Below are 52023 nucleotides of genomic sequence, written 5' to 3'. Positions count from 1 at the left end.
TCATTTTCGTTCATTCGCGCGACCTCCTATCTTTCCGATACGCTTAGTTTCTCATGAATCTTCGAGTCCGTGTAGGTGGGGAATATTTGACGCTTACGGCGAAAGAAAAACTGGACCAAGCGGTCGGAGGAAAAAAAGTCGCCATTATTCGCTTCGCCGCCAAAGGCGTAAGTCTGATGGGCGGAAATTATTTATGCGGTTACGTTGTGCACAAGCAACTGGGGATTGGAATATCCGGGCTGGTGGGGCAAGAGAACAGTGCGAATGTGTCGATGGAAGTACTCCCGGAATTGGACGCCGACTACATCTTTATCATTAACGCTTACGGCCAAGGGACGCAAAGCATCAAGGAGATGACGGAAAGCCCCATCTGGAAGAGCATTCCTGCCGTGAAGCAAGGGCATGTGTACGAGGTGAGCGACGAGTATTGGCTTGGCAGCGGTCTGATCGCTTATGAGAAAATTATTGACGATACGGTCAGGCTGCTGGTCCAATAACATGTGCATGGCATCGTTGCAACTTGAATCCAAAAGTCCAAAAGGGAGTAACGGATGATGACGTTCGAACAAAATGACATCGCGCGCCCCAAGGTCGAAATTCCCCGTTCCGTACAATGGACGATGCGATCGCGTGCGGAAAATCGCAGCTATCAGATCATGGTGGCAGCGCCTGCCGAAGATCCTCCTCCTTCGGGGTTTCCGGTCATTTATTTGCTGGATGCAAATTCCGTATTCGGAACGGTAGTGGAGGCGGTACGCTTGCAAGGCGGCCGCCCCGATAAGACGGGAGTTGTTCCGGCCGTTGTCGTCGGCATCGGCTATCCGACGGAACGTCCCTTTTCTCCGGACCGCTATTACGATTATACGCCGGAGCCTACCACGGAATATTTACATAAGTCCGATGGAACGGCTTTGCCCGAACAAGGCGGGGCAGCAGCTTTTCTGCAATTCATCGAAGAGGAGCTGAAGCCGCAGATCGAACGGGAATTCAAGATCGACAGCGACAGACAGACGATCTTCGGTCATTCTCTTGGCGGACTTTTCGTCCTGCATGTGTTGTTTACGAAGCCAAGCGCGTTTCAATGCTTTGTCGCAGGCAGCCCCTCCATTCATTGGAACAGACAACGCCTGCTTCGGGAAGAGCGGCAATTCGCATCCCGATTGGAGCGCGAGCCTCTACGCGTCAAAGTATTGCTTGGAGCAGGAGAATGGGAGAAGCATCATATCTCCCGCAATAGCGACAGCGCGCGGGAGCTTTCGGAGCGGCTGTCCGCCCTCTCCGCTTATGGGGTGGAGGCAGCGTTCCACGAGTTTGAGGGCGAAAACCATGTGTCGGTGCTGCCGGTCCTGATCAGCCGGGCGTTGCGATTCGCTTTATATCCGGCGCATCGTGAGGAAAGGGAATGCGGTCCGGCGCAGCGGCAATAAATCGGTTTGGGAAAGAACATTCGAATGCATATTGCGGAGGAGAGCGGCGATGCTCTCCCTTTTTCCCCCTTCACCGCGAAACAGTATCGTCCTCAGACAGGGACGACGGTGTCGTTTTAAATCGTCGTCTGTCCATTGGTGCGCCTCGTCATCCGTGAACTCGTCCGCCCGTCCGTCGGTGCGTCCCGCCTTCCGTCAACTCGCCTCTCGTCCGTCGTTGCGTCCCGCCTTCCGTCTAATCGTCCTTGGTCCGTCGATGCGCCTCGCCTTCCGTCTAATCGTCCTTGGTCCGTCGGTGCGCCTCGCCTTCCGTCTAATTGTCCTTGGTCCGTCGGTGCGCCTCGCCTTCCGTAAACTCGTCGCTCGTCCGTTGGCACGCGCCGTCATTCGTCCAACGTCGGTTTACGCGTCCTGCCTTCCGTTTAATCGTCTCTCGTCCGACGGTGTATCCCGTCTTCAGCACTCCCCGTCTCCCGGCAGATTGCTTGGGCGAAAATCCTGCAAAAGTGCAGAAATTTTGGCCCGAATAGATGATTATGAGGCGAAATCCTGCAAAAATACAGTAATTTTTGGCGATTTATGTAAATCTGGCTTGAACGGATCAAAAAAGCTGTATTATCGCAGGAATTTTTGCATTTTGGCTATTTAACGCCCGAAAAAGCTGCACTTTTGCAGTTTTGTTCTTTTTTAGGGGCCAGGTGCTGCAGAGCCGGAGTAAAGCAAGCCATTTCGGGACCGGTATGCAGTTCACAGCGGGGTAGGAGCGAGTGAATAAAGCCCCGGGGGTTCGCAATCGTGCGTCCGGCGGGAATGGCGCGGGTGAATAAGGCGCTGCAGGTGCGCAATGGGGCGCGTAGCGGGGCGTCGGGCTACCGCCCGGCGGAGTTGGCGAGAACGAATAAAGCCCTGGACGCCATCCAATTGGATGGGTTGGATTGATCAACAATTGGCTGGTGTAAAAAGTGCCGCTTGTTCATTATAATAAAACGGAATGGCGCGAACTATGCGTGCATTCTTCCGATCTGTACAACGATCCCACTTGGCGGGTGATGAAACATGGAATGGTTGATGGCTGCGGTTGCAATCGTCATGATAGCGGGACTTATTGCGACGGTGGCGATTGCCCAATCGAAAAGCAACAAAGAGGAAAACCCCGGTTATTTTCAGCATACAGAGAAGAAATGGCTGCGACTTAGCGGGATTTATGTCGTGGGCATTATTGCGGTAGCTGTAATTTTGATTGTCGTTTTGAACGGGTAAGGCAAACGGGAATACAACCTGAAAAGAAACAACCGCGGAGAACGAGCAACTCGGCGGTTGTTTCCATTTAAGGCGGCTGGTCAAGCCGTCAGTTTGGCTGCGTGTCCCGGGGCGTTCTCGCCGGGCTGTCCGCGAGGACTAACCTCCGGCACTTCGCCGCTCGCATCTTCCAGCGCGCGGCTCGCCGCATGGTGGCGGTCAACCACTTGTCCCCGTTACACCGGCTATTGTTCCGCTGCCCGCTCGCAGCCCGATGCCAGCTGCTGCAGGTCGAGCATGCGGATTCGGTCAAGCGGGTACTTGGCCGAAGTTCGATATTCCGTTGCCCCGGATTCGAACAGGACATACAGGATGCCGTTATGTTCGATTATCCCTTCGGACAAGGGAGGTGCGGTCAGCCGGTTCCGTTCGCTCTGGCCGTCGAGGAACCAGACCGGAATTTGTTCGCCGCCGTTCTGGACATACCGGTGCGGCGCGTCCTGGTAAACCTGCGGATAGACCAGCAGCGTCGCATCGTTGTTTCGGCCGTACGACTGGCTGAGCGCGATCGTCCCGTTATAGATGGCGGCGCCCTGAATCTTGTCGGGGATGGACAGTACGTAATCCGGCGTAACGGCGCCTCCGCCTGGCGGTTGCTTGCCGTCCGGCAGCATATCGGTCTCCTCATCCAGACGGAAGCCGGTCATCCACGCTTTATGCAGCTCGCCGTCCCGGTTCGTCATTTCATGCGAAGGGTCGGTCTCGTAGCCTTGGGCGGCGAATTCGCCGGCCCATATCATTCCGTCCGCGTACACGGCGAAGGAAGAACGGGTGCCGGTTTCGAAATGTCCGGCAAACTTCAGCTTCGCCCCGTCCGGCGCATCGACAAGCTCATCAAGCGGCAGCCGGAACAGCTTTCCGCCCGACGAGATCCAGACATGGCTGCGGCTGACGGTCACGCCGCCCGCATGTCCGGTATAAGGCGTATTGTCCTCATTGTACAGATGCAGCGATTTGACCAGTTCCCCGGACTGTGCGTCGATCACGGTCAGAACGCTCGGATTGCCGTCATTCCGATAATGGGACACCAGCAGGCCGTTCAGCTCCGGAACGTAAGCGATGCCTTGCGGGACAAGGTCCTGCAGCAATCCGGGAATGACGGGCCCCGGTTCGCTGACGCGGAAGAACGTATCGTATTCCGGGAATTCGCCCGGCGGCACGATGCCGATTTCGTCCTGGGTAATGCGGATCGGGACCGGCGCTGCCTCAACAGCAGACGACTTGGCCGATTCGTTGTTGGCAACATCGACGGCGGACAGTTCGAATGTATAGGCGGTACCTTCAAGCAGTTGGGTCAGCGTCAAGCTTGTGCGGGAGCCTTTCAGAATATGCGACAGGCTGCCGTTCGTATACACGTGATAGAAAGCCAGGTCGCTTTCCGGATTGGCCTGCCACGTTAACGTAATGCTGCCCTCGCCCGGAATCGCCGCCACTCCCGACGGCGCCGACGGCGCTTCGTCGTCGAGCTCGTCAGGCGGCGCCTGACCGGGAAAAATGCTGCCTGGCGTGGCCGGGTCCGTATCCGCCAGCTTCCTCATCGTAATGCTGCCGTCAACCGGGTACAAATACGGGATGCCGACATTCTCATGAACATCGGCGGCCGTATAGGAAACGGTGCTGATCGGCGTTTCATCCGGAGCGGCGATCGTCAGCTTGCGGCTGGACGAATTGGCCATGCCGGCGGCAAAAATTTCGTAGACCCGCTCTTCCTCCAGCTGCGTGCCGTAATTGCGGTTGAAGTCGGCCAATGCCGCCTCCGGCACCGATTTGATCCACAGCACCATCGTGCCGTACGGCTGGATCACTTTATTTTCCTGAATCGGCCAGCGGTAAACCGTCGGCGTCTCGTAGATGATTTTGTAGCCGTTCAAGTTGATCGGGTCGGGGCTATGGTTATAAAGCTCGATAAATTCGAACGCGTCCGGCGTTCCGGAATGGCCGTCCAGCCTCAACGAATCCGGCGTCACTTCCGTAATCAGCAGATACGGATAGGCGGAAGAAGACGCCTGAGCCGATGGCGGCAGCAGCCATCCGGCAATTCCCCACAGCATCGTCGCTGCCAGCAGTATGGCGGCCGGCGCCTTGTTGAATAGCTGTCTCATCATAAACCTCCTTTGCAAATATGGAATGCGGCAGCAGCTAATCCGGCAGAAAACAAGAAAGAACCCGGAACGCAAAACGTCGCGCGGCTTCGAAAGGGACGATGCCCTCGGGCCGGAAACTGTTCGCATTCGGGTTCTCGCCAATTCTCTCCCCGGACGATTCCGGAGCAAGCGGTCGCGCTGCTGCGCCATACTCCGGAAAACGCTTTCTGCTACCTCGATTATTCCTTTGCCGTCCCGCTTTGTCAAGAGGCAGCCGACCTATCGCACAATTATGCGGTTCAAAATATCGTTGACAAATTTTTGATTTCATCTTACGATATGCATAATTTCATAACCAGCGGTTTGGCTTGAGTCGCAGAGAAAGCTCTTACCCGTAATCGGATCCTTCTGTCACAGGAAGGAAATGTTTACATGGGTTAAGGGCTTTTTTGTATTTTCTATCATGATGAGCGAAAGGAAGTCGATTGTGCGAGGCTACGTGTTTGATCTGGATGGAACCGTTTATTTGGGCGACAAGATGATCGACGGGGCGGCGGAGGCGATTCAGGAGCTGCGAGCGCGGGGAGACCGTGTCGTATTCCTGTCGAACAAACCGATCGCGACCCGGCAGTCTTATGCCGACAAATTAACGAAGATGGGAATTCCCGCGACCGTAGACGACGTTCTGAATTCGTCGCAAATTGTCGCCCGCTATTTGCAGAAGCATTTGAAAGCGGCGGAATGCGTGTATGTCGTCGGCGAAGAACCGATACAGGACGAGCTTGCCGAACATGGAATACCGATGACTAATCGCAGCGAGCAAGCGGACTATATCGTCCTGTCGTGGGACCGGCAGTTTACGTACGACAAGCTCAACATCGTATACCAGGCGGCAATGCGCGGCGCCAAGGTGATCGCCTCCAACCCGGACGCCACCTGTCCGCTCGACCGGGGGCAGGTGCCGGATACGGGGACGTTTATCGCGGCGCTGGAAGCCGCGACCGGGAAACCGATCGATCTGATTGCCGGCAAGCCTTCGCTGATGGCTGCGGAAGCGGCGGTCAGCCATTTGGGGCTTCCCTATGAAGACTGCTTCATGATCGGCGACCGTCTGGAAACGGATATTCGAATGGGCAATGACGCCGGGATGATGTCCGTCCTGGTGCTTACCGGAGTCGGCACCCGGGAGATGGCCGAGCGCGGGCCCTACCGACCGAAATATATTGTGCCGAGCATTAAAGAGGTCGTCCGGCTGTAGCGAATCGTGGTATAATGACGTCGCTTTCACTTGGTGTCATACGATAAGGGAGGGAGACGGTTTGTACCCGATAGTCGACTTGGTCGAGCATCAGACGATCGCGGCCGTGCAGAAGGTGGAGGAATTGGAGCAGGCGATCAACAGCGATGTAAACGTCATCTTTTTGCTTGTCGGCTCGATTTTTAATGTCAAGGAACTGGTAGGGCGGGTGAAAACGGCGAACAAGCACGTTTTTCTGCATATGGAGTTTATCGAGGGCATAGCCGCCGATCGGAGCGGCGTGGACTATGTCGCGCAGTATGTGCAGCCGACCGGCATTATTTCGACGAAAAGCAATCTGATCCGGATTGCGAAGGATGTCGGATTAATGGCCATTCAGCGAACGTTTCTGATCGACCGGGGCGCCGTCCTCAGAGCGATCAAATCGGCGGAGCAAAGCCAGCCCGACGCGATCGAGGTGATGCCCGGCATTATGCCGCGCATCATTCGCGAAATGACGGAGATGACGCCGCTGCCGATCATCGCCGGAGGTCTGGTCGGCAATCATGAGGAAATTGCGGATGCGCTGAAAGCGGGAGCGTTAGCGGTATCCGTCGGCTCGTCTCATTTATGGTAAATTCGTAAATTCGTAAAATCGAAAACAAGCGGATGCCAAGCGGTAGAGACATGGAGAAACCTCTTTGGAGAAGATGCGGACAGAATCGGTCTGCGCTTTTTTCAAAGAGGTATTTTGTTGCCGCGGAAGAAGGGAGGTGGGAGATCCGTGAATTCGATATGGTATATTACCGAGATCGATCTGACATTTCGCATTCTGATCGCCGGGGCGCTCGGGGGACTGGTCGGGCTCGAAAGGGAATGGAGCAACCACCCGGCGGGACTGCGCACGCATATGCTCGTATGCATCGGATCGGCCGCGATCATGCTGTTGTCCATCTACGGTTTTTCCGATTTCGTGGCCGAAGAGAACGTTCGGGTCGACCCGGCCCGTCTGGCCGCCCAGGTCATCAGCGGGATCGGCTTTCTCGGCGCCGGAGCGATATTGCGGACCGGATCGACCGTGTCCGGTCTGACGACGGCCGCGTCTGTCTGGGTCGTGGCGGCGATCGGCCTCTGTGTGGGCGCAGGATTCATCTACGCCGCTTGCCTGACGACGTTGGTCGTGCTGATCAGCTTGTTCGTGCTGAACAAATTTGAAAAGTATTTGATGAGACATCGGAGAAGTCAGGAGATCGTCGTCAAAATATACGACAGGCCCGGAGTATTGGGAAACATATCCGCCGTATTCCATGAACAGGATCTTCAGGTTGAAAACGTGAAAATGAAGCGCGAGGAACGGTTCGGCAAGGAGGACGATCCGGATCGGATAGTGGAGCTTTGCATCAGCTTGAGGTCAGCCCCCAAGCATAAACTGATCGCTGCGATCGACAGCATTCGACAGATGCGGGAGGTCGTCTTTCTGGAATCGAACCAGTGGATTTTGCCGAAAAAAGGGGCGATTCCGCAAAGCACAAAGTCCATGTAACGATGCGGATTTGGGCTGTCCAGCGATTTGAAGTATTGGCAAGACTATCATCGTGTGGTACAATGTACTACAGGTAAGCGCTTTAATTTTGCCGGAAACCGTAGTTTTATAAATTCTGTTGGGTTTAGAGATCATGAGAAACCCCAAGAGACGATGATGCTGCTATGGCTCAGCCATTCAGCCGTGTCCCTTGATGTTTTCTTATGTTCTCTTTTTTTTGCGTGTTTCCGCGCCTTAAACATTCAATATTGGAGAGGGGATTTGCATGAACAAAATCAAGAAAGCGTTATCCGTACTGGCGGTTTCGGGGATGGCATTCGCTTCGATCCTCGGTTGCTCGGGTTCCGGCGGCTCATCGTCTTCCGGCGACATTCTGGATGCGGAGGAGGCGGCCCAGGACACGACGCCGATCACGATCCAGTACTGGCATTCGCACGCGGAGGCCCAGCTTGAAGGACTGGATTACATGCTTGCGGAGTTTCACAAGAAGTATCCGTACATTACGGTCGAGCCTGTGTTCCAGGGCGCTTACGTCGATCTGCACAAGAAGCTCCAGGCAGCCGTGGCGGCGAAAGAAGTGCCGGCGGTCACGAATGTGGAGGTATCGGTGCTGCCGAACTTTGCGGACAGCGGCGTATTTGCGGATTTGACGCCTTATATTGAGCGGGACCAGGTCGATCTGAACGATTTTTCGCAAGGCATGCTGCAAGCGTACGCCTATAACGGCAAGCAGTACGGCTTGCCGCTCATTGTCAGCACCAGCGTATTCATATACAACAAGACGCTGCTTGACGAGCTCGGCGTCGAGCCGCCGCAAACCTGGGACGACATCGAAGCGTACAACCAAAAAGTCGCGCTCAAGGAAGGCGGCCAAACGACCCGTTACGCGTTCTCCGTACCCGGTTGGGATACATGGTACTACGATCCGTGGATTTCCAACGGCGGCGGCTCCATTCTGAACGAAGATATGACGGCGTCGACGCTGGATCAGCCGGACAGCCTCCGCTGGATTCAGAACTTCTACAAATGGCTGCAGGACGGCTCGCTGCATATGGGCTTCGGCAAAGGCGCGTCCGGCGACATGAGGACGATGTTCCTGGAAGGCAAGATCGCCATGGTCCAGCACACGTCCGCGGTGATCAAGACGTATCTGGAAAGCGCGAACTTTGAGGTGGGCGTCTCGTTTATCCCGGGTGACAAAGAGCGCAAATCCCATATCGGCGGCGCGGGCATCGTGCTGATGGAAGGCGCGGATGCACGCGAGAAGGAAGCGGGATGGAAGTTCATCGAGTTTATGACCTCCGCCGAGCACAACATCAATTGGGCGGAAAAGGTAGGCTATTTGCCGACGCGCAAGAGCGCGATCGAATCGGAAGAAGGCAAGCAGTATTTCGAACGGCAGCCGCAATACCGGACGGTATTCGAGCATTTCGACGATGTGGCGCCGCGCCTCCAGCATCCGGCTTATCCGGAGTTCAGCGAAAGGTACAAAGAGGTTGTGGGCGAAATGATTCTCAACGGGAAAGACCCGACGTCGCTGATGCCGGAAGCGGTGAAGCAGATTAACGATATTTTGTCGGATTACTAAAAACGCGTAAATTGACGTTCACCGATGCGGGCGACTGCAACAGCCGCCCGCATTGCGGTTCATTTTTGCAGAAAGGAGCACCTCCATGACGGGTACCGAAGGCCCCGGGGCCGCAACGAACATCAAACGCCGCCCGAAAGCATGGGAATATATGAAAGATTTCGCTTTCGCGCTGCCTGCGCTCGCGATGCTGCTCATTTTCATTTATTACCCGCTTGTGAACTCGTTTTATTTGAGCTTCACGAACTGGAACATGACGCGGCCGAACAAAGAATTTATCGGTCTGGACAACTATGAGAAGCTGCTTACCGGCGATACGTTTTACAAGGTATTGGGCATTACGTTCACCTATACGGTGTTTGACGTGCTGCTTACGCTGGGCATCGGCTTGATGCTCGCGCTGCTGTTCAACGTCACGTCCCGATTTTTCAACTTTATGCGGTCGGTCATCTTTATGCCGCACTATATTTCGATGGTTATCGTCTCGATGGTCTTCCTCTGGATTTTCAACTCGCAGTACGGTCTGATGAATGAATTGCTCAAATTTCTCGGCCTGGAACCGGTGGATTGGCTGACCAATCCGAAAACCGCATTGTGGGTGCTGATCGTCGTTTCCGTCTGGAAAGGCGTCGGCTTTGCCATGATTATTTTCATCGCGGGGTTGCGCGGCATTCCATTGGAATATTACGAAGCTTCGAGCATCGACGGCGCGTCGAAATGGACGCAATTCAGGAAAATTACGCTTCCGCTCCTGTCTCCGATCACGCTGTTTCTTGTCGTCACCAACTTTATTTCCTCCATGCAGGTATTCCAGTCGGTAGACGTCATGACGAACGGCGGTCCGCTGGAGTCGACGAAGGCGATGGTTTACTGGATCTACGAAATGGCGTTTGCCGAATTCAGAACCGGTCGGGCATCTGCGCTCATTATTATGTTCTTCATTATGATTGTGCTGCTGACCGTGCTGCAGATGTACGTATCCAGGAAAAAAGTCCATTACGAAGGGTAGGTTCATTTCGAAATGCTTACATCCGTAACCAAAACTACCCGCATCGCTTTGGCCGTTGTCGTGACGCTGCTCATGTTTTTTCCGATCTACTGGATGCTGATTACGGCGCTAAAAACCCCGCACGAGCTGCGGCTTGCGGTGCCCACCTTCTGGCCGGAGAGGCTGATGTGGGAGAACTTCGCGGAAGTATTCCGGAAGATTCCGTTTTGGAGATATTTCGCCAATACGGCCATCCAGACGGTCGGCATCGTCGTGCTGCAAATCAACGTCGCCCTGATGGCCGCCTACGCGTTCGCCAAGGGCAGCTTCCCGGGCCGCGACAAACTGTTTCTTCTCGTGTTGGCCGCGCTGATCGTTCCGGATCAGGTGACCTTCGTTCCGGTTTACGTCATGATGGCGGACCTCAACTGGCTGAATACGTTTTACGCGCTGATCGTTCCGCATGCAGCGTCCGCTTACGGCATTTTCCTGCTGCGCCAGACGTTCCGCTCGATCCATAACGACGTGATCGAAGCGGCCAAGGTGGACGGGGCCAACCGGCTGCAGGTGCTCTACCGCATTTTGACGCCGATGGCGCTGCCTACGGTTGCGACATTGGTGGTGATCAGCTTCATCAACAGCTGGAACTCGTATTTCTGGCCGCTCGTGATGACGAACTCCAACGATATGCGCGTGCTGACCGTCGGGATTGCGATGATGCGGGATTCGATTGCCGGGGACGAAATGCTGAACTTCCATTATCTGATGGCTGCGAGCATTATCGTCATTATCCCGATTATCCTTCTCTTCGTGTTCGCGCAGAAATATATTATCGCGGCCATGTCCAACTCCACGTTCAAATAGCGAACGGTTAAAAGCCGGCTGCAAGCCGGAACAGAAAGGAACAATCAACATGACGCCAAAACCAAAACAGATTCTTGTCATCGCCCACCGCGGGGCGAAAGGCGAAGCGCCGGAAAATACGCTTGGCGCGTTCCGTCTCGGTCTTGCGCAAGGCTGCGACGCCATCGAGCTGGACGTGCATCTGTCCAAAGACGGCGAAGTCGTCGTCTGTCACGACTTTACGCTGGACCGGACGACGGACAAGACGGGATTCATTCATGATATGACGGTAGCGGAGCTGAAACGGGCGGATGCCGGACGGTGGTTTCACGAATCGTACGAAGGGGAGCGCATTCCGTTAATGGAAGAGGTATTCGACCTTGTGCCGCCCGGCATCATGATCAATATTGAAATGAAGCATTCCTATGGCCGCAAGCTGGAACAGGCGCTGGTCGAACTGATTCGGCGCAAGGACCGGCTGCGGGACGTCGTCGTATCGTCCTTCGATCACAAAAGCTTGCTGTATCTGAAGCTGCTGGAGCCGGAAATCCGGATCGGCCTGCTCTACGATGCGAATGTGGTCAGCCATTCGGGGCTGGCTGCGTTGACAGGCTTGCCGGTCTATTCCCTGCACCCGTCCTACAGACGGATCGACAAGGAAGATGTGCGCGATTGCGTCCGTCAAGGTCTGCAAGTCTATCCGTATACGATTAATGATGAAGGACAGATGAGACAGGCGATCGATGCCGGAGTTTCCGGCATTATTACCGACTTTCCGGGCAGGCTGAGACAGCTGCTGTCCGGGGCCGGAGGACAAGGATGAAACGGAAGGCAGCCGCATGGTACGCGGTGATCGGCGTTCTCGTTGTCGCCGCAGCGGTCACGGTTGCGTTAGCGGTTATGCGGTCAAATGAAAAAGCGGGGGGCGGCGTGTTTACGCAGGAGGAAGCGGGAATTACATTTCGGATCGATATGCCGGAAATCGAAACGTTTATGGAGTCGAGCATCGAGGGACCGATCGTCCCGGCCTTGAACCAGAATGCGATTCCGCAAGGCATCGCGTATTTGGAAGAGAAGAACTGGATCATCATTTCGTATTATCGGGAGGAAGAACAGCCCAGCCTGCTGGCGATTGTCGATGCGGAATCCGGCCGGATGGTCAAAGCGCTCTATCTTGCTCATCGCGATAGCACGCCGTATGTCGGCCATGCGGGCGGTGTGACCGTCAGCCGCAAGCATATATGGGTTTCCTCGGACCGGAATGCTTACTGGATACCGATCGAGGACGTGATCGAGGCGGAGAACAAGTCGCAGGTGAAGTTCGGCGGATTCATTGCCACGGACACCCGGGCGTCGTTCACGACTTACGGCAACGGCATTCTCTGGGTAGGGGAATACGCGCAAGGCACCGACTACCCGACGGAGGAATCGCATTATTTGATCAACCGGGAAGGCGCCGAGCACCGGGCCTGGGCCGCGGGCTTCAGACTGGACGAGGAGACGGATCGGCTGCGGAGCTCCGCAGATGCCGGCGCCTTGCCGGCCACGCCGGATTATATCATTTCGCTGCCGGACAGAGTACAGGGGATGCATATGCTGCAGGACCGGGTCTGGCTCAGCCGTTCCTATGGCCGGAACAATGCCAGCACTTTGAGCGAGTACAAGCTGGATATGAAGGAGAAGCCGCATCTGACGGCCGCGATCGGAGAGCAGGACGTGCCCGTGTGGTTTCTGGACGGCCAAAACGTGACCGTTCAGCATGAAATACCGCCGATGTCCGAAGGGATTGTGGAGCATGGCGGCAAGATGTACATTTTGTTCGAGTCCGGGGCTGCCAAGTACAAGACATCGTCCAGTTATGCGCTGGACCGCATTCTCATCTGGAATATCGACTAAAACGAACGGTTCTTCCTCGACTTCCCAGGTATAAGGTATATAATAGAAACGGGAGCTTTATACCGAATCATACGAGGAGGACAGGCTATGTCTGCGACGATACCCGGGCTGGCGCACAGAGGTTATCCGAAACGGTATCCGGAGAACACGATCGCTTCGTTCCGGGCGGCACTGGCGTTATCGTTTCGCCATCTGGAATTGGACGTTCATCTGACGAAAGACGGTGTGCCCGTTGTGATTCATGATCCGACGGTGAACCGGACGACCAACGGAACGGGATTCATAAAGGATTACACGTTGGCGGAATTGCGAAAGCTGGACGCGGGACATGGGGAGACGATCCCTACGCTGGAAGAAGTGCTGTTGCTGGCCAAGGGCCGGGCCCAGGTCGATATTGAGCTGAAGCAGAGCGGAAATCTTTATGCGGGTCTGGAAGAAAAGGTGCTGGAGACGGTTCGGGCATGCGGGATGTCGGATCAAGTATTCGTAACCTCTTTCGATCATTATTCGATCGTCCGAATGCGCGAGCTGTCGGAAGAGCTCGAGCTCGGGCTCGTCCTCTACGGCGCGACGCCGTCGGTCTTTCCGCTGGCGCGGGAACTGCGCGCGCGCTACATATCGGTGAAATATATCTATTTGACGGACCATTTTGTCCGTACGTGCGAAGAACACGGCATCCAGTTGATCGCCTGGACGGTAGACGATGAGGCGGATATGCGCAAGCTCAGATCGCAATATCCGCAAGTGTGGGTTTGCACGAACGAGCTGGAGCGTTGGAAGCGGTGCGTGGAAGAAACCGGATCGCATCGTTCGGAAGTATCGTTATAGTCGATAGTGGGGCCGGGTATCCGGGGGACTGTTCCGGAAGTCATGGAAATGGCTGTGGAACAGTCCCTTTTTTGTTCCACGAACATTCGTAACGAAAATCCATAATATCGCGCTGTAAATCAAACGATCCCCTCATTGTTTGCGTCATGAGCCGACGATACAATGAGGTCGACAAACAAAATCCTCCTCGTAAAGGGCGGCGGTCACCTTGCGGTTTCAGGTCCGGACATCGGAGACGGGACGATTCGGAACGGTTTGTTAAGCGTTTACAAGATGGACCGAAGATAGATGAGCCGGAACGGAACGCACGCAAGCCGCCAGCCGGCTAAACGCAATGCCGGGGAGAGCGGAAAGGAGAACGTATACGTTATGCGCAACCTGGCGGAACGGGTCCGCTTAGGACCGCCGATCGACCTCGGACAAGCGGTGAGAGCCCGCATCGGGCAAGCGGCCGTCTTCGGCACACGGCGGGACGGCACGCATGAGCTTTATGTGGCCGTCAACGGCACGCCTGCGATGTTCTGTGCGGTAGAGCTGGCAACGGGACATATCGCATTCCGGTTTTCGATTCCTCATACCGATTCGGTATGGGCCATGGCCGCGGCGCCGGACGGAACCGTTTATTTCGCCGGAATGGAGGACGGCGCGCTTTACCGGTATTTGCCGGAGGAGAGGCGGCTGGAAACGGTGGGCCGTCATCCCGCCGATCCGTGGGTATGGGATCTGAAACCGTCCCCTGACGGACGCCTGTACGGCGCCACCTATCCGAACGCCAAAATTTTTGAGTATCATCCCGAAGAACGGCGTTTCCGGGATCTCGGCCGGATGTCCGCGGATCAGCAATACGCCCGGGGAATCGGAGCGACGAACCGGGATGTATTTGCGGGCATAGGCAGCACGATCCGGCTCATGCGATGGGATCGGACGAACGGCGAAACGAGCGAATTGCATTTGGAAGGCTATTCGGGAAAGCAAGGCTTCGTGGACCGGATTTGGCCAGCCGAATCCGGGGATGTATTGTTTGTGTCGATCAGCCAGTCGGAGATGCTCGTTTACGATTGCGGCAAGCAGCGGATTCTCGACCGGTTTGCCTGCAGCGATTTTATAAGTCCGGCTTCGCCTGTGAACGGCGAGTACTATTTTGTTGCCAAGGGATCGTTGTACGCGTATCGTTTGGATACGCTGACTTCGACGCTGCAGACCGACATTCCGGTTTACGCGGATCATCCGTCGATCAAGTGCATGCAGTGGCTTGCGGAACGGGACGGCACGCATACGCTGGCCATCGTGTCCTCTTCCCTGGATGTCGTGCTCTTCCGGCCGGACGACCGGTCGATCCGGGAAGTCCGGACCGATCTGCCGACCGTTCCGGTGCAAATCCAGTCGCTGGAATGGGACGGGAATGAGAAGCTCTACATGGGCGGGTACCACCGGGGCTTGAGTATTTACAATGCCGTGACAGGGGAAATCGAGCTCAGCATCCCGAAATTTCCGCAAACCGAAGGCATCGGTTTTCTGGACGGCAAAGCCTACTTCGGCACCTACACCCGGGCCAAAATATTCGGTTATGACCCGGAGCTGCCCGCGGATACCCGGCTGGCGGCGTCTTCGAATCCCGCCTTTCTGTTCGCCATCGGACACGGTCAGGACCGGCCGTTTGCGATCGCTTCCGGCGACGGCAAACTGTTTATCGGCACGATTCCCGATTACGGTCTGCTGACCGGCGCGCTGACGGTATACGACCCGCAGACCGGCAAGCATGAGGTGTATACGGACATTGTGCCGAATCAAAGCATTATCGGCTTAACGTACCGGGACGGCTTGCTTTACGGCGGCACGTCCAACTGGGGCGGACTCGGCATCGAGCCTTCGGAAACGGAGGCGAAGCTCTTCGTATGGGACGTGCAGGAACGGCGGACGCTTCATGTCTTCACGCCGGACATTCCGGATATCGACATCCCACCACGCATGATCGGTGAGCTGACTTTCGGCCCGGACGGTCTGCTATGGGGCGCCGTGGACGGTACGATCTTCGCCATGTCCCCGGAGACGCTCCGGGTCGTCAAGAGCAAGGTCATCTGCCCCAGCGAATACAAGTACAGCCGCTTCCGGCCTTATTTCCTGAGGTGGGGACCGAGCGGTCTGCTGTTCACGTCCTTGGCGAGGAAGCTCATTGCAGTCGATCCGCAGACGCTCGATCATGCCATATTGGATGAAGAGCCGCTGGCGCTCATGACGCTCGGCCCGGACGGCAATCTGTATTACAACGACGTCTCGCATCTGATGATGAGGGAAGTGCGTATTCTCGATGAACGGGGGTGACGATCATGGATACCCGGCATGTTGCCGCAGCCGCGCCAAAGTCAACCTCCGGCGCCAAGCTTGCCCGTACGGCAAAGTTCGTGTTCCGCAATCGCGCGCTTTATATCATGCTGATTCCGGGCATGCTGTACTTTCTTGTTTTCAAATATTTCCCGCTGCTCGGCAGCGTCATCGCGTTTCAGGACTATAACATTTTCAAAGGCTTCTGGAACAGCGAATGGGTGGGCTTCAAATGGTTCGGGCAGTTCCTGTCGTATCCGAACCTGAACCGTCTGCTGACCAACACGCTGATAGCAATTATTTGGACATTATGAAGATCCGGATGGGCGATGACCTCGAGTACGTTCTGGATATCGATTCCCGCTGCCTGTCGGGCTTCTGCCTGAAGGCGATCATGCAGCCGATCGTGGAGAACAGCATGAAGCATACCGAGGTGCCGATGGATACGCCTTTGCGGGTTTGGATTACGGTAGGTTTCGCCGTATACGACAATACGGAATATCTGGTTATACGGGTCGTCGACAACGGGCAGGGCTTCAGGAAAGAGAAGCTGGAGGAAATCGCCGGACATATCCGGCAGATCAACATCTCACCGCTGCATCATCAGCACGCCAACATCGGTCTGTTGAACATTCATTTTCGGTTGAAAATGTATTATCCTCACGACACGCATACCGGAATCGTGCTCGGCAATGCCGACCGAGGCTCCGGCGCGGCGGTCGAAATCAGGTTTCCGTTCCAAACGCATGCGAAGCAGGAGGTCAGTGCCGATGTATTACAGCGCAATCATTGTGGATGACGAGCATCTCATTCGTTCGAGTCTGGCGAAGAAGGTGAACGATTATCGCCTGACGATTGCGGCCGGAACGGCGGCCAACGGCGTGAAATGCCTGGAGTGGCTTAAGCGCTGGTATACCGACATCTGCATTACCGACGTGCGGATGCCGCATATGGACGGTCTGGAGCTGCTGCGGCAGATCCATGACCATTATCCGTGGATGACCTGCATCGTCGTCTCCAGCTATGACGATTTTGCCTATGTACGCACCAGTCTGCAATTGAACGCGGTCGATTATGTGATGAAGCCCGTGGAGCAGAGCGTACTGAACGCTGCGCTCGAAGCGGCGATCGGCAAGCTCCGGCAAACCCGCAAGCATCAGGCGCTATCCATTCTGATGAGAAAATTGCCGCATCATGTCGACATGCTGGAGCGTTGGGTCGACATGATTCAAACCGTCCAGATGGAGAAGCGGCAGCTGCTTATCGTGGATACGCTGGAGATGTTCGAATCCTGGGCGGACGATCAGCATTACTTGCTGAACGAGTTTGCGAACGTATGGCTGGAATTGGTGCTGGAGCGCATCAAGAAGGAGAAGGTCGTGCTGGAACTGCCGGAAGACGAGCTGCCGGGATTGGACGAAAAACCGATATCGCTGGAGCACAAGCGGTTCTTCTTCCGGCTCGTTTGCGTCGGACGGCTTCAGACGGGCATGCAGAAAATATCGGAGGTCATGAAAGAGATCAAAAGCAGCGCCACCCACAAAACCGTCGAACAGGTGGAGCAATACTTGAACGAGCACTATGCCGAGAAAATCAATCTTCAGGATGTGGCGGATGCCGTATCGCTGAGCAGGACCTATTTGGCCAACCTGTTCAAGCAGGAGACGGGTACGACGATCTGGAGCTATCTGGTTGCGGTACGGATGCGGCATGCCAGAGAACTGCTGCTGAACAGCACGCTCAAAAGCTATGAAATCGCCTTGAAAGTCGGGTACGAGAACAGCATTCATTTCTCCAAGCTGTTCAAGGAGCAGTACGGATTAAATCCGATGGAATACAAGAAGCGGATGCAGGGCTGAGCCGCACTGCGACGATCGAAGCGGCGCGGCCGGCTGCCTGCGGGCGGCGGTTCGCAGCTTCGTTCGGGCCGGGCTAATACTCCGCGCCGCGGACTTTCGAGAAGACCATCGTATCCCGCAGCGTACCGTCCACGGCGCGCTCGTCGCGGCGAAGGATGCCTTCCAATGTGAAACCCGAGCGCTCGGCTACCCGGGCGCTTCGCTTGTTGCGTGCGTCGCACCGGATTTCGATTCGGTTCGCTTCCAGCTCCTGTACGGCGAATTTCACAATCGCCTCCACGGCTTCTGTGATCAGCCCTTGCCCGCGAAATGAAGTGCGGACCCAATAGCCGATTTCAAACCGGCGCGCCCGCCAGTCGATCCGGTGGAGGCCGCTGCAGCCGACCAATTGGCCGGTTTCTTTCAGAATCAGATGGAGCCTGAGATCCCGTCGCTCCAGAAATTGCAGCCGGGCGTGCCGGACATTCGCTTCGGTCTGTTCGACGGTCGGCACGGTTTGCGCCCAGGGCATCCAGGGGCGCAATTGTTCGATGCTTTCTTTCACCGCTTCGTTGACTGCCGCTCCATCTCCCCACAGCGGAGCGCGGATCAGCAGCCTGCCGCTCTCGAAGCTCTCCGGAAAGGACCGTAAAATCGGATCGACACCGCTTGTTTCCATCCCCGTCATCTCCCCCGAAAATATTTTGATAACCATAACATAAGGCATACGTTTGTTCAAGGGCATAATCGCCCGGACGCCGTTCGCGATAATTTACAATAATTTTGGTAAGGGCCATACCGTTCTGTCGTATAATTAGGATGATCGTCCTACTATTCGTAACGGAGGTAACCTTATGAAATCAGTCCTGAATTTCGCCCACCGAGGAGCGTCCGGTTATTGCCCGGAAAATACGATGGCGGCGTTTCGGCGTTCCATCGAGCTGGGCGCTACAGGAATCGAGACCGACGTTCAGATGACGTCGGACGGACAGCTCGTGCTCATTCACGACGAGTCGCTGAAACGGACGGCAGGCTCGTCCAGGCTGGTGAAGGATGCGACGCTGGAAGAACTGCAGCAGCTGGATGCGGGTTCGTGGTTCGATCCGGCGTTTGAGGGCGAGCGTGTGCCGACGCTCCGGGAGCTTCTTGAGCTGGCCGCTCCCACCTCGCTCGTCATCAATCTGGAATTGAAAAACGGCATCATTCAATATGAAGGGCTGGAGGAGGCGGTCATTGAAGAGGTTCGCCGGTTCGGAATGAGCGACCGCATCATTATATCCAGCTTCAACCATTATTCGCTCGTGAAATGCAAGCATCTTGCCCCCGAGATTCGAACCGGCATCCTGTACATGGAAGGCTTGTACGAGCCATGGGAATATGCGGCGCGGGTCGGCGCGGAGGCGCTTCACGCTTATTATTACGCGGTTATTCCCGAATGGGTGGCGCAGGCGGCCGAACGTGGAATCGCTTACCATCCGTTTACCGTCAACGACGCTGACGTGATGCGCAAGCTGATCGACGCCGGCGTTGCGGGCATTATTACCGACTATCCCGACCGGCTTGCCGAACTGCTTCATGACGCGGGAATGGGGGGATAGAGCGGATGAAAAAGACGTGGCTGCTTGGCTTCGGATTTTTCAGCATCAGCATTACCTGGGCGTTGTACAACGCGTTCGTTCCGTTCTTTCTCGATTCGTTTCTGACCAGCACGGCGATGATCGGGTTTATGATGACGATCGACAACTATTTCGCCCTGTTCCTGCAGCCGTGGATCGGAAACCGCAGCGACAAGACGTCCACCCGGTTCGGACGGCGCATGCCCTACCTGCTTGTCGGGATGCCGCTCGCCGCCTTGTTCGTTATTCTGATACCGCTACATACGAGTTTCGTGACGCTGGTCTTGTTTATGGTGCTCATGAATCTTGCCATGAGCGTCTACCGGTCGCCGACGATCGCGCTGATGCCGGATATAACGCCGGAAGCGCAGCGGACGAAGGCGAACGGCATCATCAATTTCATGGGCGGCATCGGGGGCATTATCGCGTTCGGCGCCGGTTCGGTCCTGTACGGCGCGAACCCTTCCTTTCCGTTCATAGCGGCGGCGGCGATTACGTTGATCTCGATGCTCATTCTGTACCGGAACGTCAAGGAAAGCCGGGACTCGGTCGTCCCGTTCGAGGCCGAGACGAAGCGAATCAAGCTGCGCGGCGAACTGGACCGCACGACCGTCATGCTGCTCGCGGCGATCTTCTTCTGGTTCGTGTCGTACCAGGGCGTCGAAGCGCTGTTCACCTTGTACGGCAAGCATCATTTGGGACTTGAAGAAAGCGCCGCTTCCTTCTCGCTCACGTTCTTCTCGCTGTTCTTCGTCCTGTTTGCGCTGCCAAGCGGCTGGCTCGGCAGCCGAATCGGCAAGAAGAAGATGATCATGATCGGCGTGTGCGGCTTGTTCGCCGTATTCGCCGCCATGCCGCTCATTCAGTCGGTCGTCCTGCTTCGCGTTATGCTGGCGATTGGCGGCATCTTCTGGGCATGCATCAACATCAACTCTTATCCGTTCGTCGTTTCGACTGGCGCCGAACGGAGTATCGGCACGCGGACCGGACTGTATTATCTCGCGTCTTCGCTCGCCGCGCTCTCTTCGCCGCCGCTGCTCGGTCTTGTCATCGACCAGTTCGGCTACGTCTCGCTCTTCGTCTGCGCTGCGGGCGGCATGCTGCTCGCGCTGCTGTTCCTGCTGCTGGTCAGGCACGACGGCAATGCTGTTCGAGCCGGCGCGCAGGCTGCGGACTCTGCCGCACGGTAAATATAAGCCGCTGTCAAGGAAACGGGGAGGCGTACGATGCGCATCCCCGTTTCCTTCGTTTCTTGTGTTTGCTTGATTCGGGGCAAGCAACTCAGGACAACGATTCGTAAAGCAGAGGACAAATACAGAATCGGGAAAATCATTTACAATGGATATGTTTGAAAACGATTACATGATGAAAGGGGAATTTCGTAATGTGGAAACGCATGCTCATTTGTCCGCTGCTGCTAGCCCTGATCGGAGTCAGCGTCATCGGAAGCGCCGGCGCCGCGGATGCGGCGGGCGGGGAAGGAAAGGCGCTGTCCTTCTCGGGACTCGGAGAACCGCAGGATCTCGGCGCGCCGATTGCGGTCAGACAGACGTTCGACGCGGCATTCGGGGTGGAGGACGGCGCCAACGTCATGTACACGACCGTGTCCGGCAGCCCGTCGGCGGGGGAATCCGCCATCTTCAACGTCGTCGATATCGACAATGAGAAGCTGCTGCGATCGTTTCCGCTTGCCGGCGTGGCGAGCTCATGGACGCATGTCCGGGTGCCGAACGGAGAAGTATTTATCGGCACGACGAGCAAAGTGTTCGTCTATTCGCCGGAGACGAAGCAAGTGCGGGATCTGGGCATCCCGATTCCGGGGACGGGGTCGATCTATTCGTTGGTGCATGACGAGGAAGGGAATGTGTACGGCGGCATTTATTCGCCTACGGCCGGGGGACGCGTGTTCAAGATTGACGGGCAAACGTATGAGATGACCGATCTGCTCGGCAGGCCGGTCGATAACGGCGAAGCGCCGGGAGACGACGGGAAGAGCGAAATGTACGTCCGTTCGCTGGCTTACCATAACGGCTATTTGTATGCGGGGACCGGCTCGGCCAACGGACGCGTGTGGAAGATCGACCTGGCGACGAAGGAAACGGCTTCCATCGGCATGCCGGAGCTGCCCGATGCCTATAAGAGCAAGGAAAACAGCATGCAGTTCGTATACGGTTTGACGGTGGTCGGCGACGAGCTGTACGTGTTCTGGAACGGCACGTTTACGATGCATGTATACAATATGAAGAATGGGGAATGGCGCGACAAAACGATCGAAAATGTCCGGGGACTGCTCGCGGTCACGCCGGAGCATAACGGGAAAGTCTATACGAACAAGCGGGACAAGTACATGTGGGAAATCGATGTCGAGACGCTGGAGGAGCGTCAGGTCATCTACTTCGACGGATCGATCCGCAGCAGCGCCTGGCTGCACGTAGCCAACCAGCCGGAATTTCCGGGCATAGCGATGGTCACGGTTTCGTATGACGGAGCGGCAGTGCTGTACGACCCGCCGAACGGCAAAATGCGGCAGATGAACGCCCTGGTCGATTCGCAGGCGATCAACATTCAAGCGCTGGAAACGGGCCCGGACGGCAAACTGTATATGAGCAGCTTCGGAGACGGGGGAGCGCAGTACGATCCGGCGGCGAACCGGTTCGTCAATTTCCCGCTGCCGCAGTCGGAAGGGATCGGCTCGCTCGGCGACACCGTCTACTTCGGCGTATATCCGAAGGCGCAAATTCTCGCCTACGATACGACGACGCCGCTGTCGACAACCGCCGCACCCGCCCATCTGTTCGATGTCGGGGAAGCGCAGGACCGTCCGTTCGTCGTTACGGCAGGGGCGGGCAAGCTGTATATCGGCACGATTCCGGGTTATGGCGAGCTGGGCGGCGCCATTACTGTCTACGATCCGGATGCTTCCGCTTCCGAGGGCCGTCCGGTTTACGAAGTATTCCGCAACGTAGTCGAGAACCAGAGCATTTCCGGGCTGCTGTATGCGAACGGTCTGATATACGGATCGACGACGGTGCATGGCGGCCTCGGCAGCGTGCCGGCGGCGGACAAGGCGAAGCTCTTTGTTTGGGACCCGGCAGCCAAGCGCAAGGCGGCGGAATGGGAGCCGCAGCTCGAAGGCAAATCGGCCTCGAACGGCATGATCAGCGGATTGACGCTTGGCCCGGACGGCCTCATCTGGGCGGCGATGGACGGGGTCATTTTCGCATTCGACCCTGTGACGAAGGAAATCGTCAAATCCAGAAATCTGTATCCGTCTGTGACGAACTACAGCAGCTGGCGGCCGATCCATCAGCGCTGGGGCGCGGACGGTCTGCTGTATTCCGACGTCGCGGGCAGGCTTGTCGTGCTGAATCCGGATACGCTGGAGTTCCGGGAGCTATCTCCCCAGGTCGTGCTGTTTACGCTGGATGAACAGGATAATGTATATGCCGCCAAGGCAACCCGGCTTTACAAATATGCGGCGGCCAGGCCGGGAACGTTGACGGTGGCGGGGCCTGGGCATATCGCCGTCGGGCAGTCCGTTCCGCTGACCGTTGCGGGCGAACTGTTCGGCTGGGACGTCGATCTCGCATCGGCCGCCACCATCACCGTTTCGGATCCGCAAATTGCGGTCGTGGAGAACGGCATCCTGACCGGCTTGCAGGAAGGCACGGTTACGTTGACCGCTTCGTTCCGGGGAACCGTCTCGCAGCCGGTAACCGTCGAAATCGCGGATGTCGATCTGGATATCCGCAATGCCGGTTTTGAAGAGACCGGCGCCCACGGGGCGATCCCGGGCTGGTCGCTCGCAGGGAAGGCAAAGCCGAACGATATCGCCGAAATTTCGTCCGACCGCTTCGCATCGGGAAACCGCAGCCTGAAGCTGGTCAACCAGGACAATGGCGCAGGCAAGCGGATTGCCGTGCAATCGGACTTGATCGAGGTGCTTCCGGAGATGCCGTACGCCGCTTCAGTCAAGCTGTACCTGGACGCCCGGGACAAGGGCAAGCCGGTAGCGGACAGCGCGGCGGAAATCCGGCTCGCCTTTTACGATGCGGAAGGCGGTGAGCTTCCGCAGCAGACGGAAGCGGCAGCGCGTATTGACGGGCCGCTTGGACAATGGACGGAAGCCGCCGTTTCTTCCACGGCGCCCGCCGCCGCCCGTTATGTGCGCTTATTCATCATCAACGAAGCGCAGCGCAACGTGGCCGTTTATGCGGATGACGCGTCGATCGTCATGAAGGAATAAAAGGCCGCATGAAAACATAAACGTATGACTGTCCGCATTTGGCGCGGGCGGTCTTTTTTTTATGCGCATGGCCGATGTCACATAACTTGACAAAAGTATTGACGAAGATCATCCCTGTAATGTAAATTATTACATTTAAAGGGGGATGGACCATGTGCAATGAAAAGACGCATTTGCTGTTCGTTTACGGTACGCTTCGGCTCGGCGAGTCCAACCACGGCCTGCTTGAAGGGTCGCGCTGCGCGGTCCCGGAAGCCTGTATCGAGGGCACGCTCGTCGATACCGGTTATGGCTATCCGGCCGTGCGGCAAGGAACGGGCCGCGTGTACGGAGAAATATACGAGATCGATGAAGAGACGCTGCGGCGGATCGATGCGCTCGAAGACTATTACGGCCCCGGGGACCCGCGCAATCTCTACGAGCGGGTGCAGACGACGGCCGGCACGGACCGGGGCGATATTCCGGTACTGGCCTATGTGTCGGATCGTTTCGCCGGCGCTTCCCCCATTCCGTCCGGAGACTGGAAGCAATATCGGAAAGCGAAGACCTCATAGCCTTGATTATACGGCGCTTCTTGGCTATGCTATTGTGAAACATACTTGATTGCGGTTATGTGAAGAGGAGAAAGGAAGCGAGAGATATGGAATGGCTGGATGAAAATCTCTGGTTGAAGCTGGGTCTTTCGGCTTTGCTCGGCCTGATCATCGGATTGGAGCGCGAGCTGAAGAGCAAGCCGCTTGGCTTGAAAACAAGCCCGGTCATTGCGATTATCAGCTGTTTGTTAACGATCGTATCGATCGAATCGGCCTATCTGTCGCCGGGGAGCGATGCGGTGCGGATTCAGATGGACCCGCTCCGGCTCGCCGCCCAAATCGTATCCGGAATCGGCTTTCTCGGTGCGGGCGTCATTTTGAAACGGGGCAACGACCATATTTCCGGCCTGACTACGGCCGCGATGATCTGGGGTGCCGCGGGCGTCGGCATCGCTGTCGGAGCAGGCTTTTACTATGAGGCGATCATCGTCACGGCGCTGCTGATGATTACGGTCGAGCTCCTTCCGCTTCTGCTCAGCAAGCCGCTCCGGCTGATGAAGAAAGAGCATCTGATTAAAGTGACGATCAGCGACAAATCGAGCATCGAGCCGATTCTCGATAGGCTGAAAGCGGAAAAAATCGAGATTTCCCAATGCCGGATCAAGGCGATAAAAGAAGAATCGATGTCGCTTCTGGAAGTAAGGACAAGGGTTAACGTCAAAATTACGATCACCGATCTGTATAAAATGATTTCGAATATGGACGATGTGGTCGGAGTCGAAATTATGAACTAGTCGCCCTAAATAGGATATAATAGGAAACAAAAATCCAAAATGGACAAGGAGATCCCGATATGACTCAATTCGAACAGAAGCTCGAGCGCTATGCCGAGCTGATCGTCAAAATCGGCGTGAACGTTCAGCCGGGACAGCAGGTCTATGTTACCGGTTCGGTCGAAATCGCGCCGCTGGTGCGCCTGGTGGCAAGCAAGGCATACGAGGCGGGGGCGAGCAACGTCCATGTCGACTGGACGGACGAGACGCTGTCGCGGTTGAAGTATGAAAAAGCGGCCGACGAATTTTTTACGGTATACCCGGAATGGGAGGCGGCTAAGCGGAATGCGTTCGTCGACGCGAATGCCGCGTTCGTCTCGATCGTGTCGCAAAACCCGGATTTGCTCAAAGGCATCGATCCGCAGCGGATCAGCAATTTTCAGAAGGCGGCCGGCAAGGCGCTGGAGTATTACCGCAGGGCGGCCCAATCGGACAAAGTCAGCTGGACGGTTGTCGCCGCGGCGTCGAAGGATTGGGCGGCGAAGGTGTTCCCCGGGGAAAGCGGCGACAGCGCGGTAAATAAGCTGTGGGATGCGATTTTCAATGCGGTGCGCCTGAACGCGGACAACCCGGTCGAAGCGTGGAAGCGGCATAACGCCAATTTGCACGCCAAAGTGGATATTTTGAATGCCAAGCATTTTCACAAGCTGCACTATACCGCACCGGGCACGGACCTGACGATCGAGCTGCCCGAGAAGCATGTCTGGGTGGGAGCGGCGAGCACAAGCGCAAGCGGCGTCTCGTTCATGGCCAACATGCCGACCGAGGAAGTGTTCACGGTTCCTTACCGTAACGGCGTCAACGGCTACGTATCCAGCACGAAGCCGCTCAGCTACGGCGGCAACATTATCGACAACTTCAAGCTGACGTTCGAGAACGGCCGCATCGTGAAGGTGGAGGCGGAGCGGGGGCAAGAAATTTTGCAGCGTCTCGTCGACACGGACGAAGGTTCGCACTATCTGGGCGAAGTCGCGCTCGTGCCGCACGAGTCGCCGATTTCGCAGTCGAACGTCCTCTTCTACAATACGCTGTTTGACGAGAACGCCTCGAACCATCTGGCGATCGGCAGCGGCTATGCGTTCAACGTGGAGGGCGGCAAGGAGATGTCCCCCGAAGAGCTGGAGGCCTGCGGTGTCAACAGCAGCATTACGCATGTCGATTTCATGATCGGTTCCGCCGAAATGGATATTGACGGCATTCATAAGGACGGGACGAGAGAGCCGGTTTTCCGTCAAGGGAACTGGGCAATCTGATCGTTCCCCTGTCCCGTCCTCACGATCGAGTAGCCCTGCCGGGAAACCGGCGGGGCTTTTTGCGTTTTCCGGCACGCAGAACCTTTAGATTTTCTCTATTTTATTAAGATTGCATCGTTTTTTTGTTTGCGGAGCTCCAGCATAATGAAAGGCATGAGACCCGATACGGGACACGTTCTCATCCCACATTTAAAGGAGTTCTTCGCATGAATGTAACCGAGGTGCTAAGACGCAAACGTTCGCAAACCCGGGTCGCGATTCGGAAAGATTGGGACCTGTATTTCATGCTTGTCCCCGGCCTTCTGTTTCTGCTGCTGATGAAATATACGCCGATGTACGGCCTTGTGATCGCGTTCCAGGATTTCAGCATTTTTAAAGGCATCGGGGGCAGTCCGTGGGTCGGCTGGAAGCATTTCGAGAAGCTGATCGGGCATGAGCAATTTCTGAATGTGCTGACCAACACGCTGATCATCAGCTTTTACAAGCTGATCTTCCTGTTTCCGGCGCCGATTATGGTGGCGCTGCTGATGAACGAGCTGCGCAAAATGCTGTTCAAGCGCATCATCCAATCGGTTATTTATTTGCCGCATTTCATCTCCTGGGTCATTATCAGCGGCTTGTTCATCAACCTGCTGTCGCTTAACGACGGAATCGTCAATACGGTGATCGAGAAGCTGGGCGGCGAGAGGATCGCCTTCTTCATGGATCAAGCCGTTTTCCGTCCGCTGCTTGTGTTCACCGAAGGCTGGAAGGAAGTCGGATGGGGGACGATCGTGTACCTGGCGGCCATGTCCGGCATCGATCCGCAGCTGTACGAAGCGGCCAAGATGGACGGCGCCGGCAAGCTGCGGCAGATGATCCATATTACGCTGCCCGGCATCTTCTCCACCATCGTGCTGATGCTGATTTTGCGTCTTGGCAGCATGCTGGAAGCCGGAACCGAGCAAATTCTCGTCATGTACAATCCCGTCGTCTACGATGTGGCCGACGTCATCGGCACTTACGTCTATCGCGTCGGTCTCGGCGCCTCCGATTACAGCTTCTCGACGGCGGTCGGCATGTTCGAATCGGTTGTCGCCTTTATGCTGGTCGTGTCGGGCAATGCGTTCTGCAAGAAGTTTCTCGGAAGGAGCATCTGGTAATGGAACTGGCGAACGAACGCGCCGGGCGGCGGCGCAGCGGCGGCAACGCGATCAAGGAATCGGCCGGCGAGAAAATATTTGCCGTATTCAACTACGCCTTCTTCGTCGTGCTGGGGACGATCACCTTGTTCCCGTTTCTCAACGTGATCGCCAAGTCGTTCAGCAGCGAGGCCGCGGTCGTCTCCGGTATCGTCACAATTTTTCCGATCGACTTTCAGGTGGGGACGTACGAGCTCGTACTCGGCAACAAGCAGTTTATCAATTCGTTTCGCATCACGATCATCGTCACGCTCATCGGAACGCTGGCTTCGCTGCTGATGACCGTGCTGGCCGCCTATCCGCTGTCCAAGCCGAATTTGAAGTTCCGCAAGCCGATCCTTTTGATTTACGTGTTCACGATGCTGTTTAACGGCGGCATCATCCCGACCTACCTGGTCATGCGGGAGCTGCAGATGATCAACACGATATGGGCCTTGTTCGTGCCCGGCCTGATCAGCGTGTTCAACATGCTTATCGTGAAAAACTATTTCGAAGCGCTGCCCGAAAGTCTGGAGGAATCGGCCAAGCTGGACGGCGCTTCGAATACGCGGATTTTGCATACGATCATCCTGCCGTTGTCCAAGCCCGTGCTGGCGACGATCGGCTTGTTCTACGCGGTGAATTTGTGGAACAGCTACTTTAACGCCATGATTTACATTACGGCGCCGGAGCTGAAGACGCTCCAGCTTTATTTGAAGGAGCTGATCGCCTCGACGCAGGAGGTGATGACGACGGCCGGCCAGGTCGACGTCAGCCGGGATTTGAATCAGACGCCGGAGGCGGTTCGGGCCGCGTCGATTGTGACGGCGACCGTTCCGATTCTGCTCGTCTATCCTTTCCTGCAAAAGCATTTTGTGAAAGGGGTACTGGTCGGCTCCGTTAAAGGCTGAAGGTTAAAGGTTAGAGGTAATGTCAGATTTCCTTTCATTGCTCGCGTTTTTAATGCGGCGATGAAAGGTTTTTCTGTTATCATAGTAACCAAATACAAGTCCATAACGGGGGGACACCGAGTTGAAAGCGATCATCGTAGACGACGAGCCGATGACCCGAAGCGGTTTGCGGCGTTTTGTCGATTGGGAAGGGCTGGGGATCGAAGTCGCAGGCGAGGCGGAAGACGGCATTGAGGCTTACGAGCGGTTCGTTCAGGTGCGGCCGGATATCGTATTATGCGATGTCCGCATGCCGCGCATGGACGGAATCGCTTTCGCGCAGCGCGTCCGCGAAATCGACGTGGACTGTAAAATCATTTTTTTAAGCGGATACAACGATCTCGATTATTTGAAGTCGGCGATCAAGCTGCAGGCCGTCGATTATATGCTGAAGCCGATTCAAATGGACGAGCTCGGCAAGCTGCTGAAGGAAACGGTACGAAATATTTCGGACGCGAGGCGGAAGCGGCGGGAGCTTGAGGAACTTCAGTCGATTCGCGAGCAGTTCGACCACTCCAAGCCCGAGCTGATCGAACATCTGGTCAAAATGATCGTGCAACCCGTTCCAGACTCCGCGCCGGAAGGCGCTCCGATCGAAGAGCGGCTCGGGCAATTGGCGCCGTCCTTTCCGGCGCGCGGCTTCTATCAATGCGTCGCGTTCGAGTTCCGGGACGAGGAAGCGAGATCCCGCTGGCGGACGGAAGCGCAGGAAGCGGCAGCGGAGCTGGAGCTTCCGGTGCTGACCGCCCTGACCGACGGCATGGGCATCGCTTGCGCCGCGCTGTCGTCGCCGCGCGGCGACGACCGGCTGGGCCTCTGGCTGAACCGACTTATCCGGATGAAGGCAGAGGACGGGCTGCTCGGCGTAGCGGCCGGAACAGGTGAGATATGCGCGCATTTAACCGGCTGCAAAGCTTCCTTCTCGCAAGCCGTGAAGGCGCTTTCCCAACGGTTTTACAGAGGCTGGAATACGGCCATTCCATACCATATCCCGCGAAGCGGTTACCGGTCCGGCCTGTTCGACAAGCAAGCTTTCATCAAATTTGAAGATTTGCTGCGCAACAAGCAGCCGGGGGAAGCCAAGCAATGGCTCGACCAGACGATTAACGAATTGCTGCTCTACACGCCGCCGGAAGTGGAAGCCGTGCGCAAGAAGCTGTTCCGCTGGTATGTCGCGATGACCCGCATTTATCCGGAAACGATGTGGGAATTCGAGAAAGACCAGCTGTGGGCGACGATGTTCGTCTCCGGCGAGCTGTATACGATCCGCAAATTTATGATGCAGCGTCTGGACATTATTCAGCAGGCGCTGGAACATACCGATTCCGGCGACAAGATGGTCATTCGCGATATTATCCGGTACATTCAGGACAATTACAGCAAGGACGTGTCCATTAATACGCTGGCCGGCCATGTTCATTTGGCGCCGACCTACATGTGCATTTTGTTTAAAAAGGAGAAGGGCGTCTCGATCAACGATTTCATTACGCAGTACCGGATCGAGCAGGCCAAGCGGCTGCTCCGCGACCGGCGTCTCAAGCTGTACGAAGTGTCGTCGATGGTCGGCTATCAGGATGCCAACTATTTCGCGAAAGTGTTCCGCAAACTGACCGGCGTCATTCCGTCGCAATACCGGAATGCGCTTCCGGAAGAATGATGCGCCTCGGGGCGGTCATCCGCCGGATGCTGTCGCAGCTCCGCATTCAGACCAAGCTGCTGTTCGCCTTTCTTGCCCTTATCGCCATTTCGGCCGGGGCGGTATCGGCCATCGTCTACCGCAACACGGTAGAGAGCATGGAGCGCCGGGTGGAGCAATCGACGGAGCAGGCGATCAATCAGGCGTACTCGTTTCTGTCCTACAAGCTGAACAATATCAAGGACGTATCGAGCATGCTGTTCATGCACGACGAGCTGAACGATATTTTGAACCGGGGCCGATACGGCCTTCGGCTCGGCGACCAGATCGACGATTACAACAAAATTTTGAATATCCTGAACTCGGTCCAGAGCGGCCGCGAAATATACCGGATTCGACTCTATGTCGATTCGACGAATATTTATGCGCGGGAGAAGAGCACGATCTTCGCGCTCGGCACCATCCGGAACGAGCCGTGGTACGGGGAGATGCTGCACAATTCGGACGGCATCTACTGCCGGTCGCCTTATGAAGACGAATACGGCCGGACCGGCGCGAAGCGAAATATTATCTCCTGCGTTCGTCCGATGCGTACGGAACAGTTTACCGGAGAGGTGATGGGCGTTCTGTCGCTGGAAATTTTGGAGGAGACGTTCCGGCAAATCATTGAGGAGACGCAAAATACGACAACCGGCAAAGTGTATCTGGCGGACCGGACGAATCGGATTATATCGAGTACCGACGAGGCCGGGAACGGAACGGTTGTGCCTCTTGTCGACCTCGATTCGCATATCGTCATCGAGAAGCCGATAGACGGAACAAGCTGGAAGCTGATCGCCCATATCCCGAAGAGCGAAATCTACGCGGAGGTGCGTCAATGGTCGAACGAGCTGTATCTTGTGCTGTCCGTCGTCATCGTCGTCGGGATTTTGGCGGCGGTCGCTTTCTCGCACGGATTGACGCGCCGGATCAAGCTGCTGCTGCAGCAAATCAAGATGATCGAGTCCGAAAACTGGGATTCGCAAACCGATGTCACGACCCATGACGAGATCGGCGTGCTGCAATCCCATCTGAACCAGATGAGCGAAAATATCCGGGTTATGATTCAGGAGAAGTACAAGACGGAGACGCAGAAGAAAGCGGCGGAGCTGCAGGCGCTGCAGGCGCAGATCAATCCGCATTTTCTTTACAATACGCTGGATCTGATCCACTGGATGGCGATGGAGAGGGGCGCGCGGGAAATTAGCGAGGTTGCCGTTCAACTGTCGAGCTTCTTCCGCATCAGCTTAAGCCAGGGCCGCGATATTATTCCGATCGCCGACGAGCTGGAACATGTCCGGACCTATCTGGACATCCAGAATCGCCGGTTCGGCGGCAATATCCGCTATACGATCGATGCCAGTCCCGAGGCTCTCGCGTTCAAGACGGTCAAGCTGGTGCTGCAGCCGATCGTGGAAAACGCGGTGCTGCACGGCATACGGGAGAAGCTCGGCAAGTCGGGCGAGATCGCGGTCCGGTGCCGGATGCATGGCGATGTCATCGAATTTGCCGTGGAAGACAACGGCGTAGGCATGACGGAAGAGCAAATGCGGAGGCTGGCCGACGATTCCTCCGGGACGGGGTACGGAATCAAGAACGTCAAGGAGAAACTGGCGCTCTATTTCGGCGAAGAGGCCGCCGTGTCGTTCGAACGGGCGGACCCGGAAGGAACCCGGGTACGGATACGCATTCCGGCGACGGACCGGGACGTTCGGCCGGACGAGCAGCTGTACCGGGAAGCAAATAAGCGCAACCAAACGAGCATCTGACGACAAATACAGCAATTCGTCCGCATGTTAGACTGTCTTCATCAAGAAAACACTTTCAATTTTAATAAACGAGGGGGCATCCAGTACGATGAAACAGAGATTGTTAACCGGCATCATCCTGATCGTCATGACCGCGATGTTGGCCGCCTGCGGCGGCGATAAAGCCGGCGACGGCGCAAGCGGCGGCGAGTCCGGAGAAGGCGGCGCGGCGGCGGAAAAGCCGGTGCTGAGACAGCTCGGCTTCCAGCGCAACTTCGACCCGAACCAGGACCCGGTGGCCGCCATGCTGGAGGAAAAAACGGGCTATAAAGTGGAGTACGAAACGCTTCCGTTGGAAAACCCGGACGACAAGCTGAACCTGCTGATGGCGAACAACGAGCCGTACGACATTTTGAAGCTGTCGGGTTCGCAGTACAACCGTCTGGCGGTGCAGGGCGCGCTTGAGCCGCTCGGCGAACTGATCGAGCAGTACGGGCCGAATATCAAGTCTTCGGTGCCTCAGGAGTATTTCGACAACGCGATGGTGGACGGACAAATTTACGGTATTCCGGAGAAGCATCCGCGCGGCTTCGTCGGCAGCTCGCTGGCTATCCGTCAGGATCTGCTGGATGAGCTGAACCTGGAAGTGCCGACGACGATCGACGAGTTTTACAACCTGCTCGTTGCGATCAAGGAGAAGAAAGGCATTGTGCCGCTCACCGGCTTCGAAAGCATCATTCCGGAAATCTCCGGCGCGTTCGGCGTGGTGACGACGTTCGAAGTCGAGAACGGGAAGCTGATTCACCGCCTGGAAAGCGAAGGCATGAAGCAATATTTGGCATTCATGAACAAGCTGTACCAGGAAGGGCTGATCGATCCGGAGTGGCCGGTCAACAAGTCGGAAACGGTGCAGCAGAAATTTACGACGGGCAAAGCGGGCGTCACGACCTACGGCTGGGGCGTCGCGTCGGCGGTCACCACCGCGCTGCATAAAAACTTCCCCGACGCGAAAATTACGCTGATCAAATCGCTCACCGGTCCGGACGGCAAAGTCGGCAACTGGGTGCAGGGCGGCGGCGTCAGCTGGTATATCGCCGTTCCGAAAGCGTCCAAAAACAAGGAAGAAGCGATTAAATATATCAATGCCAAACTGGAAAAAGAACTGTTCAAAAACCTGGCCATCGGCGAAGAGGGCGTGCACCACAAAGTGGAAAACGGCGAATTGTTCCCGATTTTGCCCGCCTTCAACGACGAGCGCGGCAGCGCGGACTGGTTCATGACCGGCACCGTTTCCGCCGATTATGAAGAACAGTGGCTGCTGAGGGTGCGGAAAGATCCGGTGCTGTACGCCACCTTCGAAGACATTCAAACCCAGCTTTCGGTTTCGCGCAGCGACCCGACACTGCTCGCGCCTCCGCTTCCGGTCGTCGCGAACAACCTGCAGAAGCTGACGAAAGCGGAGAACGACTACGTCATCAAGATCATTGCCGGAGCGGAATCGCTCGACAACTACGACAAATTTGTGGAGAGCTGGAAAGCCGACGGCGGTTCGGACATGCTGACGGAATTGTCGGCCTGGTACGAGCAGTCGAAATGATGAACGGACAATCCGGGCAGAGCATCTGCCCGGATTTTTACTCACTTCCTATTTGCCTGTCTAACTGTCCGCGTCTTCCCTCTAATCGTCGCCGGTCCGTCGGTGCGCCCCGTCTTCAGCGTCCCCGTCTCCCGGCAGATTGCATTGGCGAAAATCCTGCGAAAGTGCAGGAATTTTGGCCCGAATAGATGACTGAAGTGCAAAATTCTGCAAAAATACAGTATTTATTGGAAATTTTCACTTGTCTGGCTTGAACCGATCAAAAAAACTGTATTATCGCAGGAATTTTAGCGTTCTGGCCATTTTCCGTCCGAGAAAGTTGCACTTTTGCAGCTTTGTTCATGCAGCCCCGCCGATCGCGTATCGAGGCGGGAATGAATGATCAACGGCGCCCCTGGATGACCGGTTCGTGCTCCGGCCGCCCGGCCAACCAGTCTTCCAGTGTGGCCACTCGCTCCGGATGCTTGTAGCTGCGCGCGAGAAAGCCGACGCCATGCGATGTCATCGGGTCCTGGTCGGTCGGCTGGTAGCGCAGGTCGACGCTCCAGCGCACTTCGTCGGAATAGTTGGGCGTCGACATATGAAGACAACGGTCGTTGAACAGAATGGCGCTGCCCGCCGGAACCGGAAGGGCGACGGTCGGCGAGTTCCCGAGCTGGCGCTTCGTGAGCGCCGTGTAGCCTGTGCCGGATTCGGTCTCATGATGCCATTTCAGCAGACGTTTGCGATGGGTTCCCGGCTTGATGTGCAAGCAGCCGTTCGTCTCGGTAGCATCCACAAGCGGAATCCATACCGTAATGACCGGGTTGGAATTGGCGTCCGGCCAGTACGATTTATCCTGATGCCAAGGTACGGCGCCGGCGGCCACCTTCGGAATTTTGGGGCGGGTATTGTATACCGGATTCGCGAATATTTCGCCGCCGATCAGCGATTCCACGGCGTCCAGTATTTTCGGATTGCTCATGAGGTGAAAATAGCCCGGCAGACGGTCTCTCCAGCTTCTCCCGTATTTCAGAAACTCATCGGACGATAAACCGGCGAACAGCTCGGCGAGACGGTATTTGAACGGGCGATGCTCAAGGGTATCCGTAATGAGATTCGCCCGTTTCAGTTCTTCGGCGATCATCGACACTTTCCGGTTCATCGCTTCAATCGCCGGCGCCATATCTTCGTCGGTCAGCAGCCGAGGCAGCACGACGTACCCTTCCTCGTTGTAAAAATCGATTTGCTCCTTTGTCAAACTTCCGCTTCTCATTTTTTCGCCAGCCTCCTTCTCCATTTGCAATTTATGGTAACATGAATGGGAGGAACGGTATTTCGACGAAAGTCCGGCGATTTATCTTTTTTTCCGGTGAAATGGCATGCGGAAAGGAGAGGGCATATGAACGGAGAGTTGTCCATTCGGCCGTTCGTGCGGGTAGCGCATTATTACCGGTTTCCGATCGAACGAAACGCGAGCGAATCGAGCCGGATCGGATATTGCTACGCCTTTCACCTGGTACGGGAAGGAAGAGGACGCATCTCGGTTCCCGGCGAATCGCGAACCGTCAAGAAGGGAGATCTGATCTTCTTCCCGCCTTCGCTCCGGCATTCGTTCTATTCCGATCCCGCCAAGCCGCTGGCCACTTATAACGTCTATTGCGAGCTTTGGGCGGATAAGCCTTTGCGGACAGACGTCCATCTCGTCTGGAACGATGCCGACTTTCACCCCGCCTACTTGACGAGCATGCGCCCCGATGCCGGGCCGGATCGTCTCCCGCTTGTGCAATCGCTGCAGCATCGGGAAGCGCTAATGACGATTTTCGCCGAAATCGTCAGACATCATCAGAGCGAAGCGGCCGCTTCGGAGGAGATCGCGGCCAGTCTGCTGAAGGCTTTCGTATTGGAGCTGGTTCAGCTGGCGAGACAGCCGTCCTACGCGGACAGACGCATACAGGCCGTAATCGAGCGGATCGACCGCGAGGCGGACGCGCGGGCCCGGGAGGATCAGTGGCTGGACATGACCGGTCTCCGGAAGTCCCAGTTTCATCAATTGTTCAAACAGGCGACCGGGATGCCGCCCAAAGCGTATTTGACCCGGGCCGTCATGAAGCGGGCGGCCGTATCGCTCACCGAAAGCGGCCGTTCGATTACGGACATCGCCAGCGATCTCGGCTATTCGTCTATCCATCATTTCACCAGGCAGTTCACGCAATTTTACGGCACGCCGCCGACCGAATACCGCAAACGGCAAAACAACTAAAGATATTCCTTGTTTTCGTAAGATCGGCGGATAACGGAGCCGCCAGGATTGATGCAGAATAAGGCGTAAGGGTATACAGTCAGTACAGTCGTCGCTTGGAAGGGGGCTGCTTCATGCTGAACGGCGGCGCTTCCGCCATCCGAACCGGGAAGGCGGGGTTTAACCACTGTTATGTGGATCGCGCTTATACGCTGACCCATCTTCTGCTGCATCAGGTTCAGGATCGCTGCTGTTACGAGGCGGACGGGCGCCTTGCCGACCACGGCAGCCTGCTCGTCTACATGCTGTCCGGGCATGGCGCGATCGCGATCGACGGACATGAGCTGCCGCTGCCGGAGCGCCATTATATATGGCTCAATCCGGGCAGCAGCTACCGGATCGCCGCGGCCAAAGGGTCCAGAAGTCCGATGCGGTTCGTATCCCTGGAGCTGCAGCCGACGGCCAGAGGCAGGCATCTGCTGGATGCGCTTGCGCAAGCGGGGGACGGCCGTGCGGTCCGGGACGTCGCGGGCCTTGACGAGCTGCTGTTCGAGATTATGCACGAGCTGCGGACGGAACCGCCGCATCTGCCGCTCATGCTGGACAGCCTGCTCAACCGGCTGCTCATCATGCTCGAACGGCAGCTCTCGGGCAGCCGGGCGGCGGCGGACGAAAGGAAGAAAGCTTACGGCAAGAAGGAGCTCGTCTATCAGATTGTTCAGTATTTGGACCGCCATGCGGCGGAAATTTCGGAGCTCGGCCAGTTGGCCGACAAGCTGGGCTACAGCTACTCCTATATGTCGCATGCCTTCCGGGAGGAAGTGGGCATTTCATTGCAGGAATATTGGGCCAAGCGGCGCATGATGAAGGCGATGAACAGCCTGCAGTCCGGCCGGAGCAGCATTACGCAAATATCGGAGCTTCTGCACTATCAGTCGGTCCATTCGTTCAGCAAAGCTTTCAAGAAAATGACAGGCTTCACCCCTACAGAATATCAGAGTTTATATGGGAGAAACGGCGAATATGAATAAAATTGCAATGCTGCTGAATCCGGCTGTCAGGAGCCGGGTGTTCGCGGCTGCGGCGCTGGAACGGATGTCGCGGCTCGCGAACGAGCTGGCGGTGCCGGCGGAGCCGCTTTCGCCGGAGGGCAGCGCCGCCCTGATCCGGGGGGCCGAAGCGGCCGTCACCTCCTGGATGAGTCCGCAATTGAACGAAGAGCTGCTCGATGAGGCGCCGGACTTGAAAATCGTGCTACATGCGGCGGGTTCGGTGAAACCGGTCGTATCGGAAGCGCTGCAGGCAAGGGGCATCCGCGTCGTCTCCGCCGCCTCGGTGCTGAGCCGCGGGGTGGCGGAGACGGCGCTCGGGCTCACGATCGTATCGCTTAAAAATATATGGGATATTGCGGACCGCACCCGTGACGGGGACTGGTGGAACAACCGGGCGGACGAGACACGCAGCCGGATTCGCGAGCTGTTCGGCGTGACGATCGGCTGCATCGGGGCGGGGCAGGCCGGCAGACGCTACCTCGAGCTGCTGCGCCATTTTCGCGTCGACGTTTTGCTGTACGATCCGACGGTCAGCGCGGAACAGGCGGTGCGGCTGGGCGCGAGGTCGGTTTCCCTCGAAGAGCTGATGGCCGCTTCCGATGTCGTCACGGTGCTCGCGCCGGAAATTCCGGCTACCTATCATATGATCAACGAGCGGACGCTGAGCGCGATGAAAGATGACGCGATTCTGATCAATCTGGCGCGCGGCTCTCTCGTCGACGAGCAAGCGCTGCGGCGGCGGCTGGAGCGCGGCAGCCTGAGGGTCATCCTCGATGTGACCGATCCGGAGCCGCCTCCGTCCGGGCATTGGCTCCGTACGCATCCCCGCGTCATCTTGACCGGTCACATTGCTGGCGCCGTCAACAACGGCTTGCTTGCAATCGGAGATTTCATCGCAGACGAGCTGGAACGGTATCGCTCCGGAGAAGCGCTGACCGGGGAAGTCGATCTGTCACGGCTCCATCTTCTGGCCTGAGCGGCTGTCCGGTATCCGCGCTTTTCGTTTCACGACATGCTGCGGCTGCGGCCGGATGCGTTCCAGGCGATGTCCGTATCCGGTATACTGCTTGGCCTGCCGGACGAAAGCGTTTTTGAATAAATAGGGGAGGGAAACGGGATGGAGCGGCATTTGCATGCCGATATTGTGATCATTGGCGGAAGCACCGGCGGATGCGCCGCGGCGCTGGCGGCGTCGCGGGCGGGCAAACGCGTCATTATGACGGAAGAGACGGATTGGATCGGCGGTCAGTTGACAAGCCAGATGGTGCCGCCGGATGAGCATCCGTGGATCGAAAGCTTCGGATGTACGGCGAGTTACCGGGCGTTCCGGAACGGGGTGCGGGATTATTACAAGCGCCATTTTGCGGTGCTGCCTGCCGCCCGGGCGAACCCGCATTTCAATCCCGGCAACGCCAGCGTAAGCCGTATCGCGCATGAACCGCGGGCGGCGCTGGCCGTGCTGCGCGATATGCTGGCGCCCTACATTCACCGCGGAAGCCTGACGATCATGGAGCAGCACAAGGCGGTGCGGGTAGAGACGGCGGGCGACGAGATTCGCGCCGTGCATGTCCGCAGCAGTTTGACGGGCGATACCGCGGTGCTGACCGGCGCCTATTTTCTGGATGCGACGGACGAGGGAGACCTGCTCCCGCTATCGGGTACCGAATATGTAACGGGCGCCGAATCGGCCGCGGAGACCGGGGAGCCGCACGCTCTTGACGGCGCGGCCGATCCGGCGGACATGCAGGCGATCACCTGGTGCTTCGCCGTCGACTATATCGAGGGTGAAGATTATACGATCCAAAAGCCGGAGCAGTACGAAATTTGGAAGCAGTACAGCGCAAGCTTCTGGCCGGATCGCCAGCTCAGCTGGACGGGGCTTGTCCCGCATACGCTCGAGCCGATTCGTTACAGCTTCTTTCCGGACGGCAAGTCGTTTTCGCTATGGACGTACCGCCGTATTATCGACCGTTCGCAGTTTGCGCCGGGTGCGTTTGAAAGCGATGTGACCGTCGTCAATTGGCCGCAGAACGACTACTGGCTCGGACCGATTATCGATGTGGATGAGGAAGAACGGCGGAAGCATCTGGAGAACGCCAGACAATTGAGCTTATCGCTGCTGTACTGGATGCAGACGGAAGCGCCGCGTCCGGATGGCAAAGCCGGATATCCGGGGCTGCGGCTGCGCGGCGATATCGCGGGCACGCAGGACGGTCTGGCGAAGAGCCCCTATATTCGCGAATCGAGGCGGATCAAGGCGGAGACGACGGTCGTGGAGCAGGATTTGAGCCCGGAATGCCGCAAGGACGGTCTGGCGGCGGACTATTTCGATTCCGTCGGAATCGGCGCATACCGGATCGATCTGCATCCGAGCACGGCGCTTCGAACCTACATCGACATCTCCAGCCTTCCGTTCCAAATTCCGCTCGGCAGCTTGATTCCGGTCCGGATGAACAATCTGCTGGCCGCTTGCAAAAATATCGGCACCACCCATATTACGAACGGCTGCTACCGGCTCCATCCGGTGGAATGGAACATTGGGGAAGCCGCGGGCTATCTCGCCTCCTTCTGCATCGACCGTGGCATGCGGCCGCGCGCAGTGCGGGCGGACGGCGTCTCACTCGGCGACTACCAGGCGATGCTCGCAGCGGCCGGCGTAGAACTGAAGTGGCCGTCGCCAAGGGCCTTGTAAATCCGGTTCGGCGATTACGCGTCCGCAGCTCATTACCGCCCAATATGTCATCGCCCTGAACGTGGGCGCTTTAATTTGACGCCGGGCCGGTTTTCCTCAGCGCAGCGCGACTGTCCGGCGGGTAAAATCGTACCCGCCGTACCGGATCGCGTTGCCGAGGCTGGCCCATACGTCCGGACTTTCGCCGCCGATATGCCAATAGGCGTTGCCGCCGATGCCGAAGCTTGCGCCCGCCATATATTTCAGCGACAGCGAACGGCTGTCCTCCGCCCAGATCGAATGCTTCGTTCCCCCGCGATTGTAAACGGCCGTATATTGTCCCAATGTCTCATCCCACCGCACCGCCGGCTTCTCTTCGGCGAGCCGCCGGTTCTGTTCCGCCAGCGTCAAGTCCTCGGATACCGTCCGGCCGTTCTGCCGCGACCAATCCCTCGTATAGAACGGCAATCCCAGAATGACCTGCCCGGCGGGGATTTGCCGGACCAACTTCCGGACATGCCGCTCCACCCACGGCAGCGAAGAGACGGAGCCGGGCTCCGGACTGCCGTTCCAGTGCTCCTCATATCCCATCAAGACGATATAATCGGCCGCAGCAGCCAATGCGGCATAATCGAACGGCTCGCTCCAGTCCGTTTCCAAATCGGGAGGAACGCATACGGACAGCTCGGCTCCATGGACGTGCAGCGCCCGGGCCGTTTCGCGGACGAAAGACGAGAAGGCGTCCCGGTCGGCCGGATCGACATTCTCGAAATCGAGATTCAATCCGTCCAGCCGGTAAGTTTGCACGATGTCGGCAAGCCTGCGGACGAGCGTCTCGCTCCGCTTCGGATCGGTCAGCACGAGATGCGTCATTTCCCGATCGAAACGGTTGCCGACAAGCGGCCAAACCCGCTTGCCCCGTTCATGCGCCAGGGCGATCAGGGCGGGATCCGCCTGACCGGTCGTTCCGCCCGTTGCCGTTATAAAAAACCATCTGGGCGATATCGTATTGACGACAGCATTTATCGTCATGTTGCGAAATTGCCGATCGGCATCCTCATACAGCCATCCGAGCTGGACGCCCGCATCCGGTTCGGCGGCGAACTGCGCTTTCCAGCCCGGCATTTCGACGATCCGGTACAGGAGCACGGCGGCTTCCGCCCGGCTGATCGTGCGGAGCGGCCGGAACTTCCCGGCGTACCCTTGCATGAGGCCGGCTTCGGCCGTCGCCGCGACGGAAGACGCGGCCCAGGAAGCGATCCGCTCCGCATCGGCGTAAGACAAGCCGGTCCGGCCGGAGGCTTCCCTGTGCAGCCGGAGCGCCCTTGCGGCGATGACCGCGGCTTCCTGCCGTGTGACCGGCCGGCCCGGTTCGAAGGTGCGCGGTCCCGTTCCGCCGACGATCCCCAGGTTGACGGCGCCATGAACGTCGCCGTAATACCAGGCGTCGCGCCGTACGTCGGAGAAGGCGGGAATCGCATTGCCGACCGGGTTCAGATGCAGCGCGCGCAGCATCATTGCGGCGAATTCGGCGCGGGTTACCGCCCGTTCCGGCGCGAACCGGCGATCGCCTACGCCGCCGACGATCCGTTTGGCATAAAGGGCGGCAATGGCGTCCTCGGCATAGCTGCCGGCAATATCGTCGAACGGCGGTTTGCCTGCCGCCGGCGCCGCGAAGCCGGCATTCGCGAACAGACAAACCGCAATCAAAGCGAAAATAAATATGTATGATCTCGTGTTCACTATTCGGCCTCCGTCTTTTGTTCTATTAATCTATCAATCTATCATAGCAAAAAACGGCGCCCGTCCCTTTTTATAAATAATGGAAGCTCCTTTAACGGATAACCGAGAACGAACCTTAAACGACGCAAATATTGACATCAATAATGAGACATATAAAATAGGTATTAGCACTCCTGCGGATGGAGTGCTAACAGACGGACACCAAACGATAAACATAAAGATACAATGAATTCGACCGGCGAAAGGAGAACGCGAAGTAATGGCCAAAAAGCAGTTTAAGGCGGAATCGAAGCGATTGCTGGAAATGATGATCAATTCGATTTACACGCAACGGGAAATTTTCCTGCGGGAGCTTATTTCCAATGCAAGCGACGCGATCGACAAAATTTATTACAAGGCATTGACCGACGACAATCTGACATTCAACAAGGACGACTACTACATTAAAATAAAAGCCGACAAGGCAAACCGCACGCTGACTATCTCCGATACGGGGATCGGGATGACGAAGGAGGAGCTGGAGAACAATCTCGGCGTCATCGCCAAGAGCGGTTCGCTCGCCTTCAAGATGGAGAACGAGGCGAAAGACGGCCATAACATTATCGGCCAATTCGGGGTCGGCTTCTATTCCGCTTTCATGGTCGCGGACAAGGTGACGGTTATCAGCAAAGCGCTCGGCAGCGACGAAGCGTACAAATGGGAGTCGAGCGGGGCGGACGGCTATACCGTTGAACCGGCTGAAAAAGCTGAGGTCGGAACGGACATTATTCTGAAAATCAAAGAAAATACCGAAGACGACCGGTACGACGAGTTTCTGGAAGAATATCGCCTGCGAGCGATCATCAAGAAATATTCCGACTTCATCCGCTATCCGATCAAGATGGACGTGACGAAAACCCGGCCGAAGGAAGGCGCCGAGAACGAATTCGAGGAATACCGGGAAGAAGAAACGATCAACAGCATGGTCCCGATCTGGCGCAAAAACAAAAACGAGCTGAAGCCGGAAGATTACGACAATTTTTATGCCGAGAAACGGTACGGCTTCGACAAGCCGCTGGCGCATATCCATATCAAGGCGGACGGCGCCGTCAACTATAACGCGATTCTGTTTATCCCGGAGCAGCCTCCGTTCGACTATTACACGAAGGAATACGAGAAAGGTCTCGAGCTTTATTCGAGCGGCGTCCTGATCATGAACAAATGTCCGGATCTGCTGCCGGATTATTTCAGCTTCGTTAAAGGGATGGTCGACTCGGAAGATCTGTCGCTCAATATATCGCGCGAGATGCTGCAGCATGACCGGCAGTTGACGCTGATCGCCAAAAATATTAAAAATAAGGTGAAAAGCCAGCTGCAGACGATGCTGAAGGAAGAACGGGAGAAGTACGAGAAGTTCTACCAGGCGTTCGGCAGACAATTGAAGTTCGGCGTATACAGCGATTACGGGACGAACAAGGATATGCTGCAGGATCTGCTCCTGTTCTATTCCTCCAAGGAGAAGAAGCTGGTCACGCTGGACGAATACGTGTCGCGGATGCCGGAAGATCAGAAGTACATTTACTATGCTGCCGGGGATTCGATCGAACGTCTCGCCAAGCTGCCGCAGACCGAGCTCGTTGCCGACAAAGGCTACGAAATTTTGTATCTGACCGACGATATCGACGAGTTTGCGGTCAAAATGCTCATGTCCTATAAAGAGAAAGAGTTCAAGTCGGTGTCGAGCGGCGACCTGGGCATCGACGAGGCCGATTCGGATGCGGACAAGTCCAATGCGGAGGACAGCGGCAATAAAGAGCTGTTTGAGGCGATGAAGAACATTTTGGGAGACAAGGTGAAGAAGGTCAAGGCGTCCAAGCGGCTCAAATCCCATCCGGTATGTCTGACCGCCGAAGGCGAGCTGTCGATCGAGATGGAGAAAGTGCTGCGCGCCATGCCGAACGGGCAAAATGTGAAGGCGGACAAGGTGTTGGAGATCAACGTCAACCACGACGTGTTCCAATCGCTCAAAGCGGCTCATCAGCACGATCCCGAGAAGCTGAAGCTCTATACCGGCCTGCTGTATAATCAGGCGCTGCTGATCGAAGGCTTGCCGGTCGACGATCCGGTCGAATTTACGAACGATATTTGCAAAATGATGGTGTGAGGAACGGACGGGGCGGGCATATGTCCGAGGAGGGGCTTCCCGAAGTTATGGGCGTGATTTCGGGAAGTCCCTCCGCCTGTTTTGTACGGCAATACGATCAGCGCCGAATTGACGGTGCCGCCAGCCCGGTTGTAAGATTAGTGCGGGAAGTAGCCGCCGATTACGGCGATCCGCAGCGAGCCGGCGAGACCGAATCGATCGGTGCAATGCTTGCTGTATACGGCGGCAGTCGCCCGCGCCCCGCTGCTTTTGCTTCCGATAGACGGATTTTCGCCGCCGCATCCGGCTCTCTCGAAGCGCTGCACTTGGCGCTGGACGCGTTCGCCGATCTCCCGGGAGCCGCGATTCGCGTAAGGGCCGATATCGCCCGCATCGAAGCGGGCTGGCGGCCGGGCACAACGAGCGATCCGGTTCATGAACGTCAATAATAAGCCAATACTAAAGGAGCCTGTTGAACAAGATGGAGCAATTCAGACTTCCGAAAATACCGATGCCCAAGCTCGAACTGCCGCAAGCGGTGCAGGCGGTGCTGGCCGAGGCCGAAGAGAAACTGGCCCATCGTCCCAAGCTGCTGCAGCTGTTCAAAAACTGCTTTCCGAATACGCTTGAAACGACCACGAAACTGCTCGACGACGGCACGACGTTCGTCATTACCGGGGACATCCCGGCGATGTGGCTGCGCGATTCGGTCGAGCAAGTCATTCACTATGTGCCGCTCGCGAAGGACGATCCCGATCTGCAGCGCATCATCGGCGGATTGATTAAACGGCATATCGCCTATATTCAAATCGACCCGTATGCAAACGCTTTTAACGAGTCGGCCAACGACTGGCACTGGAACGCGACGGACGAAACCGACATGTCGCCGTGGGTATGGGAGCGCAAGTTCGAAATCGATTCGCTCTGTTTTTCGATGCGCCTCGCTTATTTGTATTGGAAAGAAACAGGGCTGACGGATATTTTCGATGCCGGCTTCAAAGCCGCAATGCGCACCATTTACTCGTTGTTCCGAACCGAGCAGCGGCATTTCGAGCTTTCGCCTTACCGTTTCACCCGCAATAACGGCATCCCGACCGACTCGCTTCGCAATAACGGGCTCGGCATGCCGGTCAACTATACGGGCATGGTATGGTCGGGCTTCCGCTCCAGCGACGATGCGTGCGATTTCCATTACAACATTCCGGGTAATATGTTTGCGGTTGTGGCGCTGCGTTATATGCAGGAATTTGCGGAATGGGTGTTCCGCGATCTGGAGTTCCTGCGCGAGCTGAAGGAGCTGGAGCAGGAGATCGATCACGGGATCAGGCTGTACGGCATTTACCGCCATCCCGAGTTCGGTCCGATCTACGCTTATGAAACGGACGGCTTCGGCAACTACTGTCTGATGGACGACGCCGGAACGCCGGGACTTATGTCCATTCCTTATCTCGGCTATGTTTCCGCGGACGATCCGGTATATCAGAATACGCGCCGGTTTGCGCTCAGCAAGGAAAATCCGTTCTACTTCGAAGGCAAGGCGGCCAGAGGTATCGGCAGCCCGCATACGCCTCCGGGTTATATCTGGCATATGGCGTTGTCGATGCAAGGGTTGACGGCGTCTTCGCCAGAGGAGAAGCTGGAGATGATCGCGATGCTGGAAGCGACGGACGCCGATACCGGCTATATGCATGAAGGCTTCCATGCCGACGATCCGGGCAAGTTCACACGCTCGTGGTTCGCCTGGTCGAACAGCCTGTTCTCCCAGCTCGTATACCGGGCCATGAAGGAAGGGCTTCTGTAGAAAGGCTATTGTAAGAAGGGTACTGCAAATAAGCTAATCGTTTTTGTGTCGAGGTTCGCACAGCCAAAAGGTTTCGTTATGGCAGCGAGCCTTTTTGCATTTAACTTGAGCCTTTATGCGCATAACTCATTGCCCCCGACCAAGTTGCGCGCTCCCGAGCTTATGGACAATATCGAATACCCGGAGTGGAAGGTAATTGGTAAGAATAACTCAGTACGGCCCACCAGGCCGCCATCCGTTATGAAAAGAGTTCGTGTTTCGCGGCATGATTTTATGAAAGCATAATGCGAGTCTCTCCATCTGCCGATTACTGGACGCTAACGAACCCCCGCTCTCTACCGACGACAGGGCGCTAACGAATATGACAAACCTTATCGAGGCAAAAAAGGCACCGATGGAAACTGTAACGAATCCAGAGCACGCTATTCGCCATTATCTGGAACTATTTGCCATTATAGACGCTAATAACGTTTCTACGATTCGTTAGAAAACATGAAGGCCGCTTTTCAGCCAAATAGCGTGTGTACGATTCGTTAAAAATTTTTGGGGCGTTTGGCTGTGCTCACGTATCGCTACCCGGAAGCCCGGCATGGACCGCCCTCTCAATCACGCCGCCGCTGCCACCGAGACCGCTTGGTCCCGCCCTCGTCGGCGCGGGTAACGGCCGGCATTGCGCCATTCGCCGGGGTGAGGGGGGCGGCCGCCGCTGCTGCCGGGACCGGCGTGATCCCGCCCTCGCCACTGCCGCGGGTGGCGGGCTGCCCCCGCCTTCACCGCAACCCCGCCGCCGACGGGAACGTGCTCGCTCCCGCCCACACCGCTGCCACCGAGACCGCTTGCTCCCGCCCACACCGCTGCCACCGAGACCGCTTGGTCCTGCCCTCGTCGGCGCGGGTAACGGCCGGCATTGCGCCATTCGCCGGGGTGAGGGGGGCGGCCGCCAGAGGGCCGCTTGCTCCCGCCCTCCACTGCCGCCGCCCCCGCGCTCACCGCCGCCTTACCTGGCGTTGCGGTTACGCGCGCTTCGGCGCTGCGGTCGATTCGCGGACGATGAGCTTCGCCTGCAGCAGCGTCTCGGTAAGCGGCTTGTTCGGATGCGCGATGCGGTCGAGCAGAAGCTCCACCGCGCAGCTGCCGAACAATTCGAGGTCCACGTTTACCGTCGTCATCGGGGGCGTGGCGATGCGCGACAAGTAACCGTTGTCAAAGCTGACGACGGAGACGTCATCCGGCACGCTGAAGCCGTGCTGCTGCAGCGCGGAATTGAGCATGAAGCCGAGCCCGTCGTTGACGCAGAACCAGGCGGTTGGATAGTTTTCCAACTGTTTGACAAGGTTAATAATATACGAGTGATCCTCCAGCGCGCGATCGACGATCCACTCTTCGTTGGGGGTAACGCCGTATTCGTGCATGGCGAGCCGGAAGCCGTCCAGCCGTTCGTAATAACTGGGGGAAAAGTCGATATTTCCGACATAACCGATATCCCGGTGGCCGAGCTCAAGCAGATGTCGCACCGCTTCGTAAGCGCCGAACCGGTTGTTCGTCAGCACGCAATCGGCCGCAATATCGGGATGGTGATGGTCGATCAGGACGGTCGGTATGCCCGTATCGATAACGGCGTTGACGTATTCGGTCGTAATATGGGACAGCGTAAGCACGCCGGCAACCGCGCGATTCTCAAGAAACGGCGGAAGGCGAAGCTCGGCCGCAGCCGTTTGATTGACCGACTGGATGAGCAGTTCATAGCCGCGGTCGCGCACTTCTCTTTCGATGCTGAGATAGATTTCGCCGAAAAAGTTTTTCTGGGCAAACGCAAAATCGGAAGCGATCAGCGCGATGCTGCCGTTTGGCGCATTCGGCTGCCGGCGTTTCCGGTCCTTGCCGTAAACGTAGCCCATCTGCTCCGCCGTTTCGATCACAAGCCGACGCGTTGCTTCACTTACGCCGGGCTTGCCGGTTAGCGCTTGCGAAACGGAATTTTTGGACAGTTTGAGCCGGTCGGCAATGTCCTGCATCGTAACTTTCGATTTCACGTCGGTCATTCCTTTCCAAGCTGCGGATACATAATCAAAGTACAGAATTAAAGTACAGGGCAACTCTATTTTCGGCGACAAACATGCTGCAGTCAACACTACTGTCAACACTACTATAGTAACGTTACAAATTGATTTTGTAAAGTTACAACCGAGTAAACTGTTATGGATTGTTCACAACAAAACGGCTTGACTTTTTATAAACGAACAGGGATAATGATGTTACAAACGGTTACAAAGCGCATTTTTCCAAGAATAGTAACGTTACAATAACATTACTATTCTACCTAGAGAAAACATGATTTATTCAGGAGGTCTTGGCGGAATGAAAAAGAATGTTGCGTTACTACTCCTAGTTGGCATGATTGTCGCCGTATTGTCGGCCTGTTCCACCGGCCAAGGGGGAAAAGCGGAAGATAGCGGTGAAGCGGAAGGCGAAGTGACGACGATCGAGTTTTGGGCGGCGCCCAACCCGACGCAGCAGGCATATTGGCAGGAAATGGCCAAAGCTTACGAGGCCGAAAATCCGAACGTGAAAATTAATGTCAGTGCGATAAAGGAATCTCCGAGCTCGGAGGCCAGCATTCAGGCCGCAATCGCGGGCAGGAGCGCGCCGACGATGTCCGAGAACATTAACCGTGGCTTCGCGGCGCAGCTGGCTGCGAGCAAGGCGCTCGTCCCGCTCGATACGCTGCCGGGCTTCGAAGATATTCTGTCCAGCCGGAATATGACCAAGACGATCGAGCCCTGGACATTCGCGGACGGCCATCAATATGTGCTGCCGATCTATTCCAACGCCATGCTGTTCGGTTGGCGGATTGACATTCTGAAAGATCTCGGCTACGAGCAGCCGCCGCAAACGTACGGCGAAATTCTGGAGCTGACGAAAAAGCTGAAGGCGGCTCACAAAGACAAATATTTGTGGGCGAAAGCCGATCTGATCGACCCGACCGCCTGGAAGCGCTGGTTCGACTTCTTCATGCTCTATAATGCCGCTTCCGGGGGTAATAAATTTATCGAGGGCGACAGCTTCGTCGGAGACGAGGCGGCGGGCGTAGAAACGCTCACGTTCATCGATAATCTTCGCAAGGAGAACGGCATTCTGGCGCAAAACGTAACCGATCCGTTTGAGACGGGCACCAGCGTATTCACCGATCTCGGTCCTTGGACGTTTACGATGTGGAAAGAGAAATTCCCGGAAATGAAATATAATGAAACGTTCGCATTGACGATGCCGCCTGTGCCGGACGGCAAAAATCCCGCAGAGAGCAAAACTTTCGCGGACACGAAAGGCATTGTCATCTACGCAGACGCTACGGAGGCGCAACGGAAAGCCGCTGTCGACTTTCTGAAATGGGTTTATTCCAAACCGGAAAACGACCTGAAATGGTTCGAGCAAACGATGCTGCCGCCGGCGCGCGACGACCTGTCGACGAACGAGGCGTTCAAGGCGATTCTCGATGCCAATCCGCAGCTGAAGCTTTACGCCGAAAATGTGCCGAACGCGATTCCGCCGATGGACAACGCCAAATATAATGAGCTGCAGACGCTGATCGGCCAGGAGGCGCTGAACAAAGTCGTTCGCGGTGAAATTTCGCCGGCAGACGGTTGGGCCAATATGAAGAAGGCCATCGAAGACGCACTGAAATAAAGGAGTCTTCCCATGGAGCGACAAAACAACAGGTTGGGCTGGTTATTTACCAGCCCGTACCTCATTTATTCCATCGTTTTTTTCTTCATCCCGCTGATCTGGTCTTTCTATTTGTCGTTTACCGACTGGGACCTGATCGCGCCGGAATATCATTTTGTCGGGTTCGAGAACTTTATGGACGCGCTCCGTTCGCCGAGCGTTCATGCGGCGTTCTGGGTCACCTACAAGTTCATGCTCGTCTTTATTCCGATCGTGACGGTGATGGCGCTGACCGTGGCGGTGCTCGTCAACGGACTGCCGCGTTTCAAAAGCTTGTTTCTGATCGGCTTCTTTCTGCCGTATCTGTCCTCGGGTGTCGTATCCGCGCTGATCGTCAAAGGGCTGCTGTCCTATAACAGCCCGGTCAATACGTTTCTGCGCAGCCTCGGCATCACGATCGACTGGCTCGGTACGCCGATGTCCGCGCTGTTCGTGATCGGCATCATTCTGGCGTGGAAATTTACCGGCTATTATGCGCTTATTCTGACCGCCGGACTGTCGAGCATCGACAAGGAAGTGTACGAGGCCGCCGCCATCGACGGCGTCACGGACCGCCAGCGGTTTTGGCGCATTACGCTGCCGCTGTTGTACCCGTCGCTGTATACGACGCTCATTCTGGCTTTCGGCGTTACCTTCGGCATCTTTACCGAGGTGTATCAGCTGACCGGCGGAGGTCCGAACTTCGCGACCAATACGTGGCAGATGGAGATTTTCAACCAGGCGTTCAAAAACCTGCAGGCCGGCTACGCATCCGCCGTAGCGCTGCTGGCTTCGCTCGCGACATTCGTCTCCATCTACATCGTTCGAAAATTGCTGGAACTGTGGGGGAAGCGCTATGGTTGGAACTAATCGAAACCGCAAATTGCGGCTCGCGATCCGTTACATCGTCGCGCTTGTCCTGCTGCTTGTTCTCGTTTATCCGTATTTGTACATGGTGCTCAATTCGCTCGCGGATTGGACCCAGATCGACCGCAAGCTGTTTCCGACCAAGTATACGTTCAAGTCGTATGAGTGGCTGTTCTCCGGCGGTGAGACAGGGATGTCCCGTCCGTGGATGACGGCGTTTATGAACAGCATTATCGTGTCGCTCGCCTCGACCGCCCTGATGATGCTGTTCGGGGTCATGGTCGCCTATGCGTTGTCGAAGCTGAGATTCAGGGGCCGCGATTTTACGAACAACTTCGTGTTGTTCCATATGTTTTTCCCGGCGATCATCCTGCTCATTCCGACGTTTCTGTCGGTACAGCGGATCGGCTTGTACGATACGTATCTGGGCATGATCTTGCCGAAAGCGGTCAGTCTGTGGGCGATTTTCATGTATACCAATTTCTTTAAGGCGATTCCCGATGCGTTCATCGAAGCGGCCAAGCTCGATGGCGCAAGCGATTGGAAAATTATGTACCGGATTATGCTGCCGATGTCCAAGTCCATTACGACCGTCGTATTTCTGTTCCTGCTGATGGAGCGGTGGACGGAGCTGTTGTGGGACATGATCGTCGTGCGCAGCGACGGTCTGCTGACGCTGAACGTGCTGTTGTCGCAAATGTTCGGTCCGTACGGCACTTATCCGGGTCCGCTCTACGCGGCTTCGGTCCTGCTCACATTGCCGATAATTTTGATCTTCATTATATTTGGCAAGAAGTTCCAGGAAGGTATGCAGTTCAATCTGAAATAACAAGAGGAGTGCTTGGAAACCTATGAATTCGTTATCGGCGCATACGGCCGCCCAAACCTGCGCATCTCTGCTTGAGGAATACCGGAATGCCGGGGAGCGCGCCGGCGGCGCGCAAAAGCTGAAATTCGCCGGCGTAGACGGGAAAGACGTGTACAACATCGCCGCTCCGTTCCGGGATGACGGGGAACTTGTCATTGCCGGGCGGGTGGAATCGCGGGACAGCGAGCATTCCGATGTCGTCTTCTTCACGGAACGCGACGGCGTCTGGGTACCGCGCGAAGGCGCGCCGGTGCTTCGGCTTCAGGACCCGTTCCATACGGTCATCGGCGGCAATCTCGTGCTGGGAGGGGTGGAAGTATTCCCCGATCCCGGACGGCCCGGTTACCTGATGTGGCGGACGGTGTTCTACCGGGGCAGCCGGATTGCCGAATTGGAACGGTTCTTCGAAGGTCCTGACGGCATGAAGGATATCCGGCTCGTCGAACTGGCCGACGGATCGGTCGGCGTATTCACGAGACCGCAAGGAGAGAAGGGCGGCCGCGGGAAGATCGGTTTCGTCCGCATCGGCTCGCTGGAGGAGCTGACCGTGAAGGCGATCGAAGAAGCGCCGCTGCTCGACGCCCACTTCACCGACGAAGAGTGGGGAGGAGCGAATGAAGCCCATCTCCTGGCCGGGGGCTTGATTGGCGTGCTCGGCCATATCGCTTGCTATGACGACCAAGGAAATCGCCATTATTATCCGATCGTATTTGTTTATCATCCGTTGACGGGCGAACGCACCGCGCTCAAGATGATCGCCGAGCGGGCGGATTTTGTGCCCGGCCCGTCGAAGCGGCCGGATCTCGAGGACGTTGTATTCAGCGGCGGCCTGATCCGGCACGGGGACGGCACGGCAACGCTCTATGCAGGCGTCGGCGACGCGGAGGCGCAACGGATCGAAATTCGCGACCCGTTCGCCGCGTTCGAGAACAGCCCGGCCGGTCCGGGCATAAAACAGCAAGAGCAAAAGAGCTAAGGGAGCAATTATTACGATGATCCATGTTTACCGTTATGAAGAAAATCCGCTTATTACGCCGGCGGATGTCACCCCTCACCGGGAAGACTTCGAAGTCATCGGGGCGTTCAACGCCGGCATCGCCAAATACGGGGATGAAATCATTATGCTGCTCCGCGTGGCGGAGCGGCCGATCAGCCCGAAGCCGGGCATCGTGCTGGCGCCGGTATACGACGCGGCAAGCGACCGGCTTGATCTGATCGAGCTGAGGGAGGATGACGAGCGGTACGATTTCTCGGACCCGCGCGTCATCCGCAACCGTTCGGAGAGCGCGACTTTCCAATACTTGACTTCGCTGTCGTACCTGCGCATCGCGCGCAGCCGCGACGGCCGCCATTTTACCGTCGACGACAAGCCGTTCATCTACCCGTCGCAGCCGCTGGAATCGTTCGGCATCGAAGATCCGCGCATTACGCAGATCGGCGACACGTATTATATTTATCCTGAATTTCGAAAG

At 56.6% G+C, this 52023-nt stretch carries 43 protein-coding genes and 1 pseudogene; 38 read left to right on the top strand and 6 right to left on the bottom strand.

The window, feature by feature from the left end; all coding sequences use genetic code 11:
- Positions 1–98: 98 nt before the first annotated feature.
- The 3 genes and pseudogenes from ABEV74_RS04205 to ABEV74_RS04195 all read left to right on the top strand — a co-directional run.
- Positions 99–497: pseudogene (locus ABEV74_RS04205) on the top strand (ABC transporter substrate-binding protein); the annotation flags it as partial.
- Positions 498–551: 54 nt separating this feature from the next.
- Positions 552–1427: an alpha/beta hydrolase gene (locus ABEV74_RS04200; protein ID WP_430143630.1), complete on the top strand. Its 876-nt coding sequence runs from the start codon at positions 552–554 to the stop codon at positions 1425–1427.
- A 1056-nt stretch (positions 1428–2483) separates the two neighbouring features.
- Complete coding sequence (locus ABEV74_RS04195; RefSeq protein ID WP_062495862.1) at positions 2484–2687, top strand: hypothetical protein; 204 nt, start codon at positions 2484–2486, stop codon at positions 2685–2687.
- Positions 2688–2911: 224 nt separating this feature from the next.
- Here the strand turns inward: ABEV74_RS04195 and ABEV74_RS04190 are convergent, their stop codons facing one another.
- A complete protein-coding gene (locus ABEV74_RS04190) occupies positions 2912–4831 on the bottom strand; it encodes a lamin tail domain-containing protein (protein WP_430143627.1) in 1920 nt (639 codons plus the stop codon).
- Positions 4832–5297: 466 nt separating this feature from the next.
- Here ABEV74_RS04190 and ABEV74_RS04185 point away from each other — a divergent pair, with 466 nt between their 5' ends.
- The 13 genes from ABEV74_RS04185 (at position 5298) to ABEV74_RS04125 (ending at position 17914) form a co-directional block, all read left to right on the top strand.
- On the top strand, positions 5298–6068 hold the full coding sequence (locus ABEV74_RS04185) for an HAD-IIA family hydrolase (protein ID WP_430143625.1): 771 nt from the start codon (positions 5298–5300) through the stop codon (positions 6066–6068).
- A gap of 61 nt (positions 6069–6129) precedes the next feature.
- Positions 6130–6684 (top strand): glycerol-3-phosphate responsive antiterminator, encoded by a 555-nt coding sequence (locus ABEV74_RS04180; RefSeq protein ID WP_062495856.1) that lies wholly within the window; start codon positions 6130–6132, stop codon positions 6682–6684.
- A gap of 147 nt (positions 6685–6831) precedes the next feature.
- Entirely contained in the window at positions 6832–7590 is a 759-nt protein-coding gene (locus ABEV74_RS04175; protein WP_430143623.1) for an MgtC/SapB family protein, read from the top strand.
- A 310-nt stretch (positions 7591–7900) separates the two neighbouring features.
- Entirely contained in the window at positions 7901–9178 is a 1278-nt protein-coding gene (locus tag ABEV74_RS04170; protein WP_430143632.1) for an ABC transporter substrate-binding protein, read from the top strand.
- An 85-nt stretch (positions 9179–9263) separates the two neighbouring features.
- Positions 9264–10187: a carbohydrate ABC transporter permease gene (locus ABEV74_RS04165; RefSeq protein ID WP_430143621.1), complete on the top strand. Its 924-nt coding sequence runs from the start codon at positions 9264–9266 to the stop codon at positions 10185–10187.
- A 12-nt stretch (positions 10188–10199) separates the two neighbouring features.
- A complete protein-coding gene (locus ABEV74_RS04160) occupies positions 10200–11030 on the top strand; it encodes a carbohydrate ABC transporter permease (protein ID WP_062495850.1) in 831 nt (276 codons plus the stop codon).
- A 49-nt stretch (positions 11031–11079) separates the two neighbouring features.
- The gene (locus ABEV74_RS04155; RefSeq protein WP_062495848.1) at positions 11080–11832 is read left to right on the top strand and encodes a glycerophosphodiester phosphodiesterase; all 753 of its coding nucleotides are present in this window, start codon (positions 11080–11082) and stop codon (positions 11830–11832) included.
- Positions 11829–12905, top strand: coding sequence for a hypothetical protein (locus ABEV74_RS04150; RefSeq protein ID WP_430143619.1), 1077 nt, complete (start codon positions 11829–11831; stop codon positions 12903–12905). Before ABEV74_RS04155 ends, ABEV74_RS04150 begins: the two co-directional genes overlap by 4 nt.
- A gap of 87 nt (positions 12906–12992) precedes the next feature.
- Positions 12993–13733, top strand: a complete 741-nt coding sequence (locus tag ABEV74_RS04145) for a glycerophosphodiester phosphodiesterase (protein ID WP_430143617.1) — start codon at positions 12993–12995, stop codon at positions 13731–13733.
- Between the two features lie 288 nt (positions 13734–14021).
- Positions 14022–16055: a hypothetical protein gene (locus ABEV74_RS04140; protein WP_430143616.1), complete on the top strand. Its 2034-nt coding sequence runs from the start codon at positions 14022–14024 to the stop codon at positions 16053–16055.
- Positions 16056–16060: 5 nt separating this feature from the next.
- A complete protein-coding gene (locus tag ABEV74_RS04135; RefSeq protein ID WP_430143615.1) occupies positions 16061–16369 on the top strand; it encodes a hypothetical protein in 309 nt (102 codons plus the stop codon).
- An 8-nt stretch (positions 16370–16377) separates the two neighbouring features.
- Entirely contained in the window at positions 16378–16854 is a 477-nt protein-coding gene (locus tag ABEV74_RS04130; protein ID WP_430143614.1) for a sensor histidine kinase, read from the top strand.
- A complete protein-coding gene (locus ABEV74_RS04125) occupies positions 16826–17914 on the top strand; it encodes a response regulator (protein ID WP_430143612.1) in 1089 nt (362 codons plus the stop codon). Before ABEV74_RS04130 ends, ABEV74_RS04125 begins: the two co-directional genes overlap by 29 nt.
- A gap of 73 nt (positions 17915–17987) precedes the next feature.
- Here ABEV74_RS04125 and ABEV74_RS04120 read toward each other — a convergent pair whose 3' ends face one another.
- Positions 17988–18572 (bottom strand): GNAT family N-acetyltransferase, encoded by a 585-nt coding sequence (locus ABEV74_RS04120; RefSeq protein ID WP_430143610.1) that lies wholly within the window; start codon positions 18570–18572, stop codon positions 17988–17990.
- Positions 18573–18747: 175 nt separating this feature from the next.
- Between ABEV74_RS04120 and ABEV74_RS04115 the strand changes: the two genes are divergently transcribed.
- The 11 genes from ABEV74_RS04115 (at position 18748) to ABEV74_RS04065 (ending at position 33504) form a co-directional block, all read left to right on the top strand.
- Entirely contained in the window at positions 18748–19491 is a 744-nt protein-coding gene (locus ABEV74_RS04115) for a glycerophosphodiester phosphodiesterase (RefSeq protein ID WP_062495822.1), read from the top strand.
- Between the two features lie 5 nt (positions 19492–19496).
- Positions 19497–20699: an MFS transporter gene (locus ABEV74_RS04110; protein WP_430143608.1), complete on the top strand. Its 1203-nt coding sequence runs from the start codon at positions 19497–19499 to the stop codon at positions 20697–20699.
- Positions 20700–20893: 194 nt separating this feature from the next.
- Entirely contained in the window at positions 20894–23755 is a 2862-nt protein-coding gene (locus ABEV74_RS04105; protein WP_430143606.1) for a hypothetical protein, read from the top strand.
- Between the two features lie 152 nt (positions 23756–23907).
- The gene (locus ABEV74_RS04100; RefSeq protein ID WP_430143605.1) at positions 23908–24309 is read left to right on the top strand and encodes a gamma-glutamylcyclotransferase family protein; all 402 of its coding nucleotides are present in this window, start codon (positions 23908–23910) and stop codon (positions 24307–24309) included.
- An 86-nt stretch (positions 24310–24395) separates the two neighbouring features.
- Entirely contained in the window at positions 24396–25082 is a 687-nt protein-coding gene (locus ABEV74_RS04095) for an MgtC/SapB family protein (protein ID WP_430143603.1), read from the top strand.
- A 59-nt stretch (positions 25083–25141) separates the two neighbouring features.
- On the top strand, positions 25142–26374 hold the full coding sequence (locus ABEV74_RS04090) for an aminopeptidase (RefSeq protein WP_430143601.1): 1233 nt from the start codon (positions 25142–25144) through the stop codon (positions 26372–26374).
- Positions 26375–26580: 206 nt separating this feature from the next.
- Positions 26581–27516 carry an ABC transporter permease gene (locus ABEV74_RS04085; RefSeq protein ID WP_430143599.1) on the top strand — a complete coding sequence of 312 codons (936 nt, stop codon included), beginning with the start codon at positions 26581–26583 and terminating at the stop codon, positions 27514–27516.
- Positions 27516–28445 carry a carbohydrate ABC transporter permease gene (locus tag ABEV74_RS04080; protein WP_430143597.1) on the top strand — a complete coding sequence of 310 codons (930 nt, stop codon included), beginning with the start codon at positions 27516–27518 and terminating at the stop codon, positions 28443–28445. Before ABEV74_RS04085 ends, ABEV74_RS04080 begins: the two co-directional genes overlap by 1 nt.
- A gap of 121 nt (positions 28446–28566) precedes the next feature.
- Positions 28567–30141 carry a response regulator gene (locus tag ABEV74_RS04075; RefSeq protein ID WP_430143595.1) on the top strand — a complete coding sequence of 525 codons (1575 nt, stop codon included), beginning with the start codon at positions 28567–28569 and terminating at the stop codon, positions 30139–30141.
- 26 nt (positions 30142–30167) lie between these two features.
- A complete protein-coding gene (locus tag ABEV74_RS04070; RefSeq protein WP_430143593.1) occupies positions 30168–31928 on the top strand; it encodes a cache domain-containing sensor histidine kinase in 1761 nt (586 codons plus the stop codon).
- 88 nt (positions 31929–32016) lie between these two features.
- Positions 32017–33504, top strand: a complete 1488-nt coding sequence (locus ABEV74_RS04065; RefSeq protein ID WP_430143592.1) for an extracellular solute-binding protein — start codon at positions 32017–32019, stop codon at positions 33502–33504.
- A 382-nt stretch (positions 33505–33886) separates the two neighbouring features.
- Here the strand turns inward: ABEV74_RS04065 and ABEV74_RS04060 are convergent, their stop codons facing one another.
- Positions 33887–34759 (bottom strand): phytanoyl-CoA dioxygenase family protein, encoded by an 873-nt coding sequence (locus ABEV74_RS04060; protein ID WP_430143590.1) that lies wholly within the window; start codon positions 34757–34759, stop codon positions 33887–33889.
- A 126-nt stretch (positions 34760–34885) separates the two neighbouring features.
- On the opposite strand from ABEV74_RS04060, the gene ABEV74_RS04055 reads away from it, so the two are divergent.
- The 4 genes from ABEV74_RS04055 to ABEV74_RS04040 all read left to right on the top strand — a co-directional run bounded on the left by ABEV74_RS04055 (position 34886) and on the right by ABEV74_RS04040 (position 39469).
- Positions 34886–35746: an AraC family transcriptional regulator gene (locus tag ABEV74_RS04055; protein ID WP_430143588.1), complete on the top strand. Its 861-nt coding sequence runs from the start codon at positions 34886–34888 to the stop codon at positions 35744–35746.
- Positions 35747–35859: 113 nt separating this feature from the next.
- A complete protein-coding gene (locus ABEV74_RS04050; RefSeq protein WP_430143586.1) occupies positions 35860–36756 on the top strand; it encodes a helix-turn-helix domain-containing protein in 897 nt (298 codons plus the stop codon).
- Positions 36749–37753 (top strand): hydroxyacid dehydrogenase, encoded by a 1005-nt coding sequence (locus tag ABEV74_RS04045; RefSeq protein ID WP_430143584.1) that lies wholly within the window; start codon positions 36749–36751, stop codon positions 37751–37753. Before ABEV74_RS04050 ends, ABEV74_RS04045 begins: the two co-directional genes overlap by 8 nt.
- A gap of 141 nt (positions 37754–37894) precedes the next feature.
- Entirely contained in the window at positions 37895–39469 is a 1575-nt protein-coding gene (locus tag ABEV74_RS04040; RefSeq protein WP_430143582.1) for an FAD-dependent oxidoreductase, read from the top strand.
- A gap of 96 nt (positions 39470–39565) precedes the next feature.
- Here ABEV74_RS04040 and ABEV74_RS04035 read toward each other — a convergent pair whose 3' ends face one another.
- Positions 39566–41191: an S-layer homology domain-containing protein gene (locus ABEV74_RS04035; RefSeq protein ID WP_430143580.1), complete on the bottom strand. Its 1626-nt coding sequence runs from the start codon at positions 41189–41191 to the stop codon at positions 39566–39568.
- Positions 41192–41450: 259 nt separating this feature from the next.
- Here ABEV74_RS04035 and htpG point away from each other — a divergent pair, with 259 nt between their 5' ends.
- Positions 41451–43334: a molecular chaperone HtpG gene (htpG, locus tag ABEV74_RS04030; protein ID WP_430143578.1), complete on the top strand. Its 1884-nt coding sequence runs from the start codon at positions 41451–41453 to the stop codon at positions 43332–43334.
- A gap of 137 nt (positions 43335–43471) precedes the next feature.
- Here the strand turns inward: htpG and ABEV74_RS04025 are convergent, their stop codons facing one another.
- On the bottom strand, positions 43472–43750 hold the full coding sequence (locus ABEV74_RS04025; protein WP_430143576.1) for a hypothetical protein: 279 nt from the start codon (positions 43748–43750) through the stop codon (positions 43472–43474).
- A 44-nt stretch (positions 43751–43794) separates the two neighbouring features.
- Between ABEV74_RS04025 and ABEV74_RS04020 the strand changes: the two genes are divergently transcribed.
- Positions 43795–45114: a glycoside hydrolase family 125 protein gene (locus tag ABEV74_RS04020; protein WP_062497252.1), complete on the top strand. Its 1320-nt coding sequence runs from the start codon at positions 43795–43797 to the stop codon at positions 45112–45114.
- Between the two features lie 1013 nt (positions 45115–46127).
- Here ABEV74_RS04020 and ABEV74_RS04015 read toward each other — a convergent pair.
- Positions 46128–47147, bottom strand: a complete 1020-nt coding sequence (locus ABEV74_RS04015; protein ID WP_430143574.1) for a LacI family DNA-binding transcriptional regulator — start codon at positions 47145–47147, stop codon at positions 46128–46130.
- A gap of 325 nt (positions 47148–47472) precedes the next feature.
- Between ABEV74_RS04015 and ABEV74_RS04010 the strand changes: the two genes are divergently transcribed.
- From ABEV74_RS04010 to ABEV74_RS03990, 5 genes are all read left to right on the top strand, one after another.
- Entirely contained in the window at positions 47473–48798 is a 1326-nt protein-coding gene (locus tag ABEV74_RS04010) for an ABC transporter substrate-binding protein (RefSeq protein ID WP_430143573.1), read from the top strand.
- Positions 48799–48810: 12 nt separating this feature from the next.
- On the top strand, positions 48811–49686 hold the full coding sequence (locus tag ABEV74_RS04005; protein WP_062495783.1) for a carbohydrate ABC transporter permease: 876 nt from the start codon (positions 48811–48813) through the stop codon (positions 49684–49686).
- Positions 49673–50512, top strand: coding sequence for a carbohydrate ABC transporter permease (locus ABEV74_RS04000; RefSeq protein WP_430143571.1), 840 nt, complete (start codon positions 49673–49675; stop codon positions 50510–50512). Before ABEV74_RS04005 ends, ABEV74_RS04000 begins: the two co-directional genes overlap by 14 nt.
- Before the next feature lie 22 nt (positions 50513–50534).
- Positions 50535–51527: an MTP-1 family protein gene (locus ABEV74_RS03995; protein ID WP_062495779.1), complete on the top strand. Its 993-nt coding sequence runs from the start codon at positions 50535–50537 to the stop codon at positions 51525–51527.
- A 19-nt stretch (positions 51528–51546) separates the two neighbouring features.
- Positions 51547–52023, top strand: a 477-nt coding sequence (locus ABEV74_RS03990) for a glycoside hydrolase family 130 protein (RefSeq protein WP_488168579.1), incomplete at its 3' end; no start/stop codon positions are given.

It is taken from the genome of Paenibacillus cisolokensis (assembly GCF_050481165.1).
Classification (GTDB): domain Bacteria; phylum Bacillota; class Bacilli; order Paenibacillales; family Paenibacillaceae; genus Paenibacillus_AH; species Paenibacillus_AH cisolokensis.
Note: the sequence above shows the minus strand (reverse complement) of the source record. Positions and strands in the feature narration are given on the sequence as shown.

Coding starts and splice junctions, on each gene's coding strand:
- ABEV74_RS04200 (WP_430143630.1), top strand. CDS start 552: ATGATGACGTTCGAACAAAATGACATCGCGCGCCCCAAGGTCGAAATT.
- ABEV74_RS04195 (WP_062495862.1), top strand. CDS start 2,484: ATGGAATGGTTGATGGCTGCGGTTGCAATCGTCATGATAGCGGGACTT.
- ABEV74_RS04190 (WP_430143627.1), bottom strand. CDS start 4,831: ATGATGAGACAGCTATTCAACAAGGCGCCGGCCGCCATACTGCTGGCA.
- ABEV74_RS04170 (WP_430143632.1), top strand. CDS start 7,901: ATGGCATTCGCTTCGATCCTCGGTTGCTCGGGTTCCGGCGGCTCATCG.
- ABEV74_RS04165 (WP_430143621.1), top strand. CDS start 9,264: ATGACGGGTACCGAAGGCCCCGGGGCCGCAACGAACATCAAACGCCGC.
- ABEV74_RS04160 (WP_062495850.1), top strand. CDS start 10,200: ATGCTTACATCCGTAACCAAAACTACCCGCATCGCTTTGGCCGTTGTC.
- ABEV74_RS04155 (WP_062495848.1), top strand. CDS start 11,080: ATGACGCCAAAACCAAAACAGATTCTTGTCATCGCCCACCGCGGGGCG.
- ABEV74_RS04150 (WP_430143619.1), top strand. CDS start 11,829: ATGAAACGGAAGGCAGCCGCATGGTACGCGGTGATCGGCGTTCTCGTT.
- ABEV74_RS04145 (WP_430143617.1), top strand. CDS start 12,993: ATGTCTGCGACGATACCCGGGCTGGCGCACAGAGGTTATCCGAAACGG.
- ABEV74_RS04140 (WP_430143616.1), top strand. CDS start 14,022: ATGAGCCGGAACGGAACGCACGCAAGCCGCCAGCCGGCTAAACGCAAT.
- ABEV74_RS04135 (WP_430143615.1), top strand. CDS start 16,061: ATGGATACCCGGCATGTTGCCGCAGCCGCGCCAAAGTCAACCTCCGGC.
- ABEV74_RS04130 (WP_430143614.1), top strand. CDS start 16,378: ATGGGCGATGACCTCGAGTACGTTCTGGATATCGATTCCCGCTGCCTG.
- ABEV74_RS04125 (WP_430143612.1), top strand. CDS start 16,826: ATGTATTACAGCGCAATCATTGTGGATGACGAGCATCTCATTCGTTCG.
- ABEV74_RS04120 (WP_430143610.1), bottom strand. CDS start 18,572: ATGGAAACAAGCGGTGTCGATCCGATTTTACGGTCCTTTCCGGAGAGC.
- ABEV74_RS04115 (WP_062495822.1), top strand. CDS start 18,748: ATGAAATCAGTCCTGAATTTCGCCCACCGAGGAGCGTCCGGTTATTGC.
- ABEV74_RS04110 (WP_430143608.1), top strand. CDS start 19,497: ATGAAAAAGACGTGGCTGCTTGGCTTCGGATTTTTCAGCATCAGCATT.
- ABEV74_RS04105 (WP_430143606.1), top strand. CDS start 20,894: ATGTGGAAACGCATGCTCATTTGTCCGCTGCTGCTAGCCCTGATCGGA.
- ABEV74_RS04100 (WP_430143605.1), top strand. CDS start 23,908: ATGTGCAATGAAAAGACGCATTTGCTGTTCGTTTACGGTACGCTTCGG.
- ABEV74_RS04095 (WP_430143603.1), top strand. CDS start 24,396: ATGGAATGGCTGGATGAAAATCTCTGGTTGAAGCTGGGTCTTTCGGCT.
- ABEV74_RS04090 (WP_430143601.1), top strand. CDS start 25,142: ATGACTCAATTCGAACAGAAGCTCGAGCGCTATGCCGAGCTGATCGTC.
- ABEV74_RS04085 (WP_430143599.1), top strand. CDS start 26,581: ATGAATGTAACCGAGGTGCTAAGACGCAAACGTTCGCAAACCCGGGTC.
- ABEV74_RS04080 (WP_430143597.1), top strand. CDS start 27,516: ATGGAACTGGCGAACGAACGCGCCGGGCGGCGGCGCAGCGGCGGCAAC.
- ABEV74_RS04070 (WP_430143593.1), top strand. CDS start 30,168: ATGCTGTCGCAGCTCCGCATTCAGACCAAGCTGCTGTTCGCCTTTCTT.
- ABEV74_RS04065 (WP_430143592.1), top strand. CDS start 32,017: ATGAAACAGAGATTGTTAACCGGCATCATCCTGATCGTCATGACCGCG.
- ABEV74_RS04060 (WP_430143590.1), bottom strand. CDS start 34,759: ATGAGAAGCGGAAGTTTGACAAAGGAGCAAATCGATTTTTACAACGAG.
- ABEV74_RS04055 (WP_430143588.1), top strand. CDS start 34,886: ATGAACGGAGAGTTGTCCATTCGGCCGTTCGTGCGGGTAGCGCATTAT.
- ABEV74_RS04050 (WP_430143586.1), top strand. CDS start 35,860: ATGCTGAACGGCGGCGCTTCCGCCATCCGAACCGGGAAGGCGGGGTTT.
- ABEV74_RS04045 (WP_430143584.1), top strand. CDS start 36,749: ATGAATAAAATTGCAATGCTGCTGAATCCGGCTGTCAGGAGCCGGGTG.
- ABEV74_RS04040 (WP_430143582.1), top strand. CDS start 37,895: ATGGAGCGGCATTTGCATGCCGATATTGTGATCATTGGCGGAAGCACC.
- htpG (WP_430143578.1), top strand. CDS start 41,451: ATGGCCAAAAAGCAGTTTAAGGCGGAATCGAAGCGATTGCTGGAAATG.
- ABEV74_RS04025 (WP_430143576.1), bottom strand. CDS start 43,750: ATGAACCGGATCGCTCGTTGTGCCCGGCCGCCAGCCCGCTTCGATGCG.
- ABEV74_RS04020 (WP_062497252.1), top strand. CDS start 43,795: ATGGAGCAATTCAGACTTCCGAAAATACCGATGCCCAAGCTCGAACTG.
- ABEV74_RS04010 (WP_430143573.1), top strand. CDS start 47,473: ATGAAAAAGAATGTTGCGTTACTACTCCTAGTTGGCATGATTGTCGCC.
- ABEV74_RS04005 (WP_062495783.1), top strand. CDS start 48,811: ATGGAGCGACAAAACAACAGGTTGGGCTGGTTATTTACCAGCCCGTAC.
- ABEV74_RS04000 (WP_430143571.1), top strand. CDS start 49,673: ATGGTTGGAACTAATCGAAACCGCAAATTGCGGCTCGCGATCCGTTAC.
- ABEV74_RS03995 (WP_062495779.1), top strand. CDS start 50,535: ATGAATTCGTTATCGGCGCATACGGCCGCCCAAACCTGCGCATCTCTG.